The sequence below is a fragment of the Halogeometricum sp. S3BR5-2 genome (genome assembly GCF_031624635.1).
GTDB lineage: Archaea > Halobacteriota > Halobacteria > Halobacteriales > Haloferacaceae > Halogeometricum > Halogeometricum luteum.
In genome coordinates this window covers 345034-402704 of record NZ_JAMQOQ010000003.1, presented here as the reverse complement: position 1 = coordinate 402704, position 57671 = coordinate 345034, and the positions used below count along the sequence as shown (strand labels likewise).

Annotated in this window: 49 protein-coding genes (1 of these 49 running past the window's edge); 27 read left to right on the top strand and 22 right to left on the bottom strand. The window is 66.6% G+C overall.

The genetic code is table 11. The features are described 5' to 3' along the window. Window positions 1-592: 592 nt before the first annotated feature. A complete protein-coding gene (locus NDI79_RS13730; RefSeq protein WP_310929090.1) occupies window positions 593-1219 on the bottom strand; it encodes a helix-turn-helix domain-containing protein in 627 nt (208 codons plus the stop codon). Between the two features lie 1653 nt (window positions 1220-2872). On the opposite strand from NDI79_RS13730, the gene NDI79_RS13725 reads away from it, so the two are divergent. After that, window positions 2873-5404 (top strand): BGTF surface domain-containing protein, encoded by a 2532-nt coding sequence (locus tag NDI79_RS13725; RefSeq protein ID WP_310929089.1) that lies wholly within the window; start codon window positions 2873-2875, stop codon window positions 5402-5404. A gap of 256 nt (window positions 5405-5660) precedes the next feature. On the opposite strand, the gene NDI79_RS13720 is transcribed toward NDI79_RS13725, so the two are convergent. The 4 genes from NDI79_RS13720 to NDI79_RS13705 form a co-directional block, all read right to left on the bottom strand. Further along, window positions 5661-6176: a gamma carbonic anhydrase family protein gene (locus tag NDI79_RS13720; protein ID WP_310929088.1), complete on the bottom strand. Its 516-nt coding sequence runs from the start codon at window positions 6174-6176 to the stop codon at window positions 5661-5663. Window positions 6177-6206: 30 nt separating this feature from the next. Beyond that, on the bottom strand, window positions 6207-7544 hold the full coding sequence (locus NDI79_RS13715; protein ID WP_310929087.1) for a CoA-binding protein: 1338 nt from the start codon (window positions 7542-7544) through the stop codon (window positions 6207-6209). A 74-nt stretch (window positions 7545-7618) separates the two neighbouring features. Next, on the bottom strand, window positions 7619-8161 hold the full coding sequence (locus tag NDI79_RS13710) for a helix-turn-helix domain-containing protein (RefSeq protein ID WP_310929086.1): 543 nt from the start codon (window positions 8159-8161) through the stop codon (window positions 7619-7621). A 68-nt stretch (window positions 8162-8229) separates the two neighbouring features. Continuing rightward, window positions 8230-11382 carry an FAD-binding and (Fe-S)-binding domain-containing protein gene (locus tag NDI79_RS13705; RefSeq protein WP_310929085.1) on the bottom strand — a complete coding sequence of 1051 codons (3153 nt, stop codon included), beginning with the start codon at window positions 11380-11382 and terminating at the stop codon, window positions 8230-8232. Between the two features lie 215 nt (window positions 11383-11597). Here NDI79_RS13705 and NDI79_RS13700 point away from each other — a divergent pair, with 215 nt between their 5' ends. Then, window positions 11598-11996, top strand: coding sequence for a universal stress protein (locus tag NDI79_RS13700; RefSeq protein WP_310929084.1), 399 nt, complete (start codon window positions 11598-11600; stop codon window positions 11994-11996). Between the two features lie 33 nt (window positions 11997-12029). Here NDI79_RS13700 and NDI79_RS13695 read toward each other — a convergent pair whose 3' ends face one another. Beyond that, complete coding sequence (locus NDI79_RS13695) at window positions 12030-13490, bottom strand: YjiH family protein (protein WP_310929083.1); 1461 nt, start codon at window positions 13488-13490, stop codon at window positions 12030-12032. 312 nt (window positions 13491-13802) lie between these two features. On the opposite strand from NDI79_RS13695, the gene NDI79_RS13690 reads away from it, so the two are divergent. Beyond that, on the top strand, window positions 13803-15032 hold the full coding sequence (locus tag NDI79_RS13690) for an FAD-dependent monooxygenase (protein ID WP_310929081.1): 1230 nt from the start codon (window positions 13803-13805) through the stop codon (window positions 15030-15032). 72 nt (window positions 15033-15104) lie between these two features. On the opposite strand, the gene NDI79_RS13685 is transcribed toward NDI79_RS13690, so the two are convergent. Together NDI79_RS13685 and NDI79_RS13680 are read right to left on the bottom strand one after the other, a co-directional pair. Continuing rightward, entirely contained in the window at window positions 15105-15425 is a 321-nt protein-coding gene (locus NDI79_RS13685) for a hypothetical protein (protein WP_310929080.1), read from the bottom strand. Window positions 15426-15491: 66 nt separating this feature from the next. Continuing rightward, entirely contained in the window at window positions 15492-16733 is a 1242-nt protein-coding gene (locus tag NDI79_RS13680) for an RNA-guided endonuclease InsQ/TnpB family protein (protein WP_310929079.1), read from the bottom strand. Between the two features lie 218 nt (window positions 16734-16951). Between NDI79_RS13680 and NDI79_RS13675 the strand changes: the two genes are divergently transcribed. After that, on the top strand, window positions 16952-17830 hold the full coding sequence (locus tag NDI79_RS13675) for a fumarylacetoacetate hydrolase family protein (protein ID WP_310929078.1): 879 nt from the start codon (window positions 16952-16954) through the stop codon (window positions 17828-17830). 23 nt (window positions 17831-17853) lie between these two features. Here NDI79_RS13675 and NDI79_RS13670 read toward each other — a convergent pair whose 3' ends face one another. Next, window positions 17854-18288 (bottom strand): acyl-CoA thioesterase, encoded by a 435-nt coding sequence (locus tag NDI79_RS13670; protein WP_310929077.1) that lies wholly within the window; start codon window positions 18286-18288, stop codon window positions 17854-17856. A 748-nt stretch (window positions 18289-19036) separates the two neighbouring features. Between NDI79_RS13670 and NDI79_RS13665 the strand changes: the two genes are divergently transcribed. Beyond that, window positions 19037-19600 (top strand): hypothetical protein, encoded by a 564-nt coding sequence (locus tag NDI79_RS13665; protein ID WP_310929076.1) that lies wholly within the window; start codon window positions 19037-19039, stop codon window positions 19598-19600. An 83-nt stretch (window positions 19601-19683) separates the two neighbouring features. Further along, window positions 19684-20898, top strand: a complete 1215-nt coding sequence (locus NDI79_RS13660; RefSeq protein WP_310929075.1) for an MFS transporter — start codon at window positions 19684-19686, stop codon at window positions 20896-20898. A 390-nt stretch (window positions 20899-21288) separates the two neighbouring features. Here the strand turns inward: NDI79_RS13660 and NDI79_RS13655 are convergent, their stop codons facing one another. Beyond that, window positions 21289-22656: an FAD-dependent oxidoreductase gene (locus tag NDI79_RS13655; RefSeq protein ID WP_310929073.1), complete on the bottom strand. Its 1368-nt coding sequence runs from the start codon at window positions 22654-22656 to the stop codon at window positions 21289-21291. 299 nt (window positions 22657-22955) lie between these two features. On the opposite strand from NDI79_RS13655, the gene NDI79_RS13650 reads away from it, so the two are divergent. The 4 genes from NDI79_RS13650 to NDI79_RS13635 all read left to right on the top strand — a co-directional run bounded on the left by NDI79_RS13650 (window position 22956) and on the right by NDI79_RS13635 (window position 26189). Further along, window positions 22956-23891 carry a VOC family protein gene (locus NDI79_RS13650; RefSeq protein WP_310929072.1) on the top strand — a complete coding sequence of 312 codons (936 nt, stop codon included), beginning with the start codon at window positions 22956-22958 and terminating at the stop codon, window positions 23889-23891. Next, a complete protein-coding gene (locus NDI79_RS13645) occupies window positions 23888-24580 on the top strand; it encodes an alpha/beta hydrolase (protein ID WP_310929071.1) in 693 nt (230 codons plus the stop codon). Before NDI79_RS13650 ends, NDI79_RS13645 begins: the two co-directional genes overlap by 4 nt. 265 nt (window positions 24581-24845) lie before the next feature. Next, on the top strand, window positions 24846-25859 hold the full coding sequence (locus tag NDI79_RS13640; protein WP_310929070.1) for an NADP-dependent oxidoreductase: 1014 nt from the start codon (window positions 24846-24848) through the stop codon (window positions 25857-25859). Window positions 25860-25922: 63 nt separating this feature from the next. After that, on the top strand, window positions 25923-26189 hold the full coding sequence (locus NDI79_RS13635; protein ID WP_310929069.1) for a hypothetical protein: 267 nt from the start codon (window positions 25923-25925) through the stop codon (window positions 26187-26189). Between the two features lie 6 nt (window positions 26190-26195). Here NDI79_RS13635 and NDI79_RS13630 read toward each other — a convergent pair whose 3' ends face one another. After that, window positions 26196-26519 carry an ASCH domain-containing protein gene (locus tag NDI79_RS13630; RefSeq protein WP_310929068.1) on the bottom strand — a complete coding sequence of 108 codons (324 nt, stop codon included), beginning with the start codon at window positions 26517-26519 and terminating at the stop codon, window positions 26196-26198. A gap of 304 nt (window positions 26520-26823) precedes the next feature. On the opposite strand from NDI79_RS13630, the gene NDI79_RS13625 reads away from it, so the two are divergent. Together NDI79_RS13625 and NDI79_RS13620 are read left to right on the top strand one after the other, a co-directional pair. Next, window positions 26824-28257: a sugar porter family MFS transporter gene (locus tag NDI79_RS13625; RefSeq protein WP_310929066.1), complete on the top strand. Its 1434-nt coding sequence runs from the start codon at window positions 26824-26826 to the stop codon at window positions 28255-28257. 92 nt (window positions 28258-28349) lie between these two features. Further along, window positions 28350-28922, top strand: coding sequence for a YdcF family protein (locus NDI79_RS13620; RefSeq protein WP_310929065.1), 573 nt, complete (start codon window positions 28350-28352; stop codon window positions 28920-28922). Window positions 28923-28948: 26 nt separating this feature from the next. On the opposite strand, the gene NDI79_RS13615 is transcribed toward NDI79_RS13620, so the two are convergent. Then, window positions 28949-29788 carry a hypothetical protein gene (locus NDI79_RS13615; protein ID WP_310929064.1) on the bottom strand — a complete coding sequence of 280 codons (840 nt, stop codon included), beginning with the start codon at window positions 29786-29788 and terminating at the stop codon, window positions 28949-28951. A 119-nt stretch (window positions 29789-29907) separates the two neighbouring features. Between NDI79_RS13615 and NDI79_RS13610 the strand changes: the two genes are divergently transcribed. Together NDI79_RS13610 and NDI79_RS13605 are read left to right on the top strand one after the other, a co-directional pair. Then, on the top strand, window positions 29908-30096 hold the full coding sequence (locus NDI79_RS13610; protein WP_310929063.1) for a hypothetical protein: 189 nt from the start codon (window positions 29908-29910) through the stop codon (window positions 30094-30096). 225 nt (window positions 30097-30321) lie between these two features. Then, on the top strand, window positions 30322-31089 hold the full coding sequence (locus tag NDI79_RS13605) for a DUF4396 domain-containing protein (RefSeq protein ID WP_310929061.1): 768 nt from the start codon (window positions 30322-30324) through the stop codon (window positions 31087-31089). 34 nt (window positions 31090-31123) lie between these two features. On the opposite strand, the gene NDI79_RS13600 is transcribed toward NDI79_RS13605, so the two are convergent. From NDI79_RS13600 to NDI79_RS13585, 4 genes are all read right to left on the bottom strand, one after another. Next, window positions 31124-32011, bottom strand: coding sequence for an ABC transporter permease (locus tag NDI79_RS13600; RefSeq protein WP_310929060.1), 888 nt, complete (start codon window positions 32009-32011; stop codon window positions 31124-31126). Continuing rightward, window positions 32008-33051 (bottom strand): ATP-binding cassette domain-containing protein, encoded by a 1044-nt coding sequence (locus NDI79_RS13595; RefSeq protein WP_310929059.1) that lies wholly within the window; start codon window positions 33049-33051, stop codon window positions 32008-32010. The genes NDI79_RS13600 and NDI79_RS13595 overlap by 4 nt, the downstream gene beginning before the upstream one ends. A 131-nt stretch (window positions 33052-33182) precedes the next feature. Next, the gene (locus tag NDI79_RS13590) at window positions 33183-35162 is read right to left on the bottom strand and encodes a PAS domain S-box protein (RefSeq protein ID WP_310929058.1); all 1980 of its coding nucleotides are present in this window, start codon (window positions 35160-35162) and stop codon (window positions 33183-33185) included. Window positions 35163-35283: 121 nt separating this feature from the next. Further along, on the bottom strand, window positions 35284-36696 hold the full coding sequence (locus NDI79_RS13585; RefSeq protein WP_310929057.1) for a response regulator: 1413 nt from the start codon (window positions 36694-36696) through the stop codon (window positions 35284-35286). Between the two features lie 334 nt (window positions 36697-37030). On the opposite strand from NDI79_RS13585, the gene NDI79_RS13580 reads away from it, so the two are divergent. After that, window positions 37031-38767 (top strand): hypothetical protein, encoded by a 1737-nt coding sequence (locus NDI79_RS13580; RefSeq protein ID WP_310929056.1) that lies wholly within the window; start codon window positions 37031-37033, stop codon window positions 38765-38767. Window positions 38768-38852: 85 nt separating this feature from the next. Further along, window positions 38853-40109, top strand: a complete 1257-nt coding sequence (locus NDI79_RS13575) for a sulfite oxidase (RefSeq protein ID WP_310929055.1) — start codon at window positions 38853-38855, stop codon at window positions 40107-40109. A gap of 4 nt (window positions 40110-40113) precedes the next feature. Here the strand turns inward: NDI79_RS13575 and NDI79_RS13570 are convergent, their stop codons facing one another. After that, window positions 40114-40332, bottom strand: coding sequence for a hypothetical protein (locus NDI79_RS13570; RefSeq protein WP_310929054.1), 219 nt, complete (start codon window positions 40330-40332; stop codon window positions 40114-40116). Then, window positions 40329-40853, bottom strand: a complete 525-nt coding sequence (locus tag NDI79_RS13565) for a DUF2243 domain-containing protein (protein ID WP_310929053.1) — start codon at window positions 40851-40853, stop codon at window positions 40329-40331. The genes NDI79_RS13570 and NDI79_RS13565 overlap by 4 nt, the downstream gene beginning before the upstream one ends. Window positions 40854-41000: 147 nt before the next feature. Between NDI79_RS13565 and NDI79_RS13560 the strand changes: the two genes are divergently transcribed. After that, complete coding sequence (locus NDI79_RS13560; RefSeq protein WP_310929052.1) at window positions 41001-42440, top strand: dihydrolipoyl dehydrogenase family protein; 1440 nt, start codon at window positions 41001-41003, stop codon at window positions 42438-42440. Window positions 42441-42602: 162 nt separating this feature from the next. Next, window positions 42603-44168: a Na+/H+ antiporter NhaC family protein gene (locus tag NDI79_RS13555; protein WP_310929051.1), complete on the top strand. Its 1566-nt coding sequence runs from the start codon at window positions 42603-42605 to the stop codon at window positions 44166-44168. Window positions 44169-44562: 394 nt separating this feature from the next. On the opposite strand, the gene NDI79_RS13550 is transcribed toward NDI79_RS13555, so the two are convergent. Continuing rightward, window positions 44563-45315, bottom strand: a complete 753-nt coding sequence (locus NDI79_RS13550; RefSeq protein ID WP_310929049.1) for an IclR family transcriptional regulator — start codon at window positions 45313-45315, stop codon at window positions 44563-44565. A gap of 251 nt (window positions 45316-45566) precedes the next feature. Then, on the bottom strand, window positions 45567-46598 hold the full coding sequence (locus tag NDI79_RS13545) for a zinc-dependent alcohol dehydrogenase family protein (protein ID WP_425499614.1): 1032 nt from the start codon (window positions 46596-46598) through the stop codon (window positions 45567-45569). A gap of 306 nt (window positions 46599-46904) precedes the next feature. Between NDI79_RS13545 and NDI79_RS13540 the strand changes: the two genes are divergently transcribed. From NDI79_RS13540 to NDI79_RS13515, 6 genes are all read left to right on the top strand, one after another. Then, entirely contained in the window at window positions 46905-48332 is a 1428-nt protein-coding gene (locus NDI79_RS13540; RefSeq protein ID WP_310929046.1) for an ABC transporter substrate-binding protein, read from the top strand. Beyond that, complete coding sequence (locus NDI79_RS13535) at window positions 48329-49264, top strand: carbohydrate ABC transporter permease (protein WP_310929045.1); 936 nt, start codon at window positions 48329-48331, stop codon at window positions 49262-49264. The genes NDI79_RS13540 and NDI79_RS13535 overlap by 4 nt, the downstream gene beginning before the upstream one ends. Window positions 49265-49290: 26 nt before the next feature. Then, on the top strand, window positions 49291-50190 hold the full coding sequence (locus NDI79_RS13530) for a carbohydrate ABC transporter permease (RefSeq protein ID WP_425499613.1): 900 nt from the start codon (window positions 49291-49293) through the stop codon (window positions 50188-50190). Window positions 50191-50278: 88 nt separating this feature from the next. Next, a complete protein-coding gene (locus tag NDI79_RS13525; RefSeq protein ID WP_310929043.1) occupies window positions 50279-51448 on the top strand; it encodes an ABC transporter ATP-binding protein in 1170 nt (389 codons plus the stop codon). 136 nt (window positions 51449-51584) lie between these two features. After that, entirely contained in the window at window positions 51585-52238 is a 654-nt protein-coding gene (locus NDI79_RS13520) for a class II aldolase/adducin family protein (RefSeq protein ID WP_310929042.1), read from the top strand. 11 nt (window positions 52239-52249) lie between these two features. Next, window positions 52250-53713 carry a rhamnulokinase gene (locus NDI79_RS13515; RefSeq protein WP_310929041.1) on the top strand — a complete coding sequence of 488 codons (1464 nt, stop codon included), beginning with the start codon at window positions 52250-52252 and terminating at the stop codon, window positions 53711-53713. 16 nt (window positions 53714-53729) lie between these two features. Here NDI79_RS13515 and NDI79_RS13510 read toward each other — a convergent pair whose 3' ends face one another. Then, entirely contained in the window at window positions 53730-54503 is a 774-nt protein-coding gene (locus tag NDI79_RS13510; RefSeq protein WP_310929040.1) for an SDR family NAD(P)-dependent oxidoreductase, read from the bottom strand. A gap of 147 nt (window positions 54504-54650) precedes the next feature. Between NDI79_RS13510 and dgoD the strand changes: the two genes are divergently transcribed. Both dgoD and NDI79_RS13500 read left to right on the top strand, forming a co-directional pair. Continuing rightward, window positions 54651-55802 carry a galactonate dehydratase gene (dgoD, locus tag NDI79_RS13505; RefSeq protein WP_310929039.1) on the top strand — a complete coding sequence of 384 codons (1152 nt, stop codon included), beginning with the start codon at window positions 54651-54653 and terminating at the stop codon, window positions 55800-55802. A 208-nt stretch (window positions 55803-56010) separates the two neighbouring features. Beyond that, window positions 56011-56265: a hypothetical protein gene (locus NDI79_RS13500; RefSeq protein ID WP_310929037.1), complete on the top strand. Its 255-nt coding sequence runs from the start codon at window positions 56011-56013 to the stop codon at window positions 56263-56265. A 35-nt stretch (window positions 56266-56300) separates the two neighbouring features. Here the strand turns inward: NDI79_RS13500 and NDI79_RS13495 are convergent, their stop codons facing one another. Further along, window positions 56301-56513 carry a DUF7511 domain-containing protein gene (locus NDI79_RS13495; RefSeq protein ID WP_310929036.1) on the bottom strand — a complete coding sequence of 71 codons (213 nt, stop codon included), beginning with the start codon at window positions 56511-56513 and terminating at the stop codon, window positions 56301-56303. A 198-nt stretch (window positions 56514-56711) separates the two neighbouring features. Between NDI79_RS13495 and NDI79_RS13490 the strand changes: the two genes are divergently transcribed. After that, window positions 56712-57671: the beginning of a cation-translocating P-type ATPase gene (locus tag NDI79_RS13490; RefSeq protein ID WP_310929035.1), read on the top strand. It continues 1845 nt past the right edge of the window; only the first 960 of its 2805 coding nucleotides appear in the window; it begins with the start codon at window positions 56712-56714; its stop codon lies off the right edge, out of view.

Here is a 57671-nt window from a genome sequence, read left to right as displayed (position 1 = left end):
TGTGTCGTTATATTTCACTTTGGTCGTGATGGGTCACCGCTTTGTCCGCTCTACGCGAGAACACAGTCATGGGACGTGAGATATCCGACGAGGAACTGCGGCGAATCAGAACGTGGCTCGACACGCCGCCGTGGAAACGCTGCCCGGAGGACCTCATCCCCGACGACGTCGAACCGTAAGCGTCCGATAACGAGAGACTGTGACTGATTAGCAATCGCTTTCCGTCAGTTTCACGAGACGCATCGAATTTCGACGGGGAGCCCCTCCGGTCGAGTGAGTCACCGAACGGTCCACAGAACGAGAGCGCGAGCGCGAATCGGGGGGACCGCTCGCAGCGCTCTCGCCGCATGGTGAGGTCCGCAGGGCCTCGACGCCGTGCGACGGGCCGGTAGTCAGTGTGGGGCGACGACCCGACGGAGTAGCGAACCTACGGGACCGCTCGTACCCGCGGACCTCGTATCAGGAATGTGGCGGCAGGCAGTTAGGGGTTGTAGCTACCTGTCGATGCAGATTATATCCCCGCGAGAAATCACACCCCGCGCGGAACGTTGCGGTGGACGAACACAGTCGGTGACCGGCCGGGGACCGTACGCTACGCGCCGAGTTGATTTTGGAGGAGTCGCCGCATGCCGCGACGGATGCGCTGAGAGGTGGCCGTATCGGAGATACCGAGCGAGTGTGCGAGCTCTTCTAGCGTCGTTTCCCGGGGAATGGCGAAGTAGCCGGAGGAGAGCGCCGCCTGGAGCGCCTCCTGCTGGTTTCTCGTCAACTGCAACTGCTGTTCGGCCAGCGTCGCCTTCGTCACGTTCGTGATGGTGCAGTCCAACCCGTGATCCAGACAGTGCTGGTGAAACTTCGACGCCTCGTCCTGCGACGAACAGCGAATCGTGCACCGCCACTCGCCGCCGTCGCTCTCCAGTTTGAGGACCGTCGCGCCGACACCTCGGAGTCCTTTGACGAGCGGGTCACGCAGGTGATTCCACTCCAGATGGAGGAGCACGGGGGAGTCCGGGCCGTTCAACTGCTCGACGCTCTTCACGCTCTCGTGGGACTGGAGTTCGTCGACTCTCCCCGCTACGTCGTCCGCTTCGAGCCAGACGTTCCGCAACGGATGTCTCGAAACGGGAACGGACGTCTCACACTCTACGCTTACCGGGTCAGCGGGGGAAATCACCTCCCCGAGCACGAACGAGCGATAAGGGAGACGGAAAGATATCACTACACTGGTCGTCCACGCCGACGTGTCTGATGTCACACTAACTACCTCTCGGTGATACTTCTCCCATCGGGGACAAAGTTATTTCGGGTGGAAAAGCTCACTATCGTGATGTTCTACCTTTGTTTGGCGTGTAATCAACCGGCGTTTACATATATAACGTTTATTCGGAATATCCAATCGGAGAGCCGAAACGGACTCGGGACGAACCCCCGGAGATCGAGGACGACGGCGAATCCCGTTCGAGAGCCCTCACGGGCGAAGCCACTTGACCGACCGCGGTCACGCGAGCGACCGCCCCTGCCGTAGCGGAACTCTCGGAGTGCGGTTTACGGAGAGCGGAAAGAAAAATCCCGGAGCGAGTCCCTCCGATGCTCATGAAGAGGGATTCCACCTTCGGGCCTGTGCGACTGTCCACCGTGAACTGTCTCTGCCTCGGCGCGGCCTCCGGGGCCGACCTCGGCAGACGCATTAACGAACTCGACGTCACCGCATAGGGTCGTTGCATGATCCTCGAAGGTGGTTAACCGTGGGCGTCCGCACGCGTATCTGTCGTCCGCCGCATTCGAATCGAACGATGCGAGGGTCCTTTCGGGACGGATGGGCAACTTTCCGTCCGTCCGTCCGAGCATCCCACGCCGAAGAGAGCAGTTTGTCCCCCGATACCGCTCGACGGAGAGAAATCGGACGAATAGTTCCCCGTCAGGGCTCACCTGACCGGCACTACTACCCATCCGACGACGCTCGAGACGCGTATGAATTCCAAGTAGAGCTCTCAGAATCTACTTCTGCGTAATATGCACAGAAATTGAGTGCTTCGGTACTATATATTCCTCACGGGGGAGCATCAGAGGACGTTTGGACATTTTAGAGGGCTTTGCGTGACTATACCCTCCCGAAGCAGTGTTGTATTTCGGTGTAGGTGTCTCGTCCGCGCATCTCTTACCGTTCGGGTTCCAGAACGCCTCTCGAGGCGCCCGTCGCCCCCCTCTGCGCCGCCGGCCGAAGAACGGAACGCCGATCCGGCGACCGCGTTGCTCACGGGCCATTGGAAACTTGGTCGTTGCTGCAAACTTCCTCCGCCGCGCAGTGACCCGTCGTACCCTCACCGATAGTAGCGAGTCTGAAGTGAGTAAGGGGGTTTCGAGATAGGTAGGAGCAAAATGGTCGTCGATATCTACTGTATCGACTGGCGATTTCGGCACACCTTCGTTTGACTACTCGCACTTATCATTACAAGACTATACTCGTAATTGTGTTTTCGTATACATTTTGAAGTAGCACAACATTTCGCCTGGGAAAGGGCGTCCTACTCTCGGCGGGCTATCGTCCCCGCGAGAAGAGTATTCGTCGCGTGAGCGGTTTTCGTCTCAGTCGTGGAAGCCTCGACGAACGCGATCCTAAGCGACGAAGGGGGAGCAAATAAGAGTTCGATATCTTTTCATATATTCCAAGTATATTCTCTATTTTCGCACAATAATGCGGTCTCTCTCGCGTTAAACGGTGAGATTCCAATAAGACCGCCTCCGCTTCAGAAAGTATTTATGTGCAGGTCGGCTACCGGAGATTACCCCTACCCAGGACGATACTGGTGAGTAGCTTTCGGGCGCTCTGAGCGTCTCAGAGCCAAAGCCGTGTTGTCGAATCCAAAACACTATGAGCGAAACAAACAATCTCCGTGCCCTGCTGATGGCGGCACTGGTGGTCGTGTCGGTCTTCGCGGGCGTTGGAACGGTCAGCGCCTTCGATACCGGCTCCGCCAGCGCCGATCCGGTCGCCGTCGGTCAGGACGCGGCTACCCAAGACGTAACGTTCAGCACCACGCTGGATGCTGACGAGACAGAAACGATTACGATCAGCGACATTCCGGACGACGTTGACGTCCTCGGTGTCGGTGGTTCCTTCGAGAACGAGAACGGCAGTTTCGCCGTCACGGACACCAACGTCGACGGTGGCGAAGTCACGGTCGACATCACCAACGAGGGTAACGCGACCGAGACGGGCAACGTCACGCTGACGCTCGTCCACGACACGTCCGACCTCGGTCTCGAACTCATCGGCCAGAGCGTCAACTTCACGCTCTCTTCAGACAGCACGAACGAGACCGCGGTTCCGGTTGACCTCGAAGCCAACGCTGCTGGCGACAACGACGTCACGTTCCAAGGCGAGACCGTCCACGTCAACGTCTCCGGTCAGAACGGCAGCCTCACGCTCCGCGAAGTCGACGAACGTGACGGCGGCGAAATCAGCGAGAGCAGCTTCATCGAGCAGCTCACCCCGACGGGCGACTACGTCGAAATCGACACCGACGACCTCGAAGGTGACTACGTCATCTCCGGCGAGGGCGGTATCAACGCTCCGAACGCGATCGAATTCGAGGTCGCGGTGCAGAGCCTCACGGCCAACTGGAGCGAGGACTCCGTCACCCAGGGTAACAGCGAGGACCTCGAACTCGAATCGGGCCGCGACGACTACATCGCGGAAGTCAGCGCCGACGGTCTCGACGCTGACGACCTCGAAACGCTCTTCGGCGACGCTGACGCCTTCGTCGGCACGAACGACGAGGACGACAGCGTCTACCTCGACGCGGGCGTGCAGGACGAGATTCCCGCCGACTTTACCGACGACATCGACGCGGGTGACTACCAGTTCGACGTCGAAGTGACCGACACGACGGCCTCCGACTCGGCGTCCATCACGGTCGAAGAGTCGGACGCTGACGTCAACTTCGCCGACTCGGTCTACACCCAACAGGTCGGTGACATCGTCGATATGTCCGTCAACATGGAAGAGCGCGAGGAAGCGTACGTCTACGTCGGCGGTGACGACGTGAACTACCTCGAAGTCGTCCAGCTTACGGACGACGACGACGACGGTGTGGTGAACTTCACGTTCAACACCTACACCGCGAACGAGAGCGGCACGAACCCGTTCGAGCTCGAGGACGGCTCTGACGACGAACTCGAACTCGTCACGGGCGACGTCGAGACGGAGGAGAACGGTCTCCCGCCAGCGGTCGACGGCACCCTCAGTAGCCGTCTCGAGACGGGCGACTACGACCTCCGCACGAGCACGTCGCTGCAGTACGACGTCGGCGACGACGAAGTCGTGGACGAACAGGACGTCGCGACGCTCGACCTCGGCGCACGCAGCACGAACGGCATCGTCACGTGGACCGCGCCGAGCGGTAACGCCGGCGAGTACGACGACGTCGAGGAACTCCTCGGAGAGGTCAACCAGAGCAACACGCTCGCCATCGACGACCGTCTGGTCGTCCAGATCAACGCGAGCGGCATCTCCGGCATCGTCGACGAGGACGACATCACCACGATCAACGGTCAGGCCGACAACGGCCTCAACCTCGACATCGAAGAGGAGGGCTCCGGCGCGAACGCCGACGACAACGGCGGCCTGACGCTGGACGGCAGCAACGCCGAGATCTACCAAGACCAGTCGGTCGCGGAGGATCAGATCTTCGTGGTCGTCGACACGCGTAACGTCGACGGCTTCGAGGACGAAGAGCAGTACGAAGCGACCTTCACCGTCGGCGACGAGGACGCGGACGTGAGTCCGATCGACTACATCGACGACGAGGAAGAGGAGAGCGTCTCCACGACGTTCACGGCCGAAGATGCGGACGCGGACCTCGACCTGAACGACGACGACCAGTTCGAGGTCCCGCAGTCGCAGAACGCACAGGTCCAGTTCGACACGAACCTCGCGGGCGGCTCCGAAGTCGTCGTCCGCCTCCGCAGTTCGGCCTCGGACTCCGCGTTCCTGCTCTCGAACACGGTCGACACTGACGCGAACGGCACCGTCATGACGACGTTCGATACTTCCGACATCGAAGTCGGAACGGAATTCGACATGGTCGTCCGCAGTGACGGCGACGAGATCGCCAGCGAGGACGGCATTATCGTCGAAGGCACGAACATGACGGGCACGGGCGCGGGCACGGGCACGATGGACGGCACGGCGTCGGAAGCGCCCGGGACGGACGACGGGATGACCGACACCGAAACCGAGACGCCCACCGACGAAGAGACGCCCACTGAGGGCGGCGAAACGCCCACTGAGGGCGGCGAAACCACGACGGGTTCCACTGACGGTGGCACGCCCGGCTTCGGTGTGGTCGTCGCCGTGACGGCGCTGCTGGCCGCGGCTCTGCTGGCAGTCCGCCGCGACTAACGACCTACGCTAACTACCGGCTCACGCCGGCTCTCGATCTTCTTTCACTTTTTCGCGAGCTTCGACCCGCGAGCGACAGCGACTCTCATCGAGAGCCAGTCGTCGCCGATTCAGTGGTTTCTGTCGAGTGTATAGACACATACTGCAAAAATAGATATTCTAAATCCCCTCTGAGACGTGTAAGTACGCCTGTTGTTTTTATATTTGTCAAATTGGACATCTAATTCGGATATTTGAATACGTATATCGCCTAAACCTATCTCGGTGTAGCTGATTCGTCCTCACTACACTCCCGAAACCGTTGGCCGAGTTCGACGTAGTGGCGGTGCGTCTCGCCGATCTGGTCGATCTGTTCGTCGGTCAGCGGGCGCGTCTCGGCGGGGACGCCGTAGGCCATGTGCCCCTCCGGAATCCGCTGGCCCTGTCGGACGACGGCGTTGGCGGCGACGATGCTGTTCGACTCCACGACGGCGCCGCCCATCACCGAACTCCCCATCCCGACGAGCGAGTGGTCCGCCACCTCCGCGAAGTCGACGACGGCGCCGTGGCCGACGGTCACCTCGTCGCCGAGCGTCGCGCCGTGGAGCATCGTGAACTCCTGGACGTTCGTCTCCCGGCCGACGTCGACGGGGCCCTCGTCGCCCCGCATGCAGACGAACGGCCAGACGCTCGCCTCCGTTTCGATAGCCACGTCGCCGACGAGGTACGCCATCTCCGAGACGAACGCGCCGTCTTCGATTGCGGGCGCGGCGCCCGCGAACTCGTGTCGCATGGTGACGCCTCTCCCGCCGGCGACTAAAGCCTACCTCTCGTCCGGAATCGATTCGATGAGCGCGGCGACGGCCTGCGCGCCGCGTTCCGGCGTGTCGAACGTCGGGATGCCCGCCGCCTCCATCTGCCGCCGTTCGTCCGCGAAGGCGTGGGCGGGGCCGGCGACGGTGAACAGAACCGGCTTGTCCACCTCCGCCGCGAGCGTCTCCAGTTCCTCGACGGGGTACCCCAGCGAGTCCTCGTATATCTCGTAGACGGAGACGATGTCGACGTTGTCGTCGCGCGCGACGATGTCGACCACCTCGCCGAACTCGGGCATCGGGCGGCCGGTGTCCACCGGGTTCTCCTCGTAGGTGATGCCGAGGAGCACGTCGTCCAGTTTCTCGCGCGTCTCCGGCGTCAACTCGGGGAAGTTCGCGCCGACGCCGTCGAGGTGGTCGGCGACGATGATGCCCGGCCCCGCCTGCGCCGTCACGAGTCCGACGTTGGGGCCGTCCGGCGTCGGCGAGTCCGCGAGTACCCGCCCGGCGTCGACGAGTTCCGTCGTCGAGTCGACGGACACCACGCCGGCGCGGTCGAACGCCTCCTCGTAGGCGTCGTTGTCCTGTGCGGGCGCCGCCGTGTGCGCGCGCACGAACTCCGACACCTCGTTCTCGCCGACTTTGAGCGCGGCGATGGGGGTGTCGGCCTCCCGGCAGGCCTCGAACAGCGCCTCCGACTCCTCGGTACCCTCGACGTGCAGGAGTATCGAGTCGGTCTTCGGGTCGGCGTCGAGTTCCGGGATGAGGTCGGAGAACTCGGTGTTCACCCGGTTGCCGAGACCGAACATCGCCGAGATGCCGTACTCCTCGCGGGTGAGGTGAAACGACATCGTGATGGCGACGCCGGCGCTCTGCGCGGCGATGGCGACGTTTCCGGCGCCCACGTCGCGGATGCGCGGGACGAACGACCCGTACAGGTTCTGGTGGGGGAGCGCGTATCCCGCCGTGTTCGGCCCGAGCACCGTGATGTCGTGGTCGGCGGCGACGTCGGCGACGGCGTCCTGCAGTTCCGCCCCCTCCCCGCCCATCTCGGCGAACCCGCCGGCGAAGATGACGGCGGCGCCGATACCGGCCTCGCCGCACTCTTCGAGCACGTCCGGTTGGAGATGTCGCGGGACGCAGAGGAGGGCCACGTCGGCGTCCGCCTCGGCGACGGAGTCGACGAACTCGTAGCCGTAGACGGTGCCGGACCCCGACGGGTTCACCGGGTAGACGTCGGTGTCGGCCGCCTCGACGTTCGACATCGCGTCGTTCCCGAGTTTGCCGGGCGTCGCCGACGCGCCGACGACGGCGATACCCTCCGGTTCGAAGAAGTCGGACAGACTCATGCGGTGACGTTCCCGGTCGTTCGCAATAAACGCTCTTGTCTCCCGACGCGCCCGTCGTTCTTCGACCGCTCCCGCTACTCCCCGTGTTCGAGGTACCGCCGCCCCTCCTCGGTCTCGGCGAGGATGTCGTCGAAGATGGCCGCCTCGGTCCGGAACTTGTGGACGCTGTGGAGCATCGTGTTGTGGAACTCGCCGATCAGGTCGCCGTGAGCCTTGAAGAACTCGTGGACCCACCGCTCCATCCGGTCGTCGCTCCGGAACTGGATGACGACGTGCCAGTGGTAGGTGCTGTCGGCGGTGAAGAACATGAGGACGTGCGGGTCCGCGACCAACGCCTCGTAGCAGTCGCGCCAGTGCTCCTCGAAGTTGGGGAAGTTGAACGCGATGCGGAACAGGTAGTGGCGGAACAGTTCGCGGTTCGGGAGGACGATCTCGCGGAACACCTCCTCGTCGGCCATCGCGCGGAGAATCTCGTTGACGCGGTTGTGAGACAGCGAGATGCCGTACTCGAGTTCGAGTATCCGGCTGAGTTCGCGCGTCGACGCCGTCGGGTAGTCCACCCGCGCCTTCAGAATCGCGATGTCGCGCGGGGAGACGTCGAAGGAGTCGTCGGTCATGCTCCCCCCTTCATCGAGTCGTCACAAAAAGCCTCGGCAGCGGGGTAGCAGCGACGACGGCGGCGCCGTCAGTCGAACCGCTCCGGAAGCGCCTGCGCCAGCAGTTCGGCCGGCGTCGGCGGTCCCTCGCGGTCCACGGCGGTGCCGGCGAGCGAACTGTCGGCGGGGACGGGGTCGATTCTGCTGTCGCCCAACTGCGTCCGGCAGGAGGTCCCCGGCGCGGTGACGACGCGGGCGTCGCTCTCCGCTATCTGTTCGACGAGGATGTCCGCGATGGAGCGACTCAGCGAGTAGTGTTCGGCCTCGTAGCCGAACGTGCCGGCCATCCCGCAGCACCCCGAGTCGAGGGGGTCCACTTCGTACCCCGCGCGTCGGAGAGCGCCGACGGCGTGGTGGTCCTTCTTCTCGGCCTTCTGGTGGCAGTGGCCGTGGTAGGCGACGGACTCCTCGGGCGCCGCCCACTCGACGTCGTCGACGAGGCGGAACGCGTCGAGGTACTCACAGAGGCCGTAAGCGTTCGCCGCCACCGTCTCGACCGCGTCCGCCGAGGAGAGGTCCAAGGCGTCCGACTGGAACATCACCGCGTCGGAGGGTTCGGCGAGCACCACGTCCCAGCCCTCGCGGACGTACGGTGCCAGCGCCGCCGCGTTCGCCTCGACCCGGTCGCGGGCGCGGTCGACGAACCCCTTCGACAGCGCCGGCCGGCCGCTGTCCGTCCGATCGGCGATGTCGACGGCGACGCCCGCGGCTTCGAGGACGCGAACCGCCGCCTTCCCCACCTCGGGGTGCGCGTAGTTCGTGTACGTATCCGCGAAGAGGACGGCCTTCCGCTCGTCGCCCGAACCGACGCCGCCCGCGCCGCGCGCCGTCCGCGCGTCGGCCGCGCGCTCCCGGGAGTCGAACGCCCCGCCGCGCGCCTCGAACCAGTCGGCGAGCGTCTCCCGACGGAACGCGGGCAGGTCTCGCTCGCGGGCGATGCCGACCAGTTCCTCCCCGAGGCGGTCCGCGCCGGGCAGCGACTGCGCGAGGTTCGAGACGGGCGCCAGCGCGCTTCCGACCGCCGCCAGCGTGTCGAACTCGGCGAACAGTCTGTCTCGGAGGCTCGCGCCGTGCTTCTGATGCCGTTCGTGCATCACCTCCGTCTTCAGTTTCGCCACGTCGACGCCGCTGGGGCAGTCGTTCTTGCAGCCCTTACAGCCGATACAGAGGTCGAGCACCTCTTCTGCGAACTCGTCGTCGGTCGGGTCGTCCGGAAGGTCGCCGCTGACGGCCTGCCGCAGCAGGTTCGCCCGGCCGCGCGTCGACGTTATCTCCTCGTCGGCGGCGCGGTAGGTGGGGCACATCACGCCGCCCGTCGTCTCCTGGGAGCCGCGGCAGCCGCCGCAGCCGTGACAGAGTTCGACCATCCCCTGCATGCCGTTCTCGTTGTCCCAGTTCAGGGAGGGCTCGAACCCGAGGTCGTAGTCGTACTCGTCGTCGTAGCGGAGGTGCTCCAGCATCTCGTGGTCGCCGCAGACGTTGCCCGGATTGAGGAGCCAGTCGGGGTCGAACGCGGTCTTGAGGTCTCGGAAGGTGTTCCAGAGGTCCTCGCCGTACAGCTTCCGGTTCCACTGCGTGCGCGCGCGACCGTCGCCGTGTTCGCCCGACACCGACCCGCCGAACTCGACGACCATGTCGGTCACCGCGTCGGCGATGGCCTCCATGTCCTCGCGGTCCTTCGCACCTTTCGTGTTCACGAGGGGGCGGACGTGGAGGACGCCCGGCCCGGCGTGCGCGTAGAACGCGGCGTCGACGTCCCGACCCAGTTCGGAGAGCAGCGACTGAAAGCGCTCGACGAATTCGGGGAGGTGTTCGGGCGGGATGGCGCAGTCCTCGATGAAGCTGATGTGCTTTTCGTCGGAGGTGCGCGAGAGCAGAATCGGGAGCCCGGCCTTCCGCAGCGTCCAGAACATCTTCCGCTTGCCCTCGTCGTGAGCCTCCAGACCGGCGAACGCGAGCGTCTCGTCGGTGTCCGATCGCTCGGCCGCCGCGGGCGCCGGAGCCTCCGTCTCGGCGCCCGGCGCTCGGTCCGCGAGGAGGCCGGCGGTCAGCTCTCTTCCCTCCTCGGTGTCGTCGGCGTAGAACTCCACGAGCAGACCGGCCTCCGCGCCGTCGGGGACGAGCGACGCCGCCTCCGCGAACTCCGCCCGGTCGCGGGCGAGTCCGAGGAGCACGTCGTCGACGAGTTCGACCGCCGCGGGGTCGTGCTCTAAGACGTGCTGGACGTCGGTGACGGCGTCGAGCACGCTGTCGTAGAACAGCAGTGAGACGGCCTTCGTCTCCGGGACGGGTTCGAGCGACACTTCGGCCTCGGTGACCGTCGCCAGCGTCCCCTCGCTGCCGGCGAGCAGGCGGGCGAGGTTGACGCTCCCGCTCTCGGCCTCCTCGACCAGCACGTCGAGGTTGTAGCCCGAGACGTTCCGCTTCAGGTCGGGGAACTTCGCCGACACCTCCTCGGCCTCCTCGTCCAGAATCCGGACGACCTCGTGATAGATGCGTTCGAGGAGCGACCCCTCGGGGTCGGCCGACGCGCGGAGTTCTTCGACCGACACCTCGCCGAACGTCTCGACGGAGCCGTCGGCCAACACGACGTCGCACTCTTCGACGTACGCGTCGGTCTTGCCGTACTTCAGCGAGTGCGCGCCGGTGGAGTTGTTGCCGATGGCGCCGCCGACGGCGCTCCGGTCGCCCGCGGCCGGGTCGGGCGCGAACTTCAGCCCGTGCGGTGCCAGTTCGGCGTTCAGGTCGCCGAGCACCGCCCCGGCCTCGACGCGGGCGCGGCGTTCGTCGGCGTCTATCGACACGACGCCGTCCATGTAGCGCGTGAAGTCGAGGACGACGGCCTCGTTGACCGCCTGTCCGGCGAGGCTCGTCCCGCCGCCGCGCGGCAGGAGCGGAATCTCCCGCTCGGCGCAGTAGGCCGTCACGGCGGCCACGTCGTCGGTCGAAGCGGGGAAGACGACGCCGACGGGGGTCACCTCGTAGGCGCTGGCGTCCGTCGCGTACATCTGCCGGGTGTACGTATCGAAGCGCACGTCGCCGTCGACGCGTTCCTCGATGTCGTCGACGAGGTCCGGTCGGACCACCTCCTCGGAGGTGAACTCGTACGTCGCCCGCGGGTCCTCCCGGCCGTCGACGGTGTCGGCTCCCGCGTCGGGCGCCGCGTTCGGATTCGTCGTCATCGGCGGCGGTACACCTCCCGGCCGGCACCGCCGTTTCGGGCTCGACCGCCGACCGCCGCCGTTCCGGGCTCGACTCCACCGCCGCGCGTGCGAACCACGACCATATCGTGTCCCGGTTCCGGTGCGCCGGGGATAAGTATTGCCTCACGCGGTGCCGGCGGGCGGGAGTCGGGGCGAACGACTATGCCGGTCGAAGCCGTCGCCGACGACGGACGATGAAGACGATACTGCTCTGCGCCGACACCGACGTCGAACGAGTCACGGATCAGGTGGAATCGCTGACGACGCTGCCGCTCGACCCCGACCGGGTCCGCGTCGTCCTCTATCACGTCTTCCGCGCGGACGGGACCGAAGCCGACGCGAGGAAGCTCAAATCGGTCGGCCGGGCGACCGAGGCGCTGGAGGCGGCGGGGTTCGAGGTGGCGGTCGAACAGTCGAGCGGCGACGCCGCCCGGGAGATTCTCGACGCCGCCGAATCGTTCGACGCGGACCTGCTCAGCGTCGCCGGGCGGCGGACGTCCCCGACGGGAAAGGCGCTGTTCGGGAGCGTCGCACAGCGGGTGGCGCTCCGGTCGGACTGCCCGGTGCTGTTCTGTTCGGCCGCGTCCGACTGAGGGGGGTTGGAACGGAGAAACGAAGAAACGGACCTACAGCAGGCCGAGGAACACCGCGCCGTGGATGAGTGCCGCCGTGATGGGGATGAGAAGCAGCGTCCGCATCACGAACAGCGCGAACAGGTCGCGGAATCGGATAGGAATGTCGTCGAACATGTCGACCATCATCGGCGCCGAGGCGGCGAAGAAGATGGCCTGCGAACTCACCACGATGACGACGAACACGCGCGTGATGAAGTCGGCGCCGACGGCGAACGTCGCGCCGATGAACATCTCCGCGCCGCCGAGGATGACCGAGGTGGCCGCCATCTGCGCGTCGGGGATGCCGAGCGCCGAGAGGACGGGCACGAGGGGCGTCCCCAGAATCTCGAACACCGGCGTGTAGATGTTGAGCACCATCGCCACCATCGCGATAGCGAGGACCGTTCCGAGAATCATCCCGTTCAGTTTCAGCCCGTCGACCAGCCCCTCCCAGGAAGCGCGCGGAATCGAGGCGCCCTCTTCGGCGGTTCTCACCGCTTCGTTGAACGCGAAGCGGACGTAGTCGGTGACCGTCCCGCTGAACTCCGGTTCCGGGTCGGGTTCGGCGACGTACTCGGCCGGCACCGACGACAGCGGCGGCACCCGGACGAGGACGACGGCGACGGCGACGACGGCGACGAGATAGAGGAAGACGACGACGGGGAAGACGTGGAGGATTTCGAGGACGGCGGCGATGGCGCCGACGGTGCCGAGGTTGCCCGTCGCGAAGCAGGTGCAGATGACGAACACCTCGCGCTTGTCGTAGCCGCCGCGGTCGAACACGTTCCGCGTGAGGTAGTAGCCGATGCTGAACGACCCGAGCCACGAGGCGGCGCCGTCGAGGGCCGACCGGCCCGGGAGGTCGAACGCCGGCTTCATCACCGGTTGCGCCAGCGTCCCGACGAACTGGAGGCCGCCGAGTTCGGCGAGGAGGTTGACGAAGACGGCGCCGATGGGGATGACGAGCGCGACGGTCAGGAGGAGGCCGCCCCAGACGATACCGGAGGTGTCCGCGTTGAACAGCCACTCCGGCCCGACGCCGAGGAGGATGGGAACCGCGAAGCAGACGCCCGCGACGCGGAAGAACCAAAACAGGTTCGAGGTGCGCCAGTAGTCGAGGTCGGTGCGGGCGACGAGTCCGCCGTCTCGGTCCAGATAGCCGTGGTGAGTCGCCATCGACACCGTCGTCAACAGCGCGCCCGCGGCGATGAGCGCGAAGGTGAAGTACTCCAGGAGCGTCGGGAACGCCCCCTGTATGAGTCCGACGAGAACGTCGAGGGGAATCGTCGTCTGCCCGTTCCACTGGACCGGAAACAGGAAGAAGAACGAACCGGTGACGAACGCGAGGAGGAACTTCAACAGCGGTCCCCGCTTCTCCGTTATCAGTCCCACGTCGTCGATGGACTTCTGGGCGGGTTCCGCGTCCTCGCCCGGCGTGTGCTCGTCATTCTCCCACGCAGTGCTGCCGAACATGTTCCACCCGTAACGACCGTTAACAATAAATCCGTCGCCTCGGAGCAGCCGCTCGGGTAGATTACAACTATCGAGAGTAATCTCCGGAAACGGAACAGCGGTCCACATATATAGCAATCTGAAGTTTTTGTAATATTCCTCACTATTCCCCCGAGACTGGCAGCCGAATCCGGCGAGCGGGCGGATTTCTAAACATCACAGCCATACGGCTGTAACATCGGGATGTCTCCAAGCGGGATTTCGAGCGACGGGTCGGAGCGGAACGGTATCGTGACCACAACGATTATGTTAGTTTGTCTCCCAGTTTCAGTCATGAGCGGCGAAACGACGGACGATTCCGTACTGATAGCCGGTGCCGGGCCGGTCGGGATGACGACGGCGCTGGCGCTGCACGCGCGGGGAGTCGACGCCACCATCCTCGAGGCCGAGTCGGAGGACCGCGACCGCTCGGGGAGTCGCGCCATCTACGTGCACGGGTCGACGCTCCGGACCCTCGAACGGGTGAGTCCCGGACTCGGGACCGATCTCGTCGAGGAGGGACTGGTGTGGCCGACGCGGCGAACCTGCTGGCGGGGTAAAGAAGTGTTCTCGCGGACGTACGACACGCCCGGCGGTCACGGGGAGTTGCCGCACTTCACCAGCGTTCCGCAGGTGCGCACGGAGGAGTACATGCACGAGGCCCTCGACGAGGCCGGCGTCGACATCCACTGGGACGCCGGCGTCGAGACGGTGGAGTCGTCCCCCGACGGCGTCCGCGTCGAGACGGCCGACGGCCGCGAGTGGGAGACCCCGTACCTCGTCGGCGCCGACGGCGGCGGGTCGACCGTCCGCAAGGAGATCGGCGCGAACTTCGAGGGCGACCAGTCGGAGAACTCTTTCATCGTCGCCGACGTCGACGAGATAGAGGAGGACCCCCGCCCCTTAGAGCGACTGTTCCACTACGACGACCCCGCGGTCGGCGGGCGGAACGTCCTCCTCGTCCCCTTCACGGGCGGGTGGCGCCTCGACATCCAGTGTCTCGGCGACGACGACGCCGAGGAACTGAGCGGCGACGGACAGATGCGCGAGTTCGTCCGCACGGTGATGGGCGACCGCTACGTCGACAACATCACGTGGGTCTCCACCTACAAGTTCCTGCAGGTGATGGCCGACACGTTCGTCGACGACCACCGCCGCGTTCTCTTGGCCGGCGAGGCCGCGCACCTCCTCGCGCCGTTCGGCGCGCGCGGGATGAACTCGGGCATCGCGGACGCCGACGAGGCCGCCTCGGCCGTCGCCGTCGCCCTGCGCTCGCGGACCGACGGCGTCGCGCGCGACGAGGTCGAACTGTACGCCGCCCGCCGCGAGAAGGCGGCGGAGTACAACATGGAAGCGGCGGGGCAGGCGCTCGAATACCTGCAGGGCGACAACCCCGAGACGGTCCTCCGCAAGGAGGCCGCCGCGGCGATAGCCGACTACTTCGAACCCGCCGGCGAGTACCTCGACGACGCGCCGTACGGCCCGCACGGCGCGCCGCCCATCGTCTCGACCGGCAACTACTGAGAGAAGGCGAGCGGTCTCGCGTCGCTGTTCTTCCGACTATCGAACGGACGAAAAGAGCGCTACGTCTGTGAGTTACAGGTCGAGTTTCTTCGCCACCCAGTGGTCGCGGGCGGCGAGCACCATCTCCTCGTCGTCCGCGAACGCCGTCGTCTCGGCGATGAACTCGTCCCACTCGCCGGTCGGCACCTGTTCGAGTTCCGCGGCCGAGGAGGCGTCCGACGGACTGGCCGCGACCATCTCCTCGAAACTGTCGAACTCGGTGTACTCGGCCATGAACGCCTCGTCGAACACCTCGTCGATGGGGACGTCCGAACCGATATCGTGCACGTCCGACGCCTCGGGAACGTCGTCGGCCGACGCCACGGTCGACTCCAAGTCGGTATCGAGTACCATACCCGATGGAGTGGGTCGACCGTATTGAATGTTACCTCGCGCACGGTGGCGCGGGGAATCCTGTTCTCACGAGGGCAGTCTTCCTGTTTCGAGGACGTGACTTGCAGACACACGCTGAAAATCAGCGGCGTCCGTAGCGGTCACAGTCTCCACAGGCGTTGATTCGGGCCATCCCAGCCCTAATTCAGAAAAGCCACGTTGTAGGACGTTCATCGCTGCGTTCGCGTCTCTATCTGTCTCGAATCCACAACTCGGGCAGGAGTGTTCCCGCACCCAGATGGGTTTCGCGGTCTCCACGCCACACGACGCGCACTCTTTGGTTGTGCCTCGCGCTTCGACCTGAACGACGTGCGTTCCGTGCAGGTCGGCCTTGTATTCAAGGAGTGTGATGAACTGTCGCCATGCCGCATCCTGCTTGTTGCGGGCGTTGTGCGACTGTTCGAGCATCCCCTTCACGTTCAGGTCTTCCACGAACACGGCGTCGTACTCGCGGACGAGCCACGTCGTCAATTTGTGCTGATAGTCGAGGACTTTCCGCTTGATGTGGCGCTTGACCGTGGCGACCTTCAGGCGTTGTTTCTCGTAGTTGTTCGACCCCTTCTCTTTCCGTGAGAGTTTGCGTTGCTCGCGGCGAAGACGCTCGTAGTCGTCTTCGAGGCCGAGCCAATCCACTGTCTTTCCGTCGCTGGTGTGGATGTAGTTGAGGATGCCGAGGTCGATGCCGACGCTATTGCTCGCATCGAGCGAATCCACGTCAGGTTTCTCGGGCAAGTCAGCGTTTTCGGTTTCGAGGCCGAACGAGACGAACCATTCGCCGGTCGTCTCCTTCTTGAACGTGACTTCTTTGATGGTGGCGTGGTCTGGAATCGGGCGCGAGTACCTGATTTTGACCCAGCCGATTTTGCTGAAGCGGACGTAGGCGTACTTGTCGTGGCCCCTCTTTTCATCGAGGTCGAAACCAGACTGGTTGTACGTCACGCTCCGATATTCCGTGGGTGCTTGCCGTTTGAGCCGCCCAACGTTGTACCCCTTCTCTTTCTTCTTGCGAAGGCTGGAGAGATTACGGTGGAAGCGAGCGACAGTGGCTTGTGCGGCTTTCGAGTGTGACTCGCTGAACACAGGCCACTTTCGCTTCCACTCGGAAAGTTTGTTGTTCTGGTCGTACTCACTTGGCTTGTCGTCCTTGGGACTGTTCGTGTAGTCCCATCGGACGTGGTTGTAGAGTTGGCGATGAACGTTCAGATGGTGTTCCAGTCCTTCCGCTACCGTTTGTGTCGGGTAGGCGTGGTAGCGGTGACTGTGTTCCATCGCTGTCTCTTGATTAGAGATGTTTCGACTTAATGGTTTGTATCCCCCCGTGTCGGCTTCATCCCCGACCACGGTGGGTCGGGGTATTCGCCTCGCTGACCAGTATAAAATCTCCTTCGACGCCGCGCCCGACTCGTGTCGGCCCCTCGAAACCTCGCGGACCGCCTCGTCCGCGGAGACCACCATCTTTTATTAGCGTCTCGACCGCACGTTCGGCCATGCGCTTCGTTAGATACGACGACGGACAGTTGGGTCTGCTCACCGACGACGGCACAGGCGTCATCGACCTCGGCGACCGACTCGACCTCGACGGCCGCGAACCGCTCCTCGACTACGTGGAGGGCGACTACGACGCCGAACAGTACGCCGACGAGGACCCCGACCACGACGTCGAGGACGTGGACCTGCTGTCGCCCGTCGACCGACCGGGAAAGGTCATCGCCGCGCCGCTGAACTACGAGAATCACATCGAGGAGGCCCTGTCGGACCGCGACATCACCACCGACGAGTGGTTCTCCATCAAGGACAAGGGGTACTTCCTGAAGGCCCCCTCCAGCGTCGTCGGCCCGGACCACGGTATCGAACTCCCGTTCTCGGACCGGCGGACCGACCACGAGATAGAACTCGCGTTCGTCATGGGCGAGGAGGCGAAGGACGTCGACGCCGAGGACGCGTGGGACCACATCTTCGGCTACACCATCCTGCTCGACATCTCGCTGCGCGGCGACCAGGACCGCTCGAACCGCAAGTCCTACGACACGTTCACGGTCGTCGGGCCGTGCGTCGTCACCGCCGACGAGATAGATGACCCGCAGGACCTCCAGATGGAACTCCAACTCAACGGCGAGCGACGCCAGTACGAGAACACCGGCGACATGGTGTACACCTGCGCGGACGTCGTCCAGTACGCCTCGCTCGGCGCGACGCTCGAAGCGGGCGACATCATCACGACGGGGACGCCCGAGGGGGTCAGCGAACTCTCCGACGGCGACACCATCGAGGCCGAGATAGCGGACGTCGGCGGCATGACCGTCGACGTGACGGAACGGGACGTCAGCTACGAGGACGCGAACGTGCAGAAGGGCGGCCAGGAGTAAGTTCGGTTCGGACCCGAGGGCGGTCAGTCGTCCTCGGACCCGTCCCCGTCTCCGTCCGCGTCGGCGTACTCAGACAGCGCCGCGCGGAGGTCGTCGGGGAGTTCCATCGACCCCTCCCCGTCGGCGGGGGCGCAGACGCGCTGTTCGTAGCCGGTGAACGCCACTTCGCCGTCCGACCGGGCGACGTACTCGAACCGGACGCTCCGGGTTCCGAGGTCCGGGGTCAGTTCGACCGTCACCTCGTCGCCGGCTTCCACGGGGCGTTCGAACTCGAAGTTCATCTCCACGAGCGGCAGTCCGTAGCCGTGTTCCTCGACTATCTCCCAGTACGGGAAGCCGATGGACTGCATGAACATGTCGGACGTCTCGTGGACCGCGTCGACGATGCGCGGGTAGTGAGCGATGCCGAAGGAGTCGGCGTCGGAGAACCGCACGGTCCAGACGCGTTCGTACGTCACGCTCGGACCTCCGGTCGCGTCGCGCGGGTCGCTCTCGCCGGCGGCCCGGCGGTTGTCGTTCGAATCACGGGCGGTGGGTTTCCTCGGAACGCAGAAGAGTGTTTCTCTCGATGCATCCCGCCGGACCGACCTCGCTGTTCGCCGATGTCGAACGGACGTCTCGTCGAAGGCGAATCGGAGGCGCGCGTTCGCTCCGAGAGCGGAAACGAAGCGCCGGATACGGCGCGAAACCCCGCTTCGGTCGGGAGATTATCTCTCGAAGCCCCTCATTCGACTGTATCGAACAGTTCGAGGGCATCGACGGTGAATCGGAAACGGGGAGAGTCGCGCGTCTCGCACTGAACCGCGGAGGGCGTCGAGGCGATATCGGGTCGTTCGGTGGACGAGCGGCGGGAGTCGAATCGGTTGTCCGGAGTTACCATTACATATCTAATGCTGTAACTCTACCGAGAAGAGTAGGGCAGCGAACACGCATATTCGCTGAGAACGAACGCGAAAAGAGGGTGAATAGGGTTCCCGCTCGACACCGACGAGCCTTCGCGGCGGACGTGTTGTCCCCGCGACGGCCGATACTCGTCCACTTCGAATTCTCTCTGCGCCGGTGGTGGAAACGTATGTTCGACATACGGAACTCTATGCCCAATTACGGATCTACGTGTTCGTGTTTTGTGCTCGTATCCGCCGGTCGCTGCGACCGCCGCGGGCGCGTTTCGACGCCGTTTTCCGGCGCTGTCCGAAGGTGTACCCGATGGACTTCGAGACAGACCGCCGCCGGTTCCTGGAACTCGCCGGGACCGGTACCGCCCTCTCGCTCGCCGGTTGTAGCGCGCTCCAAGACGACGCCGCCCAGCAGACGACGACCACCGGAACGGACGGGAGCGGCGAGGGCTCCCGACGAGTAGCCGTCACCGTACAACCCGACCAACAGCGGTTGCAGGAGCGACGACAGGAGATCCAATCGGAGCTCTCCTCCGGGAACGTCTCCCGGTCGGAGGCCCAACAGCAGTACCAGACGGCACAGCAGGAACTGCTCACCCGGGCCGTCGACTCCTTCCGCCAGCGCGCCGACTCGACCGAGAACCTCCGAGTCGTCGGCGCGGTCGAGCAGTTCGGTATCGTTCTCGTCGCCGGCGGACCGGCGACCCTCATCGACTCGCTGTCGTTCGAGATGGTGAACGCCCTGCTCCCGCAGGAGACGTTCCAGCGGGCGAAATCACAGGCTCAGGGCGGTGCCGGGACCGGAACCGCGGGCTCGGAGGCAGGCGCGGGCGCGACCCCGGTCGAGAGTTCGACCGAAACGCCCTCTAACTGAACGGTCTCGAACCGGGAGCGCCGACCGCTCCCGCCTCACCGCCTTCGATTACTTTTACTGAACCCCGCTCGGACCGGAGGACGATGAGACGCCGCCTCGGCGCGTTCGACACGCTGCTTTTGACCGCGGCGATCTGGTTTCTGGCGAAATTCGTCCGCTACGCGTTCCCGCCGCTGTTCCCGGAGTTCCAGGCGACCTACGGCGTCTCCAACGGCACCATCGGTCTCGCGTACACGGCGATGATGCTGGTCTACGCCGTCATGCAGTTCCCGTCGGGCGTCCTCGCGGACAGGGTCGGGTCGCCGCGCGTCATCGCCGGCGGCGTCGCCACCACCGTCCTCGGCGTCTTCGCGCTCTCGCGCCCCGTCTCGTTCCCGCTCCTCGTCGGGGGGATGGTGCTCGTCGGACTCGGCACCGGCGTCCACAAGACCGTCGCCGTCCGCTTTCTCTCCTCGGTCTACCCCGAGCGGAAGGGTCGCGCGCTGGGCGTCCTCGACACGTTCGGCGCCCTCGGGGGCGTCGTCGCGCCCGCGGCCGTCGTCGCCGTCGCCGGCAGGTACGGCTGGGGGACGCTGTTCTTCGGCAGCGGCGTCGCCGGACTCCTCTTGGGCGGCGCGTTCCTCGCGCGGACGTCGAGCGCGGAAGCTGCCGGCGGGAGGGGAAGCGGAACCGAGTCGACCGGGGGGAGAGACGAAGACGAGGCAGAGGCCGACGACGACGGCGCATCCCTCGACGACTACCTCGCGCTCTGCACCGACGGGCGGTTCGCGGCGTTCGTGCTCGTCACCGTCGCGTTCTCCTTCACCTACAACGGCGTCGTCGCCTTCCTCCCCCTCTATCTGACCGCCGCGGCGGGGGCGAGTTCGACGCTGGCGAACGGGCTCTACAGCGTTCTGTTCGCCGTGAGCTTCGTTCAACTGCTCACCGGCGACCTGAGCGACCGCGTCGGGTCGCTGCGCGTCGTCGTCGGAACGTTGGTGCTGGCGCTCGCCGGCCTCGTCGGCCTCCTCGTCGGGTCGACCACGCTCGCCCTCGGCGCGTCGGTGGTCGCCTTCGGGCTCGGGTCGCACGGTTTCCGGCCGGTCAGGGGCTCGTTTCTCGTCGAGTTGGTCCCCGACTCGCTCGCCGGCGGCGGCCTCGGAGCGGTGCGGACGGTGCTGATGGGGGCCGGCGCCGTCGCCCCCGCCGTCGTCGGCGTCGTCTCCGAACGGGCCTCCTTCGAGGCGGCGTTCGCGCTCCTCGCCGCCTCCTTGGTCGTCGCCGTCGTCGCCGCGACGGGACTGCTGGTCACCGAGTGAGCGGGCGGTCGGCGCCCGACCGCCCGTGGTCGAGGCGTCGTACGTAGCCTCGTAACCGTTCAGCTGTGAGCGCGAGTCGAATAGAACAGTTTGGACATCAAGCAGTTTAGAATTCGTACAATTTCTAGAATTGTCAAACTTCGCTAACTGGTCACAGAGTCCGCCTGGCAAACAGAGAGATTCGCGGAACCCGGTCTAGTGTGGAAAGAAGGGTGCTGAGAGGCTCAATCGGGGAGCGAAGGAATACGGAGTCGGAACGTTTCAGGCCCGAAACGGCTCGCCAGCGGGGAACCGTCGAAGAAACGCAAGACCGGTCGAAAGGAAAGGAGAACAAGTAGATATGTTCCGGTGGCGTGAGCGGTCCCGACGAACGGGAGAGAAGGTCGCGCCTCAGTCGTCCGCCGCCGGCATCTCGGTCTCCTCGGGGCGGGGGAAGTTGTCGATGGTGTCGGCGCGGAACGCCTCCTCGTCGAACTCGTACTCCCCGTCGAAGAAGTCCATCAGCGTCCGGGTGTCGCGCATCGCGTTCTTCAGACTGGTCGAGGCGCCCGGCGACGGCGTGATGTTGAAGATTATCTCGTCGCCGACGATCTTCGCCTCGCCCATGTCGAGTGCTTTCTCTTCGAGGTTGACTATCTGCGGGCGGACGCCGCCGTAGCCCTTCGCGCGTTCGATGTCGTCGATGGTGGCGCTGGGGACGACCTTCTGGACGTGCGGGAGGAACTTCTCGGGACCGACCTTCGGGAGGTCGTAGACGAGGTTCCGCAGGACGTAGGGGAGGAGGATGCGGTCCGCGAGGATGTTGGCGTAACTGAGGAACGCCGCGGCGTTCAGACCGAACACGTCGAGGAAGTCCTTGACCGTCGAGACGCGGCCGCGTTCGAGCGTCGGGACGAGTTTGGCCGTCGGCCCGAACCGGGTGATGGATGGGTCGTGGACGTCGGCGTCGCCGTGGATGGCGGCGAACGGGAGTTTCTTCATCTGCAGGGTGTACACCTTCCCGTTCAGGAAGTCCTCCGAGAGGAAGAAACTGCCCGCGATGGGGAGCAACACGGCGTCCTGCCCGTAGCCGAGCGACTTCGCCATCTGGAGGCTGTGCGACCCCGCGGCGACGACGGTCACGTCGGCGTCGAACTTCCCGGCGGTCGTATCGAGCGTGAATCCTTCGTACCCCTCGGTTATCTCCTCGACTTCGGTGGAGGTGTAGACGTCGACGTTCGCCTCTTCGCGAGCCTCCTCGACGAACGACTGCGAGGTGGCGCCGTAGTCGACGACGTAGCCGTCGGGCGTCTGGAGGGCAAGCAGTTCCTCGGATGGGTCGCGCCCCTCGACGACCTTCGGCTCTATCTCGGCTATCTCCTCGCGGTCGATGGGTCGGAGCTTCGGGTACAGGTCGCCGAATCCCTCCTCGTAGTAGCGCTCTTCGAGGCTCTCGACCTCCTCGTCGCCCACGGCGAGGACCATCTTGCTCCGCTTGGCGTGCATCTCGCGGTCGGGGTCGTGGTTCTCAAGGTAGCCCGCGAGCGTCTCCGCACCCCGTTTGACGGACTCGGCTTTCTCCAGCTTGTAGTTCGTCTCGATATCGCCGAAATGCAGCGTCTGGGAGTTGTTCGTGTGCTTCGAGTTGATGGCGGCAATCTCTTCTTCTTTCTCGACGAGCGCTATCGATTCGATGTCGGTGAACTTCGCCGTCGTGTAGAGCAGCGAGGCGCCGCTGATGCCGCCGCCGACGATGACGAGGTCGTACGTTCCAGCCATAATGGGTCCTATCTCGTCAGTCGGGCTTCGGACCTTTAACTCGTGTTCTATCGCCTCGAAAGATATCGACGCCCGTTACACGACGTATCGACGATAGTCGTCATGCGACGGTTCGGAGCGGACCGCTTCGCCCGACGAGTCGGCGGAGCCGAAATCCCGACGGTTTCGGGACTTTTACAATTTTTACAATTTCTGAGGCGTTCGGAGTGTGTCGTCGCCGTCCGGCGGGTACGGATACCGACGCTCGACGCCCCGCACCGCCGGATTGACCTGCCGGCGCCGCGAATTTCGACTACGCGATGCTCACCGACACGCCGGGAATCCACCACGTCACGTCGATGGTCGGCGACCCGCAGGAGAACCTCGACTTCTACGTCGACACGCTGGGTCTGCGCCTCGTGAAGCGGACGGTCAACCACGAGGACGTGCTCCGATACCACTTCTACTACGGCAACGGTTCCGGCGACGTCGGCACCGTCTACACCTGCTTTCCGTACCCGAACGAACCGCCGGGGAGACGGGGGCGGCCGGGGATACCCGCCGCCGCCTTCGCCGTCCCACCGGGGTCGCTCGACTACTGGGAGGGTCGACTGGATGACCGGGGCGTCGACACCGAGCGACGCGAGCGGTTCGGGGAGACGGCGCTCCGGTTCGAGGACCCCTCGAACACCCGCCTCGAACTCGTCGCCGCCGACTCGCCCGTGGACCCGTGGACGGGCGGGTCCGTCCCGGCCGACGCCGCGATTCGAGGGATTCACGGCGTCACGACGCTCCCGGTGAACCCCTATCAGACCGCCGGCGTCCTGGAGACCCTCGGGTTCGAGTACGTCGCCGAGGAGGGCGACCGGGTCCGCTACGAGGCTCCCGGCGACCGTGGCACCGTCGTGGACCTGTTGGACCGCGAGGCCCCGTTCGCCCGCGAGGGCGTCGGCAGCATCCACCACGTCGCCCTCCGCGTCCCCGACGAGGAGGAGTTGCGCGAGTGGCACGACCTGTTCCGGGAGCGGGATATCGAGGTGTCGCGCATCCGCGACCGACACTACTACCGAGCGATATACGTGCGCGAACCGGGCGGCGTCCTCTTCGAACTCTCGACCGAGAAACCCGGCTTCGACGTCGACGAGGGGGAGGAGTCGTTCGGGTCGTCGCTCGTCCTGCCGCCGTGGGCCGAGGAGGACCGCGAGATGATAGAGGGGCAACTGCCGCCGGTGGACGTGCCGGGTGCGGACGAGTGACGCCGCCCGGCGGGCGGGACGACGGTTCCGTCCCGGGACCGCACGACCCCGACTCGTTCGTCGCCGCGGGCGCGCCGCGGGGGGCGGCGCGGGCCGCGGTGGTCGCCCTCCACGGCCGGGGAGCGACGGCGCAGGGCATCGTGAACCTCCTCGACCCGGTGTACCGCCACGGCGTCGCGTTCGTCGCGCCGCGGGCCGACCGGAGCCGGTGGTATCCGGGCGCGGCCGACGACCCCCTCGAACGGAACGAACCCCACCTCTCCTCGGCGCTCGGCGTCGTGGAGACGGTTCTCGACCGGGTCGCCTCCGACTTCGGCGTCCCGCGGGAGCGGACCGTGCTCCTCGGGTTCTCGCAGGGCGCCTGCGTCGCCGCGGAGTACGTCGCGCGGAATCCCGGTCCGTCGCCCGTCGTCCTCCTCAGCGGGACGCTCCTCGGACCGAGCGTCGACGCCGGCGCCGACCGGTACGTCGGAGAGAAGAGCTTCGACGGCACCCCCGTCTTCGTCGGCTACGGCGCCGAGGACGCGCGGGTCGACGCCGGGCGCGTCCGGGATACCGCCAACGCGTTTCGGTCGCTGGGCGCCGACGTGACCGAACGCCGCTACGAGGGAGTCGGCCACGAGGTGACCGACGACGAGTTCGACTACGTGGACGCGTTGCTCGCGGAACTCGTCGACGGGAAAAGATAACCGAGCGCGGCGACCGCTACGCGGGTTGGCCGGGACCGGACGGGTCGCGTTCCCCGTCGCCGTCCCCGCGGTTGAGAATCGCGTCTCGGATGCGGTCGAACACCGATTCGTCCGCACGGACGGATGGTACGTCCATAGTTCCCAATGGTCGTTCGCGACACTTCAGCCTGGCGGACGAGCCGGGTGGGGGACGTCGACCGCGGCGGTCCCGGACGATGGTGCCGAGGGCGGAAGCCACCTCCGCGGCGGGACCGAATCGGGAGGCATGCGAGAGACCAACCGCGAGTGGTACTTCGCCGAACGGCCCGACGGCGAACCGACGCTGGACAGCTTCGAGTTCCGCGAGGGCGACGTTCCCGACCCGAGACACGGCGAACTGCTCGTCCGCGTCCGATACCTCTCCGTCGACCCGTACATGCGCGGCCGGATGCGCGACGCCGAGTCGTACGCCGAACCGTGGGACGTGGGCGACACGCTGAAGGGCGGCGTCGTCGGCGAAGTCGTCGAAAGCGAGAGCGACCGGTACGAGGCGGGCGACCACGTCACCGGCAACGGCGCGTGGGCCGACTACGCCGTTCTCGACGCCGACGAGGCCGCGCCCGTCGACACCTCGGTCGCGGGGCTACCGGCGCACCTCGGCGTCCTCGGGATGCCGGGACGGACGGCGTACTTCGGACTGCTCGACGCCGGCGACCCGAAGCCCGACGACACGGTGGTCGTCTCCGGCGCGGCGGGCGCCGTCGGCTCCGTCGTCGGCCAGATAGCGCGGCTCAACGGCTGTCGCGTCGTCGGCTTCGCCGGGTCCGACGAGAAGACCGAGTGGCTCACCGACGAGTTGGGGTTCGACGCCGCGATAAACTACAAGTCGACCGACGACTACGCGGCCGCCCTCGACGACGCCGCGCCCGGCGGCGTCGACGTCTACTTCGACAACGTCGGCGGGCCCATCACGGACGCGGTGTTCAGAAAACTGAACCTCGACGCCCGCGTCGCCGTCTGCGGGCAGATAGCCCACTACAACGACGAGGGCGTGCCGACCGGGCCGCGGAAACTCCCGATGCTCATCGCGCCGCGCGCGACGGTTCGAGGGTTGCTCGTCGGCGACTACGTGACCCGCTTCGAGGAGGCGAACGAGCGACTCCGCGGCTGGATCGACGCCGGGGAACTCGAACACCGCGAGACGGTCGTCGAGGGGTTGGAGAACGCTCCGGACGCCTTCCTCGGACTGTTCTCGGGTGACAACATCGGGAAACAGGTCGTCCGCGTCTCCGAGGAGTGAGCGCGGCGGAAGCGACGACCGGGAACCGACAGAGGGTTCGTCTCCTCTCCCGAAGCCGGTGACGTGACCGACATTCGTTCCGCGTTCTCCACGACAGATCCGACGCCCGACGCCGAGTCGCTGCGACTCGGGGCCGTACTGGGCGCCGTCGCCGCACTGTTCGAACGCTTCCTGTTCGCGTTCGACGCCGTCACCGTCGCCGTTCTGCTCGCGTTGGTCGGCGTCGTCCTCGCCCTCCGGGGAGAGCGGTGGTGGCGGGACGCGGGGTGGGCGTTCCTCGCGGCGGGTCTGGCGATACTGGTCGTGCTGCCGGTGCTCCTCCTGTTCTGAGCGGCGTCAGTCCGCCCGCTCGAACCGGTAGGTCACGACTTCGTCCCCGTCGTCCCACTCGAAGTTGCCGCCGTGAACCCGGTTCATCCGCTCTTTGTACGCGTCGAGCGACTCCGAACCCTCGCGGCGAGCGTCCTCGTCGGTGAACTCGCCGAGCGTTCGCTCCTCGACGGACGCGACGCGGAACGTCTCGCCGTCGACGGCGAAGGTATCTCCCGCCTCCGCGTAGCGGTTGCTCGCGCCGCGGGTGAGTTGGGTGACGTCGCCCTCCAGCACGGACTGTTTCACGCGGTCGTTGGGGAGCAGGCCGTCGACGTCGATTTCGGACATGGAACCACGTTCGGCCGCATCGGGGAAAAGTCTCACCGCGACGGCCGACACTGTCGGGACGGTATTCGCACAATTTATATTATATTTAATATGTTTTAAAATAAATTATTACTGCCAAATTTGTTATCAAAGTCGTCCGTGAGACTTTACGGGAGATGGTTCGAGGAAACTCGGCTTCCCCGAAGGACGCACTCGAACAGACTGCCCTCCGACTCGGAGGTGGTGGCACCGACGCGGTCCGGTCCGTCGACCGCGCAGTCCCGCAGGCGACCAGCGGTGCGACCGCGGGGGCCGAGAGACGCCCATGAGTCTGAGCCGCATCGACCGACTGGCGAACGCCGAGCGGAGCCACGACACCTTCGTCTACGTCGCCGCCGTCATCGCGGCGTTCAACGGCCTGCTGTTCGGGTTCGACACCGGCGTCGTCTCCGGCGCCCTCATCTACATCGAACAGTCGTTCGGCCTCTCGACGTTCATGGAACAGGTCGTCGCGAGCAGCGTGCTCGTCGGCGCGATGGTGGGCGCGATGACCGGCGGGCGACTGGCCGACCGGTTCGGCCGCCGGCGCCTGACGCTCGCGTCGTCGGTGCTGTTCTTCGTCGGGTCGCTCGGGATGGGACTCGCACCGAGTCTCTGGTCGCTCATCGCCCTGCGGGGCATCACGGGCCTCGGCGTCGGCGTCGCCTCCATCATCGGACCGCTGTACATCTCCGAGATGGCCCCGCCGGACGTCCGCGGGTCGCTCGGCTTCCTCCAGCAGTTGATGGTCACGCTGGGCATCCTCCTGGCGTACGGAATCAACTACGTCTTCGCCCCGAACTTCCTCGGCATCATCGGGTGGCGCTGGATGCTCGGGTTCGGCGCCCTCCCGGCCGTCGCGCTCGGCGTCGGGATGTACTTCCTCCCCGAGAGCCCCCGTTGGTTGGTCGAGAACGGCCGCATCGACGAGGCCCGCGACGTGCTCTCGCGGATGCGGGCGCGCGACGACGTCGACGAGGAGATAGAGCAGATAGAGCAGGTCAGCGAGAAGGAGTCCGAAGGCAGCGCCGCGGACCTGCTTCAGCCGTGGATTCGCCCGGCGCTGACGGTCGGTATCGGCCTCGCCATCCTCCAGCAGGTCAGCGGTATCAACACCATCCTCTACTACGCGCCGACCATCCTCACCAACATCGGCCTCGGAAACATCGCCTCGCTGTTCGGCACGGTGGGTATCGGCGTCGTCAACGTGGTGATGACCTGCGTCGCAATCTACCTCGTCGACCGGGTCGGCCGGCGGCCCCTGCTGCTCGTCGGCACCGGCGGGATGACCCTCATGCTGGGCGTCCTCGGCCTCGGCTTCTACCTGCCGGGGCTCTCCGGAATCATCGGCTACGTGACGCTGGCGAGCATGATACTGTACGTCGCCTTCTTCGCCATCGGTCTCGGCCCGGTGTTCTGGCTGCTCATCTCGGAGATATTCCCGCTCCGACTGCGCGGGTCCGGGGAGGGCGTCTCCAGTTTCTTCAACTGGACGGCGAACCTGCTCGTCTCCCTGACGTTCCTCTCGCTCATCCAGCGGTTCGGCGAGGCCGTCGGCTTCTGGACGCTCGGCGTCTTCTCGCTCGCCGCGGTGGCGTTCATCTACTTCCGCGTGCCCGAGACGATGGGTCGCTCGCTCGAGGAAATCGAATCGGACCTCCAAGAGAACACCGTCGTCGGCGCGGACGAGAGGGGCGCGCAGGCGGACAACCCGGACTGAGACGAGAGGCGCATCCATCATCACTCTGAAAGAAAGTCAATAGGAACAGATTATACAGAAATATTATATTTCTGCGGTCGGTAGAGCCGGACATGATAGTCGTCGTCCCCGGCCACCGCCTCGAATCGGCGCGGATACACGACCAACTGCGGGCGCGGGTCGACGCGGGAATACGGGCGTTCGAGGACCTCGACGCCTCCCAACTCGTCTTCTCGGGCGGACGGGCGAACCCGAGCGTCGACCGGACGGAGTGCGGCGTGATGGGCGACTACGCGGTCCGCGAGGGGGTCGACCCCGACCGAATCGTGCTTGACCCCTTCGCCTACGACACGATCGGGAACGCCTACTTCACCCGCGTCCTCGCGGACGACGTGGGACTCGACGCGGGGTCGATACGGATAACGACCGACGACTTCCACGCCGACAGAACGGTGTACGCCTTCGAGCACTGCTTCGGGCCGGGCGTCCCCGTCGAAGCGACGCACACCGTGGCGACGGACGTCGACGTCGACGCGCCGGTGTGCCGGCGGAAACTGGCGCAGACGCGGCGGTTCTTCGACGGCATCGCCCCCGGCGACGCGGCGGCGATTCGGCGCCGCCTGCACGAGGAACACGACTGCTACGAGTTCCCCGAACTGGAGACGGCCCGGACGGCCGCGCGCTGAGTCCTCTCGGAGCGGCTATCCGTCCGTCACCGGTCGACCGGGTCGGGGAAGAGGGCGATGGAGGGGGGACCCGCGTCCGCGTTCGCGTTCGGACAGGAGTCGACGCGTTCGACGGGAATCGTCTCGCCGGTGAGGTTCGCCGCGTTCGTGTGCAACGCGACTCGGTACGTTCGCTCGCTCCCGCCGAGGACGTACTCGTCGTAACCGTCGTCGACGTGCGCGTCGAGGTACACCTCCCGGTCGGGACGCCCCGGTTCGCCCGGCGGTCGGTACGCCGTCCAGTTCCCCACCGCGCAGACGCCGTAGTCCGGGGCGTCGACGCGTTCGGGGAACGGCGTCGGGTTCGAGACGACGACGGAGGCGACGCTGACCGAGTCGCTCCGGTCGTACTCGTCGACGAACTCGACCCGGCTCTCGGGCCGGAGTTCGTAGGCGAGGCCGCCGGTGGCGACGTCGGCGACGAGGACGGCGGCGGCGAGGACGGCGACGCCCGCGAACAGCGTCCGGGCGCGCGACGGGGCGAGGAGGCGGTCCGCGGCGTCGAACCGCGGGACCGCGTACAGCAGCGCCGCCAGCAGAAGCAGGCCCGCGATGACGAGGGGCGTGCCCGCGTCGAACGTCTCGGCGACGTCGAAGAAGACGGCGACGAGGACGACGAGGACGACGCCGTACCCGAGGAGTCTCACCTGCGGGTCCGGCGTCCACTGACAGAGGGCGACGACGCCCACGAGGAAGGCGACGGCGAGGGCGTACTTCGACACCGGCGAGTAGGGGTACTGAAAGCCGAGGACGAACAGCAGTAGGGCGGCCGTCCCGACGACGGCCGCGGCGGCGTCGAACAGCGTGTCGGAGGTTATCGAGACCATCGGAGGACGTCCGCCGGCGGCGCCGGCGAGTCTATCTGGACGTTTCAGTCGTGATACAAGTAGGTTTCGGAGGGGGTCGAAGAGGAAAACCGAAGTGCGCTTCGGTCGCTCGGTTCGACATGGCACTGAAATCGGTCGACGCGGCGCGGTGTCCCGAGTGCGGGGAGCGCATCACCGGCGACGACGACGTCGGGTTCCTGCAGACGAGCGAGAGTTCGAACGGGTCGTCCGGACTGGTCGTCTGCCCGCACTGCGACCGAGTTCTCGGCGCCGCGGCGTCCGCCTCGTACGACAGCATCCTCTTCTGACGCCGCGGGCGAACGGTCGCGAGTCCATCGTCGGAGCGCCGTCGTCCAGGAGCCGGCGCGCTTCGTATTCGAAGTCGTGAGCGGGGCGAATCTCTAGTTCGTTAGCCGAAATCACTGAAAAGCTCCGACGCGTATCCCTACCGGAGTCGTCGGTGAACGGCGGCCGCGCGCTCGCCTCGTTTCGAGGAAGCGTGGCCCGTCGGCTCCGACACGTTCGATCAAACGATGCTTCGAGAACAACTCGCGACGCCGCTACAGGGGTCGTTGATTCCGCAGTGGCTCGCACAGTTCGGAAAACAGCTCGAACACGCGTTCGCGCCGATACGGCGGGTGCTGGAGCCCGTGCTCTCCAGCCCCGTCGTCGCCGGCATCTGGGTGTTGTTGGTCGTCTCGGCGGTGGCCGTCCTCTGGTGGGACATCCGGAAGCGAAACGAGGCGCTCCCGTCGATGATGAAGTTCGTCTGGACGCTGACCGTCGTCTACTCGGGCCCCATCGGTCTCGCCGTCTACTGGTGGTCCGGGCGGACGCAGATAGCCCGCGACTCGCTCTGGCGGCGCGGCGCGCGCTCGACGAGCCACTGCTACTCGGGGTGCGGACTGGGCGAAATCGTCGGCATCACGCTCGCGCAGGGCATCCTGGGACTCCACACCCTCTGGGTCGTGGTCGTCACGTTCGGGTTCGCGTACCTGTTCGGCTACGGGCTCAACATCGGCCCGCTGATGCAGGAGGGGTCGAGTTTCCGCGAGGCGACGCGGGACGCACTCCTCAGCGAGACGCCGAGCATCACCGTCATGGAGATAGCGGCCATCGGCACGGACCTGCTGTTGGCCGGCACCGCCGGCATCGGGAGCGTCCTGTTCTGGATGGCGATGGCGTTCTCGCTGTCGGTCGGGTTCATCGCCGCCTACCCCGTCAACGCCGGTCTCATCACCTTCGGCGTGAAGGAGGGAATGATGAATCCGAAGGAGATGGGTCAGGGTTCGGGCGCTTAGTCGTACAGCGCGGTGTCCGAGGGAAGCGCCGCCGTCAGCGCGCCTCCGCGCTGGTCGCTCGGGCCATGAAGTAGACGGCGACGGATCCCAGCGCGAGGTCCAGAGCCCCGAGCACGAGAAGCGCCGGCACCAGCGTGTTCCAGACGCCGCCGAACGCCGACACGTCGACGACGGTCATCACGTCGCGGCCGAACATCAGCGCGCGCGCAGCGTCGACGCCGTAGGTGATCGGGTTCACCGCAGCGACGGCCCGAACCCACCCCGGAAGGCTGTCGAGGGGGAGGAAGGCGCTGGAGAGAAAGAGGAGCGGGAACTGCAGGATGTTCACGGATATCATCGTCGACTCGTCGTCGCGGGTGACGAGCGCCATGATGTTCGAGAACGCCGTGAACCAGACGGAGAAGAAGATGCCGACGACGACGATTCCGACCGCGCCGAGGAGGCCGGTAGCGACGTAGTCGCCGGGGTCCCCGCCCGTCTCGAACCACAGTAGGACGTAGCCGAACGTGAGGATGATGCATATCTGGACGACGATGCGGAGCACCTCCGAGAGCGACTTCCCGAGGAAGACGGCGCCGCGGTGCATCGGCGAGACGAGCGCCTTCTCGAACATCCCGTTCTCGATGTCCTCGACGAGGCCGATACCGGAGGTGGTCGCCGCGATGAGCGACACCTGTATCGCGATGGCGGGGACGAGGTAGGTGACGTAACTCACGTCGGCGCCGATGCTGCCGGCGATAGCCCCGCCCGTTATCCCTCCGAACACCTCGGTGAACAGCACGAGGAACATCACCGGATTCAGAAGCGAGAACGTCATCACGAACGGGTTCCGCAGCGTCTTCAGCGCCCACCGTTTGAGGTTTATCCAGGTGTCGGTCAGGAAGCCGTTGCCGTCGGCCTTCCGCCCGGTTTCGGCGCTCACTCCGACGCCTCCCGGACGGTCGTCTCGGCGTCTTCCGCGCCCCCATCCCCGCCGTCGGTCCCTCCGCCGCCGGTACCGGCGGCGTCCGCGTCGTACTCCTCGCCGGTCACCGCGAGGAACACGTCGTCGAGGGTCGGACTCCGGACGTTGAACCCGACCACCGAGAGGCCGGCGTCGCGGAGCGAGACGAGGAGGTCGGTGCCGTACCGACGCGCCTCGCCGGACCGGACGCGCAGTCCGTCCGCCGTCGTCTCCACGTCCTCGGCGGCGGCGACGAGACGGGAGTCGAGCGCCACCTCGCGGGCGCGTTCGAGGTCCGTCTCGGCGGGGTCGTCGAGTTCGAGTTCGAGCACGTCGCCGCCGACCCGCGATTTCAGCTCCGCGGGCGACCCGCTGACGGCGATGGTTCCGTCCTTGATGACCCCGATTCGCTCGCAGAGTTGGTCGGCCTCCTCCAGGTACTGCGTCGTCAGGAAGATGGTCGTCCCGCGGTCGTTGATGCGCTCGAAGTAGTCCCACAGGCGGTTGCGCGCCTTCGGGTCCAGTCCCGTCGTCGGTTCGTCGAGGAAGACGATTGGCGGTTCGTGAGCGAGAGCGGTGGCCACGTCGAGGCGCTTTTTCATCCCGCCCGAGAACCCTTTGGCCTGCTTGTCCGCCACGTCGACGAGGTCGACGAGGTCCAGCAGTTCGTCGATGCGCTCGCTCCGCCGTCCGCGGGGGACGCCGTACGCCTCGCAGGCGTAGCGGACGTTCTCGCGCGCGGTGAGTTCCGGGTCGATGCTCGTCTCCTGCGCCATGTAGCCGATGGACTCGCGGACGCGCCGGGGGCTGTTCTCGATGTCGTAGCCGTTGACGGCGACGCTCCCCGACGTCGGCCGCAACAGCGTCACGAGCATCTTGATGGTCGTCGTCTTACCCGCGCCGTTCGCCCCGAGGAAGCCGAAGAACTCGCCTTCCGGGATGTCGAGCGAGACGTCCTCGACGGCCTCCGTTCCGTCGGCGTACGTCAACGCGAGTTGTCGGGCTTCGATTGCGCTCACGGTCCGAGAGCCGGAGCGGACGGTGAAAGTTTTTGTGAACGAACATTTAGCCGTGTTCACCGCATTGCGCGCCGTCGGCGCCGGAGACGCCCAGAACCGGAGCGCGGGGCTCCGGACGGCGAAGAGCGGGGTTACTGAAACAGCGGCGTCGGCGGCGCCGCGACCTCGTCGACCGACTCGTCGGCGTCGAGGGCGGGGAGGCGGAGCGTCGCCACGGTTCCCGTCCCCGTCGGTCCCGGTCCGATCTGGAACGACCCGCCGTACCAGGTCACGACCCAGTTCACGAACCAGAGGCCGAGTCCGCTCCCGTGGTCGAGCGCCGTCTCCCGGCCCGACTCGATGAACGCGACTTCGCCGGGCAGGATACCCGCGCCGTCGTCTTCGAGTCGTACCTCGACTCGGTCGCCCGCGTCGTCGACGGAGACGGTGACCGCGACCGGCGGGTCGTTGTGCTCGGCCGCGTTCGACACCAACTCCAGGAGCGCTTGCCCCAGTTCGTCGCCGGCGCAGACCGAGCGGTCGGTGGCGACGGTCGTGTGCAGCGTCACCTCCGGGAACCGCTGTTCGCACGTCTCCCGGACGGTCGAGAGCAGGGACCGGGGGTCGATTCGAACCGGGTCGCGGTCCCTGTCGGCGTAGCGCTCCAACTCGCGCAGCCGTCGGCTGAAGTCGAGAAGCGACTCCGCGGTCCGATGTATCACGTCCGCCGACCGCCGTACCTCCTCGATGCGGTCCGTCGCGTCGAGCGAGGACAGCAGGTCCGCGTGGCCCAACACGAGGTTCATCTCGTTTCTGAAGTTGTGGCGGAACACCCGGTTGAACAGGCCGACGAGGCGGCGGGTCCGCTCCCGTTCGGTCACGTCCCGGTGGAACGCAACCACGTGCGTGACCGCGCCCCCGTCGCCGTGAACGGGGCTGAGAGAGACGGAGTCCCAGTAGGGGCTGCCGTCTTTGCGGTAGCTCACCAGCTCCGCCGACGCGGACTCGCGGTTCGCGAGCGCCCGTTCGAACTCGGCGGTCACCGCCGCCGAGGTGCGCTTCCCCGCGAGGAGTTCGCGGGGGCTGCGGTCTACCTCCTCGCGCGCGTAGCCCGTCAGCGTCTCGAACGCTCGGTTGGTGAAGACCGCCCGCTCGCCGTCGTCGGCCAGTTCGGTGATGACGATACCGAGCTGAGAGTCCTCGATGGCCCGGTTGCGTGTCCGGAGCATCTCCTCCTGTCGGACCCGCTCCGTGACGTCGCGGGCGACGCCCTGCATCTCGACCACCTCGTCGCCCTCGAACACCGGGCGCACGTTGATTTCGAGGACGACGACGCTCCCGTCCTTGGCGTCGAACCCTATCTGAACGTTCTGCACCGACTCGCCGGCGTACACGCGCTGAAACGCGTCCATCACGGTGGGCAGCGACGCGTCGGCGATGTAGTCGGCGAACGAGGCGCCCGTGAGCTCTCCTGAATCGTAGCCGACGACGCGTTCGGCGGCCGAGGAGACGTAGGTGAAGTTCGTCTGCATATCGATGCGGTAGATCACGTCGAACGTCGTCTGGGTGATGTTCTCCAACCGCTCGGCCTCCGCCGCCAGTCGCTCGGCGCGCCGCTCCAACCGCCGCTCGTACCGCTGTCGCTCCAGCGCCCGGGAGACGAGGTGTCCGAGGAGTTCGACGAACAGTTCCTCGGACTCGGAGAACGGCTCCTCGCGGGGGTCCGCGTCGGCGAAGCAGACCGTCCCGTACAGTTCGCCGTCGACGGCGACGGCCGTCCCGACGTAGCTCCCCAACTCGAATCGCTCGTAGGCGCTCGGGTCGACCGCGTCGGACGAACCGGCGTTCTGGACGCTCATCGGTCCCGACAGTCGGACCGTGCGCGAGCAGTAGGCCTCCTCGAGGGGGCAGGCGGCGCCCAGACGGACGGTTGGATGTGGTCCCGACACCAGTTCGATGGACTGGGTGCCGTCCTCGATTCGCGTGAGAAACCCCACCTCGACGCCCAAGTGTTCGGCTCCGATTTCGAGGGCGCGCCGCGTCGCCTCCGACGGACGTTGCGACCGGTCCGCAAACACCTCGTATATCGCCTCTCTTCCCCCCGACGCGTCGGAAACTTCTCCCTGTCTCATATGCGCATCACGAACATTCAGGTATATTTACTAATTAGTTCGCGGACACGAGTTGGTATCGTTTCGACAAAAGCGTATGGGTCCGCTCGGACGCTCCGCTCCCGGCGTCCGTCGCGCGGAGTCAGTCGGCGAGCGTCACGTCCGAGAACTCGAAGCGCGCGCCGCCGTCGGGGCTGTCGGCGACGGCTATCGTCCATCCGTGCGCGAACGCGATCTGTTGGATGCTGACGAGGCCGAACCCCGTCCCGCCCGCCTTCGTCGAGTAGCCGGGGTCGAACACCCGGTCGCGGTCGGCCGCCGGGATGCCGTCGCCGTCGTCCTCGACGTAGAAGCCGTCGTCGAGGCGGCCGAGTCTGACGGCCACCGTGTCCGTCCCGTGTTCGAGCGCGTTCCGGATGAGGTTCTCGAACATCCGCAGCAGGGCGTTCTCGTCGGCGCGGACCGCGAGCGGTTCCGTCTCGAACGTCGCTCGCTTCGTCTCTTGGGTCTCCCAGGCCGCCTCGAACACCGCCCGGGCGTCCACGTCGCCTATCTCGTCGACGAAGCTCCCCGACCGCATCACCGTCGTGAGGTCTTCGAGCAGTCCGACGGACCGTTCCAGCGCGCGTTCGACCTGTTCGAGGTGGCTCGCGTCGCCGGTTCGCTCGGCCAGTTCGAGCCGCCCCTGCGCGATGGCGAGGACGTTGCCGAGGTCGTGCGAGAGCACGCTGGCGAAGCCGTCGAACTGCTTGAGCGTGTCCGCGAGCGCTCGCTCGCGCCGGTGTTGGTCCGTCACGTCGGCCATCACCGCGATGACGTTCTCGATGGCGTCCGCGTCGTCCCAGAGAGGGGCGGCGCTGACCGACAGCCACGCGAGGCGCCCGTCGGGTTGGCGTACCCCGCGGACGACGTCGGAGACGGTCTCACCCGTCTCCAACACCCGAGTGCAGAAGAACGGGTCCGCCGACACCGGCGCGCGTTTCTCGTCGACGACCTCCCACCCCGGTTCGGAGCCGGACCGCCCGACCAGTTCCGACGCCTCGACGCCGAGGAGTCCCTCGGCCCGTTCGTTGGCCTGCACGACCGTTCCCTCGCGGTCGAAGACGAGGATGGCCGCGGGGCTCAGTTTCAGCACTCGTTCGATGAATCGTCGGCTCAGCATGAGTTCGTGTTCCCCTTGGTACCGCGAGACAGCGTTGCGGACGCTGTTGCGCAGCACGTCGAACTTGTCGACGCCGCCGCCCTTCTGCAGGTAGTCCGTCACGCCGTTGTTGATGGCGTCGCTGGCTATCTCCTCGGAACCCTTGCCGGTGAAGAGGATGAAAGGGACCTCCGGGCACACCGTCCGAACCTCCGCCAGCAGTTCCAGCCCGTTCGTCCCGGGCATGTCGTAGTCGCTCACGACGCAGTCGACGTCGGTTCGGCGGAGGCGGTCCATCGCCGCGGACGCTCCGGCCGTGCTCTCGACGGTGATATCGTCCTCGCAGTCGAGGTAGGACGCCACGAGGTCCCCGAACATGGGGTCGTCGTCGACGTGAAGGACGGTGATTGACATACTTTGGTTCTCCCGCGCAGCGGCGCCCACGACCGCCGGTTCCGACGCTTCGACGTCCCTACGTCCGGTCGTGACCCCCCTACGTACGACCGGTAAGAATGTCGTATTTCGTGATAAGCGTTTGCATGAACCACAGTATTAGTTAACAATCCACATATTTGATGGAAGAAGGACTTTCGACTAGTGCGGCGGCGCCGACGTCGCGGCCGGGTCGGGGAGATACCGGGTTTTAATATCGGACGCTGACACGTCTCGGTATGACCCTCCCGAACGCGTCTCGGACGACGAGTACCCGCCTCGACCGACGTCCGCCGCTCCGCGAGGCCGGTTCCTGATGTCCTCGCCCTCCTCCGAGGAGTCCGACGGCCCACCGGCCGGCGAGGAGACGGGCGAGTGGCCCCCCGGCGGCGACGGCGGCGGTCCCCCGTGGGCGGCGCTGCTCGGGGTCGCACTCCTCCTCGTCGCCGCCGCGTGGTTCTTCCGACCGACGCTGCACGCGGCGGTGTACGCGCTGTACACGACGCCGCTGCTCGTCGTTCCGCTGGTCGCCGCCGTCGTCGCCGGATGGCTCTTTTCCAAGTACGCGCGGGACGAGACGCCCTCGGAGTACGGAATCGGCGACGACGGTCCGCAGGTGAGTCCGCTCCGGGCGGCGGGCGTCGTGTTCGTCGTCGGTATCTTCGTGCTCTCGCCCGTCGTCAACGTCGTCGCCGGCGCCACGCTGAGCGACCAGACGATGGGTGCGTCGACGACGGTGGAGCGACTCGACGACGTCGACGCCGACAACCCGCGCATCGTCACCCGCGCGGTGGCCGAGCAGTACGCCTCGAACACGCTCAACCGGCCGCAGTACCGGGTGGGCGAGACGGCCATCACCGTCGCGAACGGGACGCCGTACTGGGCGGCGCCGCTGTCGCCGGACGGCCTGTTCAACGTGCTGACGAAGCAGCAGGCGGGGACGGTGCTCGTCGACACGACGACCCAACGGGCGAACGTCCGGGTCGTCGACGGGGCGATGGAGAAGGGCATCGGAACCGTGTTCTTCGAGAGCTACCGCTGGCACCTGCTGAAGAACGGCGAGTACCTCGTCGACTACGGCGACCCGAAGATGGTCGTCGAGAACGGCACCCAGCACATCGTCGTCCCGTACTCGAAGCCGACGTTCCACCTGACGCCGATTCCGCACACGACGCCGTCGTGGGGCGGCGTCGCCGTCGTCGACCCCGACGGCACCGTCCGGACGCTCTCGCCGGAAGAAGCGGCCGAGAGCCCGGTGCTTTCGGGCCAGCAGTTGTACCCCGAGGACCTCGCGCGGCGACGGGTCGCGGCGACGAAGTACCGCAACGGCATCGTGAACACGTTCACCAGCCACGAGGACGAGATAGAGGTCGCTCCACTCCCCGGAGACGACAACGACCAGCCGTTCTTCGTGCTCACCGAGGAGGGGCCGCAGTACGTCGTCGCCGTCGAACCGTACGGGCAGGCGCAGGGTCTCCGCGAGGTGTGGACGATAGACGGCCAGACGGGCGCCTTCGAGGTGTACCGGCCGAACCGGTCGCTGTTCGGCCCGCAGAAGGCCGCGGACCTGGTCAGGCAGGCCGCCCGGCAGACCGACTGGAACCGCTTCTCGCCGGCCGAGCCGATACTGACGGTGATAGACGACCGCGAGTACTGGCAGGTGCGCGTCGTCCCCGAGGACAACAGCGGCATCGCCTACGTCGCGTTCGTCGACGCCCAGAGCGGCGAGGTGCGGGAGTTCGAGCGGACGGACGCGATTCGGCGGTTCCTCGCCGGCGAGACGCCGACGAACGCGACGACCGGGCCCGGCGACGCGGGCGGGGCGGGCGGCGGGCCCTCGGAGGCGGGTGACGGCGCGCCGACGGTCATCGTTCAGCGCGTCGCGGAGAACGGTACGGTGATAGAGACGATGGAGGTGTACGGCGACGAGACGGTTCGCATCCGACAGCCCGCGAACGGGACCGAGAGCGCAAACGCCTCGGCGGCGTCCGCGGCGTCGGACGGGGAATCGGGCGCGAACGCGACGGCGGGTCGGGTTCGAGCGGGCGCGTAGTCGAGGGACGACGCGGCGACGGTCGTGCCTTTCACGCGCAGGCAGCACAGCCGAGTGCGTCCTCCCTGAACCGACGACTCCCCGAATGTCCCCGAGAGATGCAGACGAGAGCGAGCAGCGCGCCGAAGACGAACCGGTCGCCCAGACGTACCCCGGACTGGAGGCGCTCTCGACCGACCCCGACAACGCCCAGACCGACGCGCGGGAGAACCTGGAGAGCTACCTCACGCCGCGGGAGGAACACTACGTCCGAAACCACCACCGGACGCCGGAGATAGACGCCGAGGAGTGGACCGTCTCGCTGACGGGGCTGGTCGACTCGGAGGCGGACCTGTCGATGGCGGCGATACGGAACGACTACCCCACCGAGTCGGTCGTCCACATGATGGAGTGCTCGGGCAACGGCCGGGCGTACTTCTCGCCGGACGCCGAGGGCGACCAGTGGACGTTCGGCGCCGTCGGCAACGCCGTCTGGACGGGGACGCCCCTGCGTGCGGTGCTGGAGGACCACGGCGCCGACACGGGGGACGAACAGTGGCTGACGGCGATGGGCGGCGAGGCGAAGGCCGACGAGGACGTGTTCTGCCGGTCGGTTCCGATGGCGAAGGCGCTCGAAGACTGCATCCTCGCCTACGAGATGAACGGCGACCCGATGACCGCCGAGCACGGCTACCCCGTCAGACTCCTCGTACCGGGGTGGTTCGGCAACAACAGCGTGAAGTGGGTCGAGGAGGTGCGCGTGATGGACTCCATGGTCGCCGGCGAGGAGTGGGAGTCGCGGGACGGCCGCGACTACACCGAGTACCAGCAGTCCTCCTACCGCATCGTCCCGGCGCAGGACGACGAGGCCGAGCGACACGCCTCGGTGGAGACGGTGGACACGCGCGACCAGATGCGGGAGACCGAGGAGGTGCGGAACGCCTACCTGTTCGACCAACTCGTCAAGTCGCTCGTCACGTCGCCGGCGGACGGCGCCGACCGCTCGCCGGGCGCCGACGGACGAATCGAGGTGGCGGGCGTGGCGTGGTCCGGCGACGACGCGGTCGAAGCCGTCGAGGTGTCGACGGACGGCGGCGAGACGTGGGCGGACGCCGAGTTCGTCGGCCCGGACCTCGGCCGCTACGCCGTCCGGAAGTTCCGGTACGTCTGGGACGCCGACCCCGGCGAGCACACCGTCGTCTCGCGCGCGACGGACGACCGCGGACGGACGCAACCCGCGACGGTCTCGGACCCGGAAGAGGGGTTACGCGGCATCGAAGGCGACCGCTACCCGTGGAATCAGAAGGGGTACGGAAACAACGCCTACGAACCGCTCGGCGTCTCCGTCACCGTCGAGCGGTAGCCACCTACGCCGCCGCCCCGGCCCGCGCGAGCAGTCTGTCGCAGACCAGCACGCCGGCCGCGATGACGACCCAGAGGCCGAGGACGGCGACGAGGAGCACCGACCAGTGCGGAATCGGCGTCGACGCCGGAGCGGCCGCCCCACCGTGAAGCGGCGCGGGGACGACGAGCGCCGAGAGGGTGACGGACGCCGGGAGTACGGCGGGCGCGAGGGCCGCAGTCACGCCGTCTCCGTCGCGGCTTCGGTCTGCCGTTTCACGCCCGTCCGATAGATGTAGTAGCCGGCTCCGAGGATGAGGAGGCTCACGGCGGCCCAGTGAGGGTTGTACTGTCCGCCCTGCGAGAGCGGTTGGTGGAGGCCGAGGAGGACGTGGTCGACCACCACGTCGTACAGGTCGAAGGCGCCGAGGCCGATAATCGCCGCGCCGGCCACCGGTCGGAGGGCGAGGGGGACGTCGGTCCGGCGTTCGGACTGCCAGAGGAGGCCGGCGCCGACGCACGCGACGACGAGCATCGCGACGGAGAACAGACCGTCGGCGAGGATGTTCGTCCGGAGGCCGGCCATCGTCGTCTGCGGGTAGATACCCGAGAGGAGGTGGTGCCACTGGAGGACGAGGTGGAGCACGAGCACGTCGATGAGGCCGCTGAAGCCGAAGCCGAACACGCCCGCCGAGAGGAGCGACCGACGGGTCACGCCGTCGGCCGTCTCCAGCGACCGGTTCGAGGAGGGAGTCTGACCGCTCATTGTCAGCACTCGGGGGCACGCGGCCGAAGGCGACAGGGCTGTATATCCAAGTGGTTCAAGCGTCGGGAGTCCGGCGCGCGACCGCGGACCCCCCTTGTCGGGAGGCCGGCAAGACCCCTTTTCACGCTCGTGTCCGTACCGCCGACGATGCGCGAGTACGACCTCATCGTCCTCGGCGGCGGAACCGGAAACATCGTGGCGGCGGCGGCCGCAGACGGCGGACTGGACGTCGCGCTCGTCGAACGCGACAGACTCGGCGGCACCTGCCTCAACCGCGGTTGCAACCCCTCGAAGAAGCTCATCCACCGGGCCGACGCGGCCGAGACGATTACGAACGCCGACTCGCTCGGTCTCGACGCGTCGCTGGACGGCGTCGCCTTCGGCGACATCGTCGACGAGGTCATCGGAGAGGTGACCGCGGAAGCCGAGGAGAAGGCCGAACGCGCCCGCGAGCACGAGCGTATCGATTTCTACCAGACCGAAGGGCGGTTCGTCGGCGAGCGGACGGTCGAGGTCGATGCCGAGGGTGAAAGCGGGGAGGGGGACAGTACGGCGGAACTGACCGCCGAGCGAATCGTCCTCGCGGGCGGGTCGCGACCGGTCGTTCCCGACTCCATCGACGGCACCGACGAGGCGGACTTCCTCACCAGCGACGAGGCGCTTCGGTTGAGGGAGTTGCCGGACCGCCTCGTCGTCGCCGGCGGCGGCTACATCGCCGTCGAGATGGCGCACCTGTTCGGCGCCCTCGGAACCGACGTGGCCGTCGTCGGCCGCGGGAACGTCCTCCTCGGGCGAGAGGACCGCGAGGTGGCCGAACGGCTGACCGAGGCGTACGAGGAGAAGCACGAACTCCACCTCGGTCGCGAGGTGACGGAACTCCGCGAGGACGGCGAGGAGACCGTCGTCGTCGCGGAGTCCGAGGAGGGCGAGAACGGCGACGGCGACGGAAACGGCGAGAACGGCGACGGCCGCATCGAACTCGCGGGCGACGAGGTGCTGTTGGCGACGGGTCGGCGGCCCAACACCGACCGCTGGAACGTCTCCGCGGCCGGACTCGACACCGACGAGGACGGGTTCGTCGAGACGGACGAGTACCTCGAAACCTCGGTCGACGGCGTCTACGCCATCGGCGACATCGCGGGCAACTACATGTTCAAACACTCCGGCGACAAGGAGGCCGAACACGTCGTCGAGAGCCTCCTCGGCGAGTCGCGGTCGGCGGTGTCGTATCCGGGGATGGCTCACGCCGTCTTCGGGTCGCCGCAGGTCGGGAGCCTCGGAAAGACGGAAGAGGAGATAGACGGCGGCTACGAGGCGGGCAGGTACGATTACGACGATACCGCGCTCGGGTCCGTGCTCCCCGGGGACGGGTTCGCGAAGGCGCTCGTCGCGGACGACGGCGAAGTGCTCGGGTTCCACGTCGTCGGCCCGCACGCGTCGATGCTCGTCCACGAGGTGAGCACCGCCGTCGCCGCGGGCGCGGACGCGAAGACGGTAGCTGAGACGATACACGTCCACCCGGCGCTGTCCGAAGTCGTGCAGGGGGCGTTCCGCGAGGTTCGAGACGTGGCGCCCTCTGGGATTTAGGTACCGCGGCGCGTCGCCTCCCCGGACGGGGCGAGTCGCCGAGCGGGTCGTGATGTCTCGCGTTCGGACATATTTTTCTGTCCGAAGATACGAACCTAATTTTACAATTTCGCGGGTCTCGGCGATAAAACTTAACAGACCGGAGACGAGAGTCGGGCTGTCATGCCCGCAGAGACGTACGGAGCCATCAGTCTGCTCCCGGCGTTGTTCGCCATCGTGCTGACGCTGGTGAGCCGGCAGGTGCTCCTCTCGTTGTTCACCGGAATCTGGATCGGCGCGACCATACTGGTCGGGTGGAACCCCATCGGGGGAATGGCCCACTCGCTCCAGTTGGTCATCAACAGCCTCATCACGCCGTTCAACAGCAAACTCCTGCTGTTCACGTTCCTCTCGGGTGCGATGCTCGGGATGATATTCCTCTCGGGCGGGATGAAAGCGCTCGCGGAGCGCATCATCGACCGCATCAAGACCAGGAGGCAGGCCGAGGTGGGGACGGGCCTCCTCGGGATGCTCATCTTCGTCGACTCCTACGCGAGCACGATGATAACGGGGTCGGTGATGCGGCCCATCACCGACCAGTTCGACATCAGCCGCGAGAAACTCGCGTACCTGCTCGACTCGACCACCTCGCCGGTCGTGAGCATCGCCGTCGTCTCGACGTGGGTCGGGTTCGAGGTGGGGCTCATCCGCGACCAGTTCTCCTCGCTCGGCATCGACCAGAGCGCGTTCGTGGTGTTCCTCCAGAGCATCCCGTACCGCTTCTACAGCCTCCTCGCAATCGCGCTGGTGTTCATCCTCGTCGGCATGGGGTGGAACTTCGGGCCGATGAAGCGCGCCGAGAAGCGCGCGAAGGAGGAGGGGAAGGTGCTCGCGGACGACGCCGACCCCCTCATCGAGACGCGCGAGGAGGACATCGTCACGCCCGACCACGTCGACTCGCGCTGGTGGTACTTCGCCGCACCCATCGTCGCCCTGGTCGCCGTCACCGGGTTCGGGCTGCTGTACTCGGGCGGATGGCCGGGTGCGGCGCCCAACCAGGCGCTGCGAGACGCGGCCACCGCCGACGCCATCCTGTGGGGCGTCTTCTCGGCCTGCGCGCTGCTGCTCGCCATCCTCGTCGGACACGCCCGCGTGGAACTCGAAGCGGTGAGCGACTCCATGTTCGAGGGGTTCAAGATGGTGATGTTTCCGGTGGCCGTCCTCACGCTGGCGTGGACCATCGGCGGCGTCAGCGAGACGCTCGGCGTCGGACCGTTCGTCGTCAGCATCGCGGAGGGCGTCATCACCGCGCCGCTGCTGCCGGCCATCGTGTTCGTCGCCGCGGCCATCGTCTCCTTCTCCATCGGCACCTCGTGGGGGACGATGGGCATCATGTTCCCCGTGGCGGTGCCGCTGGCGTTCCAACTCGGCGCGCCGCTTCCGGGCGCCATCGGCGCCATCCTCACGGGGTCGCTGTTCGGCGACCACTGCTCGCCCATCAGCGACACGACGGTGCTGTCGTCGATGTTCGCCGGCGCCGACCACGTCGACCACGTGAACACGCAGATTCCCTACGCCGTGCTCTGCGGGGCGGTGGCGACGCTGCTGTTCCTCGCCACCGGGTACGGATTCAGCGGGCCCATCCTGCTCCTGCCCGTGGGCGTCCTGGCGCTGTTCGTCACCGCGTACTACCTCTCGGAACGCCGCGACGCGGACGTTCCGAACGTCTTCGGATCCTCGTCGGACTGACGAATCCCGACGCCGCGGCGATTTTTCGTACCGCTCCGAATCGAGAGCCGCAGCGCGGTCGGGCCTCGCCCGAGAGCGGAGATAGCGGTACTCGGGTTCGAATACGGCCCGAATATATTCGGAGTTCGGCTGATTGTATCTATTTTGTAGCTCTTGATTATACTACTCGATATCTGTCTCTATAAAATTGGATAGAGACCTATTATATCCATTTCAGTTCTGCAAAATCCCGAACTGTGAGCGGGACCTCAACGTTGAACCATGTCCACCGGACGGCGTACGCGGACGGAAGGTCGTTCAATCCCCGTTCGACCCTTACAGCGGTACAACTGTGACGATGCTTCGAGCGGCGGAGCCGGTACATTACAAGTCTATGTTCGTAATGCGAGAGCATTCATTCACTCGCGAGCTCTACTTGTATCGATTTGGCGGTGCTGAGCACCTGTCCCGTAACGTCCTCTTCGAGGTGCCGCCCCCGCAGACGGTCCGAAGGTCCGTAGACGCTCAGCGCGGCGGGGGTGCGGTCCGCCCCAGACTCGATGGGTGCCGCGACGCCGACGACGCCCTCGAACTGTTCTTCTCTGCAGAACGCCACTCCGTCGTCCCGGATGCGGCGGATCTCCCGCCGCAGTTCGTCCACGTCGGTGTCGGCGGGGAGTTCCGTCGCGTCGAGGACCTCCGCGACGCGGTCCTCCGAGAGCGAGGCGAGTATCGACTTGCCGGGCGCCGTCGCCGACAGAGGGAAACGGTCCCCCTCCTCGAAGGCGGGCCGCCGACCGCTCGGCCGCTCGGCGACGTAGGCGGGGACGCCCCACCTCTCCTCGGCGACGAAGAGGACCGCCGTCTCGCCCGTGGCGGCCGCGAGGTTGTCCAGACTCGGCGCGGCGACCCGGTAGACGGCCGACCGCTCCCGCGTTCGCACCCCCAGGTTGAGCGTTCGGAGCGACGGCCGGTACGCGTCGCCCTCCTTCGTCACGTACCCGCACGTCCGGAGCGTCGAGAGGTGATTGTGGACGACGCTCTTCGACGAACCCACTCGCTCGGCGAGGGGCGTGACGCCCATCGGAGCGTCGGCGTCGACGAGCGCTTCTAAGAGGGTCAGCGACGTCTTCGTCGCCTCGACGGTGTACTCCGATTCGTGGGACATCTCGACGTCTCCTACGCCCTCCTCCGTGAAATAGCTGTTCACGAGAGCAGAACGACAGTTCGGCTCGCGTACCAATTTCGCGCCACGAAGTGCATTAACGACCATGAAGTATCAGTTATTTCCTCTCTGTATACATTGAAAGTAATTCGTTCAGCTCTGAAGAACGAGAGGCGCTCTGCCGGGACGATCTCGTCAGTCGAGAGCGGTCGAAGAAAGTCGACAATCGCGTCGAAAGCCGTCGAGAAGGGGTCTCAGTCGTCCCCGGGGACGACGACGTTCTTCAGTCCCTCGGCGTTCTCCATGCGGTCGAACGCCGCGGGGAGGTCTCCGAGACCGATCGTGGAGGTCACGAGCGTCTCGGCGTCGACGCGGTCGTACCGGAGCATCGTTACGGCGCGCTCGAAGTCGGCCGCGGTGAGCGAGTAGGAGCCCCGATAGCCGACTTCGTCGAAGAACACGTCGAACGGGCTGACCTCCAGGGTCGCCTCCTGGTCCGGAACGCCGAAGATGAGCGTCGACCCGCCCTTCGCGGTCACCTCGTTGGCCTGTTCGATGGTCGGGACGAGGCCGATGGCCTCGACGCCCACGTCGACGGGACCGTCGGCGGCCGCCGGAACGACCGTCGTCGGGTCGTCCTCGTCGGGGTCGACCACCGCGTCGGCGCCCAGTTCGGCCGCGAGTTCGCGGCGTTCGTCGTCGGGTTCGGAGACGACGATCGGCGCGGCGCCGGCGTTGCGGAACGCCTGGAGGAGGAGGAGGCCGATGGGACCGGCGCCGATGATGGCGACGCTGTCGCCGGGTTCGAGGTCCGTCTGGTCCACGCCGTGCATGCAGCAAGCCAGCGGTTCGGCGAGGGCGGCCCGCTCGAACGACATCTCGCCGATGGGTTCGACGCTTATCGCGGGGACCGCCACGTACTCGGCGAACGCGCCGTCGAGGATGGTGTCGCCGGCGCCGCCGACGCTGGTGTTGTTCTCGCAGAGGTGCGTCTCGCCGCGCTTGCAGTACGAGCAGGTCGTACAGGGGATGGTCGGGTTGATGGCGACCCGGTCGCCCGTCTCCACGCCGGTCACGCCGTCGCCGGCGTCGACGACTTCGCCGGCGCTCTCGTGTCCCAACACGAGGGGCGTCTCGACGGCGAAGGAGCCGTGGTACATGTGGTAGTCGGTCATGCAGACGCCGCAGGCGCCGACGCGGACGAGCACCTCGTCCGCCGCCGGTTCGGGTCGTTCCCGCTCTCGGACCGCGATTTCGCCGACGTCCGTCAGCGTCGCCGTCCGCATCATCGGTCGGTCCCTCGTCGAGAGTCGGTGCGCGATGCGGGTCGTGGGGAGTGACAGTCGTTCATGGTGGGTTCGGTCGGCCGCGAGTTCGAGTCTCCTCGGACGGGACTCTCTCTCCCGGTCCGGCCCGTATGTACCGGAAGACCGTATTAAAATCTTGCCACGGGGATGCACCGAACCCGCGGAATCGGGTCGGACAGTCGCTCTCACGTCCGCGGTCGAACCCGCGTCCGGCCGCGAGAGTCAGCCGCTGAGGAGTAATTTTATTAATCATGGATGATTTGGGGGAGGACGAGGCCGACAAGCATGCCAAGCGAACACACGAGGCGAAACCTCCTCAGAGCGGTAGGTATCGGCGCGCTCGGCGGACTCGCGGGCTGCACGCGGGGCAGCATGCAGTCCGGCGGGAGCAGCGAAACGTCCGGGAGCACTGGAACGGGCGAGTCCGGCGGCGGGTCGGACGAACTCGCCGTTCCGCTCGACGAGTACACGGGCGCGGACATCGACTGGAAGCAGTTCGAGGGCACCACCATCAACATCGGCGCGGTCAACCACCCGTGGGTGTCCTCGATCAAACCCGCGATACCGGTCTTCGAGGAACTGACGGGTATCGACGTGGTGTGGAACATCCTGCCCGAACAGCAGTTCCGGACCAAGCGGCTGACCGACGTGAGCACCGGCGCGGGGAAGTTCGACGTGTTCTTCCTCGACCAGGTCGTCAACCAGTTCGCCGAATCGGGCTGGCTCCAACCGCTCGACCCGTACTTCGACGACGGGAGCCTGTACGACGAGCAGTGGTACAAGCCGGACGACCTGTTCGAGGCGACGACGTGGCAGGCCCACGGCGGGGGCTACAGCGACACGTGGACGGGGATGCCCATCACCGTCGAGGTGCAGACGCAGTTCTACCGGACGGACCTCTACGAAAAGCACGGACTGGAGGTGGCGACGACCCTCGAGGGGTTCCGGGAGAACGCGAAGACCATCCACGAGGAGGAGTCCGACGTCGTCGGCACCGTCGGGCGAGGGCAGAAGGGCTACGGGATGAACATCTACGTCCTGAACACGTTCCTCCGCGAACACGGCGCCGAACTCTGGGAGAACTACCCGAAGGACTCCGGACTCGACACCGACGGGGCGATCGCGGCGGCGCAGTGGTACGTGAACCTTCTGCGCGAGTACGGTCCCGACGGAGCGTCGAGTCAGACGTGGTCGGACGTGCTCTCGACGATGCAGTCGGGGCGGGCCGGCCACATCGTCTCGGACGCCAACCTGTTCTGGCCGAACCTGATCGATTCGAGTTCCTCGGACGTGGCGGATAACGTCGAGATAGCGCGGGTGCCCGCGCCGGAGAGCGGCCAGTTCGGCCCGAACGCCTACTCCTGGCAGATCGCCTCCTCGAAGAACGCCAAGAACTCGAAGCAGGCGTTCCTGTTCATGCTGTGGGCGACGTCCGAACCGACGAACACGTGGATGCACCTGGAGAGCGACGCGGCGTTCTCCGTGCGTCGCTCCGTCTGGGAGAACGACGAGTTCCGCTCGCGTGTCGGCGAGAAGTTCGCGCAGGTGTCGCTCGAGTCGCTGGAGGTGGCCAAGCCGGACCCGTTCGACCGTAAGTACCCCGAGTGGGGTCAGAAGTACTCCGAGGAACTCCAGAAGGCCATCGCGGGGACGAAGTCGCCCGAAGCCGCGATGAAACGCGCCGCCGAGAAAGCCCAGCAGACGTTCCAATGAGCACGCTCACCGAGACGAAGACGGCGACCACCTCGAACCTCGCGCGGGCCAAGGAGTTGTGGAACGAGTACCTCCCGTACTGGTTCATGACGCCGATGGTGCTGGTGATGCTCCTCATCACCGTCTTCCCCGGCGTCTACGACCTCTATCTCAGCCTCGTCCACTACGAACTCACGAACCCCGCGACGATGGGGACGTTCGCCGGGCTGAGCAACTTCCGAGCGGCGTTCACGAGCGCCGGCGCCCTGCACTCGTTCGGCGTCACCCTCGCGTTCGTCGGCGGGTCGCTCGCCTTGGAGACGGCGTTCGGGTTCGTCCTCGCCGCCCTGGTGACGGGCGTGAAGTCCGACCGGATGCAGGCGTTCTACCGCGTCGCGTTCATCCTGCCGATGGCCGTCGCGCCGGTGTCGCTGGCGACCATCTTCCGCATCATGCTGAACTCCGAAGTCGGCGTCGTCCCCTACCTCATCGCGACGTACACGCCGTTCGTCGCGCCGAACTTCCTGAGCGACCTGCCGCTTTTGACCATCATCCTCGTCGACACGTGGAACTGGACGCCGTTCATGTTCATCATCTTCTACGCCGGCCTCTCGTCGGTGCCGGACACGCTGGTGGAGGCGGCGAAGGTGGACGGCGCGCCCCTGTGGCGTCGCTACGTTCACGTCGTCGTCCCCTACATGAAGCCCGTGCTGTTCGTCGCCATCCTCATCCGCCTCATCGACCTGTTCCGGACGTTCGGGCTGGTGTTCAGCCTCACGCGCGGGGGGCCGGGGACGGCGACGCAGTTGGTGAGCATCAACATCTTCGAGCAGGGGTTCAAGTTCGTGGACCTCGGCGTCGCCAGCGCCATCGCCATCGTCTACCTCGTCGGCATCGTCGCGTTGTGTAACGTCCTCATCGCCAAGGTCGGCTTCGACGGGGTGTGGGACTGATGGCGACCTCGGATGCGGGTTCGGAGATGAAGACCGACGTGGACGCGAACCCGGGCGCGAGCGGCGAACCCACGCGCCCCTCGCGGCGGTTCTCGAAGGACACGCGGAACCGACTCGCCGCCGTCGGCCGCCACGCCGCGCTCCTCCTGTGGACCGTCGTCGTGCTGTTTCCGCTGTACTGGATCGTCTCCATGTCGCTGAAGCCGCCGCGGGAGGCCATCTCGCTGCCGCCGGACTGGGTGTTCCTTCCGACGGTGTTCAACTACCTGCGACTCGTCCAGGAGTCGAGTTTCATCGCGGCGTTCGCCAACAGCCTGTTCATGGTCACGGCGTCGGTGATTCTCGTGTTGCTCATCGGCGTCCCGGCGGCGTACGTCCTCTCGCGGTACGACATCCCGAAACAGCGGGACGTGCTCGTGTGGATACTCTCCTCGCGGATGCTCCCGCCCATCGCCGTCGTCATCCCGTTCTTCGTCATCTTCCGGTCGCTGAACCTCTACGACACCCGAATCGGGATGATATTCATGTACGTCACCATCAACATCTCGCTGGTCGTGTGGGTGATGAAGGCGTTCTTCGACGGCATCCCGGAGGCGCTGGAGGAGGCCGCGCGCGTCGACGGCGCGACGCGGTTCCAAGGCTTCCGCAAGGTGGTCCTCCCGGCGGCCAAACCCGGCATCTTCTCCGTCGCCATCATCAGCTTCATCTTCGCGTGGATAGAGCTCCTGTTCGGCCTCGTGCTGACGAACAACCGCGCGGTGACGGTGTCGATGCAGGTGTACCAGTTCATCGGCGTCCGCCAGATAGAGTGGGGTCTGCTCGCGGCGGCCTCCACGGCGGTCATCCTGCCGGTGTTGGTGTTCGTCGTCGCGGTCAACAAGTACCTCGCCGCGGGACTCAGCTTCGGCGTGGTGATCAAAGAATGAACGGAGGAACGTCGACCGGCCGAGCCGAACCGCGCGCGAACCGAGCCCGCACGGCGGGGGCGAACCGCCGCACCCTGGAGAGACGATAATGGCAGGAATCACCATCGACAACGTCACGAAACGCTTCGGAGCGGAAGATAACGCCGTCGTCGCCGTCGACGACGTGTCACTGGATATCGACGACGGCGAGTTCGTCGTCTTCGTCGGCCCCTCGGGAAGCGGGAAGTCGACGCTCCTGCGGATGGTGGCCGGACTCGAACAGCAGAGCGAGGGCGACGTCGTCATCGGCGACACCGTCGTCAACGAACTCGGGCCGCGCGCCCGCGACATCGCGATGGTGTTCCAGAACTACGCGCTGTACCCGAACATGACCGTCGAGGAGAACATGTCGTTCGGGCTGAAGATGTCGACCGACATGGACGACGACGAGATAGCGCGGACGGTCACCGACACCGCCGAGATGATGGGTATCGGAAATCTGCTGGACGATACGCCCGGCGAACTCTCCGGCGGCCAGCAGCAGCGAGTCGCCCTCGGCCGCTCCATCGTCCGCGACCCGAACGTGTTCCTGATGGACGAACCGCTCTCGAACTTGGACGCGAAGCTCCGGACGGAGATGCGCACCGAGATAAACCGCCTCCAGCAGGACCTCGGCGTGACGACGCTGTACGTCACGCACGACCAGACGGAGGCGATGACGATGGGCGACCGACTGGTCGTGCTCAACTACGGCGAACTCCAGCAGGTGGGCACACCGCTGGAGTGTTTCTACCGCCCGGCGAACCGCTTCGTCGCCGGCTTCCTCGGGTCGCCGTCGATGAACTTCTTCGAGGGACGCGTCGACGGCGGGACGCTCCGCGCCGACGGGTTCGATTACGACCTGACCGAGCGGATGCAGCCGTCGGTGGGCGACCGGAACGCCGTCGTCCTCGGCGCCCGCCCCGAGGACGTGACGCTCCGCGACGACGCCGGCGCCGACTGCGAGTTCGAGGCCGCCGTGGACGTCGTCGAACCGATGGGCAGCATCTCGTACGTCTACCTCCGCCCGACGCGCGGGGACCGCGAGGAGACGTTCGTCGTGGAGGCGGACGGCCAGCGCCCGATACGGGAGGGAGAGACCGTCGGCGTGAAGATTCCCGACGAGGACGTCCACCTGTTCGACGCCGAGACGGGCGAGACCATCCACCAGCGCCGACTCGACGACGAGGCGCGCGTCGCGCTGGACGAGCGGATGCAGACGGCGCAGGGGTCGACGTAACTCGGTCGCGAGGGAGTGCGGCCGCGGTCGCAGTTCCGCGACGCCGGCCACGTCGGCCTTCGAGCGCCGCGTACATCGTCCGAGAGACACTCTCCCGACCGAAGAGCCTTTATTCCGCGCTATCGAGTATCGCACCGTGTCCGAATCAGAGACGAGCGACCGCGACGTCAGACGCACCATCTGCGAGTACGGTCGGCAACTGCTGGCGGACGACCTGACCACCGGCACCGGCGGAAACCTGAGCGCCCGCGTCGGCGAGGACCGCATCGCCATCAGCCCCTCGGGGGTCCCCTACGAGGACATCGAACCGACGGACGTGCCCGTCGTCCGAACCGACGGCACCGTCCTGGAGGGCGATATCGAACCGTCGTCGGAACTGCCGATGCACCTGGCCGTCTACGAGGCGCGGCCGGACGTGGGCGGCGTCGTCCACACGCACTCCCCGTACGCGACGACGTTCGCCTCGCTGGGCGAGCCGATTCCGGCGTCGCACTACCTGCTGGCGTTCGCCGGGTCGGAGGTGCCGGTGACGCGCTACGAGACGCACGCGACGCCGGAGATAGGCGAGGCGGCCGTCGACGCCCTCGGCGAGGAGGTCAGCGCGACGCTGCTCCGGAACCACGGCGTCCTGACGGCCGACGCGTCACTGGAGGACGCCTACACCGTCGCGCAGATGGTGGAGTTCTGCGCGCGCATCCACCACCAGGCCCGCGCCGTCGGCGACCCGGAGGTGCTTCCGGACGAGGAGATGGACCGACTGGCCGAGAAACTGGACGCCTACGGGCAGTGAGGGGGTAGGAGATGAGACACGTCGCGATAGACATCGGCGCCAGCGGCGGAACCGTCCACCTCGGGACCGTGACCGAGTCGGCGTTCGACGTGCGCGAGGTGCACCGCTTCGAGAACCGGCCCGTCGAGCGCGACGGGCGGTACGTCTGGGATCTCGACGCCCTGCGCGAGCGGATGGTGCGGGGAATCGAGGCCGCCGACGAGGCGGCGGCGGGCCCCCTCGACACCGTCGGTATCGACACGTGGGGGCTCGACTTCGGCCTCCTCGCGGACGGCGAGGTGCTGCGGAACCCCGTCTCCTACCGCGACCCCGAGTCGGCGGCGCGGCGCGAGGAACTGTTCGAGGCGGTCGGGAAACGCCGCCTGTTCGAGGCGTCTGGCGTCACCAACTGGAACACGCCGAATACGCTCTGGCAGTTGTACACGCTCGCCCGCGAGGAGCCGGAACTGCTCGAACGGGCCGACCGACTGCTGATGACGCCGCAACTGCTCTCGACGCTGCTCGGCGGCCGCGCGGCGGGGGAGGTGACCGTCGCCTCCTCCTCGCAGATGGTCGACCCCGGGCGGCGCGCGTGGGCGACGGACCTCCTCGAAGACCTCTCCCTCCCGGTCGACCTCCTCCCGACGCTGGAGGAACCGGGGGCGCGACTCGGTACCCTCGACGACGACGCGGCCGCCGGACTGGCCGGAACGCCCGAACTCCTGACGCCGGCGAGCCACGACACCGCCTCGGCCGTCGCCGGGTTGCCCCTGACCGACGACGCCGCCTTCCTCAGCACGGGGTCGTGGTTCATCCTCGGCTGCGAGCGCGACGACCCGGTGCGCACGGACGCCGCCTACGAGAACGGGCTCTCGAACGAGTTGGGCGCCGACGGCACCGTTCGCCTCCTGAAGAACGTGGACGGCTTCTTCCTGCTCGAGGAGTGCCGGCAGGCGTGGCGGGAGGCGGGCGAGGACGCCGACTACGAGAGCTTACTCGCGGCGGCGGCGGAGGCGGACCCTCGGGCGGCGCTGGTCGTCCCCGACGCCGGCGACTTCCGCATCGACGAACCGATGCCCGCCCAGGTGCGCGCGTTCTGTCGCGAGACGGATCAGCCCGTTCCCGAGGGGAGGGGCGAAGTCGTCCGGTGTCTCCTCGACGGACTGGTGACGAAGACGGCGCTCGTCCTCGACGAGTTGGACGCCGTCACGGCGGAACCGCTCCGGCGGATTCACCTCGGGGGCGGCGGCGTCCGGAACGAGCTATTCTGTCGGCTGCTAGCCGACGCGACGGGGCGGCCCGTGACCGCCGGTCCGGTGGAGGCGACGGCCGTCGGCAACGTCCTGACGCAGGCGGTGGCGTCGGGGACGCTTCCGAGCGTCGACGCCGGGCGTCGACTCGTCGAGGCCGAGTTCGAGACGCGGACGTACGAACCGGCGAACCCCGAGGAGTGGGAGCGAGAGAAGGAGCGGTTGGCCGAACTCGAAGCCGCGTGAGTTCGGGCGGAAAGCGTTACCGGGCCGTGTAGCCGCCGTCCATCGAGACGGTCGACCCCGTCATGTACGAGGAGGCGTCGGAAGCGAGGTAGACGACGAGTTCGCGGAGTTCCTCCGGGCGGCCGAGCCGTTCCATCGGCGTGTTCTCGACCCACTCCGCCTCCATCTCCGGGTTCGCCGCGAGCACCTCGTCGACGAGTTCCGTCCGCATGTACCCCGGCGCGATGGCGTTGACGCGCACCCCGCGGTCGCCCCACTCGACGGCGAGCGACTTCGTTAGCATCGAAACGCCCGCCTTCGTCGTGTTGTAGCTGGCCTGCTTCTGCGGGACGTTCACGTCGAACCCGGACATCGACGCGATGTTGACGATGCGACCCTCGCCGCGTTCGAGCATCCGCCGGCCGACGTGCTTCGCACAGAGGAAGACGCCGTCGAGGTTGACCGCGACGACGCGCCGCCACGACTCGATGCTCGTCTCCTCGGCGGGGGAGTTCTCGACGATGCCGGCGTTGTTCACCAGCACGTCTATCGGGCCGAGGCGGTCCTCCACCTCCTCGACCATCGCTTCGACGGACGCCTCGTCGGTGACGTCGACGGGGACGGCGACCACCGTCGTCTCGCCGTCGAGTTCGGCGGCCGTCTCCTCCGCCTTCTCGACGTTGAGGTCCGCGATGGCGACGTCCGCGCCCATCTGCGTGAGGCCGGTGGCCATCTGTTTGCCGAGTCCCTGCGCCGCGCCGGTGACGATAGCCGTCTCTCCTTCGAGGGAGAGGCGTTCGAGTACGCTCATGCGTCAGTCTGCCATCACTCCCCACGGTGTTAAACCTCACCCTCGGTCGCGCCGCGCGCACGGCCGAACGCCGTCCGACGGCGTCGGCGTGTCGCCGCGCCGACAGTCTCCCCGTCACTTCAAGTGGTCGCGGGGGGATGTGGATTCATGAAAATTACCGGGTACGAGCTGTTCGCCGTTCCGCCGCGGTGGCTGCTGCTCAAACTGGAGACGGACGAGGGGACGGTCGGGTGGGGGGAGCCGATAGTTCAGGGACGCCTCGAAACCGTCCGAACGGCGGTGTCGGAACTGGTAGAGGGCTACCTCGTGGGGGCCGACCCGCTGCGCATCGACTACCACTGGCGGAAGCTCTACCAGAGCGGCTACTTCCGCGGCGGGCCCATCCTGATGAGCGCGCTCGCCGGCGTCGACCAGGCGCTCTGGGACATCAAGGGCCGCCACCACGGCGTGCCGGTGCACGACCTGTTGGGCGGGCACGTCCGCGACCGACTCATGGTCCACCAGTGGGTCGGCGGCGACAGCGTCGACGACGTCGTCGAGATGGCTGCACAGAGCCGCGAACGGGGCTATCGGGCGTTCAAGCTCAACTACCCGCGGGAGTTCCGCCCGCTGGAGACGCCCGCCGTCGTCGACGGCGTCGTCGACCGAGTGGCGGCCATCCGCGACGCCGTCGGCGACGAGGCGCTGGTCGGGCTCGACTTCCACGGTCGGGTGTCGAAACCGATGGCCGCGAAACTGCTCGACCGGCTCGAACCGCACGACCTGATGTTCGTCGACCAACCGCTGCTCCCCGAGCAGTTGGACGGGTTCGACCGCATCAACAGTCGGACGAGCATTCCCATCGCCACGGGCGAGCGGTTGTACTCCCGCTGGGAGTTCAAACCGCTGTTCGTCGAGGACGCCGTCTCGGTCATCCAGCCCGACGTGACGCACGTCGGGGGAATCAGCGAGATGCGGAAACTCGCGTCGATGGCCGAGGCGTTCGACGTGGCCGTCGTCCCGCACTGCCCGCTCGGCCCCGTCGCCTTCGCCGCCAGCCTGCAGGTGGCGTTCTGCTCGCAGAACCTCGTCCTGCAGGAGCAGGACCTCGAACTGCACGACCCGGGGTCGAGCCAACGGCTCGCTCTGCTCGAAGACCCCGAGGCGTTCGGGTTCGAGGACGGCTACGTCGAGCGTCCGACCGGACCCGGACTCGGCATCGAACCCGACGAGGAGTACATCCGCGAGAAGGCGCAGACCGACGTGAACTGGTACAACCCCGTTTGGCACCACGAGGACGGAAGTATCGCCGAATGGTGAGTAAATAGTCCTACAAAGACGAGTAGAATCACAAACAGAGAGAATTTAGATTCTACCTTCCCGTTTATAGACAGAATATCTTTTGGATGGAATTTAAACCCCCACATATGATTCTATTATATCCTATATGTGTTTATATACAGAACAAAGCCACTTCGGTCCAAGAAAAGGCAGATATTTGTCACTGGTATGACTACATACGGACAGGATGGAACGGATGTACGTTTACTACGGGTTCCTCGCGCTCTGGGGCGGGACGGCGGGGACGGACGCGGTCCGAATGGGAACGGAACAGGGATGGGGCGTTCCGATCGCGGTGCAGGGCGCCGCCGGTGCGCTACTGGTCGCGGTGTCGGGATGGAAACTAGCGACGGAGTCGCCGTCCGACTTCGAGGTCGGTCCCGCCGGGTTCTGGGCCGTCGTCATCGGCGTCTCCGTCATAGTCATAGTACATCTGCTCTGAGTTCGGCCGGTCGGTACCCGAGAGACAGGCGTCGCTCACGCCATGTCGGTCAGGCTGACGAACGACCCCTCCTCGGCGGTTATCCACGTCGTCGTGCGCTCGAAGCCGACGAGGTCGGGCGGAAACAGCGTGCACTCGGCCGGTCCGTCCCGCGGGAGGACTATCTCGGCCGCCAGTCGCGGCGGCCGGTCGGGACCCGTTTCTCTCGGCGGGCGTTTCTCGGCGTCGTGCGCTGCGTTGTCGTCCATCGTCGTAGCCTCGGGAGCGAATCGCTCTCGACAACGACTACGGCCCCCGAGCGCATGACTGGCGGCCGTCGTTCCCGCCGAGCGAGAACGACGGACCGCCGCGTCTGCGACGACGTGCGCCACAGGTTCTTGGGGTAGGCCTCGTAGTACGACCATGCCTCGCCTCCGGGACGCTCCGCTCGAACCGCCGCGCCGACGATGACCGCGGACGCCGCCACCGAAGCGGTCGCCGACGACCCGCGGGGGAGCGAGTGGCACGGCGATTCAGCCGAACGCGTCTTCGAGCGGGTGGACTCCTCGACGGCGGGGCTGAGTGGCGAGGAGGCCGCCGCCCGCCTCGACGCGCACGGTCCGAACGAGATACGCCAGTCCGAGAGTATCTCCCTCGTGGAGATATTCCTCGCACAGTTCCGGGACGTCCTCGTCTACATCCTCGTGCTCGCGGCCCTGCTCTCGCTCGGCGTCGGCCTGCTCCCGGGCGCCGAGGCGAACTACACCGACGCGGCGCTCATCCTCCTCATCCTCCTCGCCAACGGCGTGTTCGGGTTCGTGCAGGACTACCGGGCCGAGAAGTCCATCGAGGCGCTCCGAGAGCTATCCTCGCCCGTGGCCACCGTCCTGCGCGACGGCGAGAAGGTGACCGTCGACTCGACGGCCGTCGTCCCCGGCGACGTGGTGTTCTTAGAGGGCGGGGACGCGGTGCCCGCCGACGCGCGGGTGGTCGAGGCGGCCGGCCTCAAGACGGACGAGTCGGCGCTCACCGGCGAGAGCGCCGCCGTCGAGAAGTCGGCCGAACCGCTCGACGCCGACGCGCCGCTGGCCGAGCGGTCGAACATGGTGTACATGAACACCTCGGCGGTCGAGGGGCAGGCGACGGCCGTCGTCGTCGCGACGGGGATGGACACGGAGGTGGGCGGCATCGCCACGCAGATGGAGGCGGCCGAGGAACAGGAGACGTCGTTTCAGGCGGAGGTCGACCACCTCGGCACGCGCATCGGGTACGGCGTCGTCGGCCTCATCGCCCTCGTCGCCGCCGTCCAACTGCTGTTGACCGCCGCCAGTCCGCTCTCCGTGCTCCTCGTCGGCGTCACCCTCGCCGTCGCGGCCGTCCCGGAGGGGTTGCCCGCCGTCGTCACGCTCACCCTGGCGCTCGGGTCG

Coding starts and splice junctions, on each gene's coding strand:
- NDI79_RS13705 (WP_310929085.1), bottom strand. CDS start 11,382: ATGACGACGAATCCGAACGCGGCGCCCGACGCGGGAGCCGACACCGTC.
- NDI79_RS13650 (WP_310929072.1), top strand. CDS start 22,956: ATGCTCACCGACACGCCGGGAATCCACCACGTCACGTCGATGGTCGGC.
- NDI79_RS13550 (WP_310929049.1), bottom strand. CDS start 45,315: ATGTCCCACGAATCGGAGTACACCGTCGAGGCGACGAAGACGTCGCTG.
- NDI79_RS13620 (WP_310929065.1), top strand. CDS start 28,350: ATGATAGTCGTCGTCCCCGGCCACCGCCTCGAATCGGCGCGGATACAC.
- NDI79_RS13565 (WP_310929053.1), bottom strand. CDS start 40,853: ATGAGCGGTCAGACTCCCTCCTCGAACCGGTCGCTGGAGACGGCCGAC.
- NDI79_RS13555 (WP_310929051.1), top strand. CDS start 42,603: ATGCCCGCAGAGACGTACGGAGCCATCAGTCTGCTCCCGGCGTTGTTC.
- NDI79_RS13500 (WP_310929037.1), top strand. CDS start 56,011: ATGGAACGGATGTACGTTTACTACGGGTTCCTCGCGCTCTGGGGCGGG.
- NDI79_RS13580 (WP_310929056.1), top strand. CDS start 37,031: ATGTCCTCGCCCTCCTCCGAGGAGTCCGACGGCCCACCGGCCGGCGAG.
- NDI79_RS13685 (WP_310929080.1), bottom strand. CDS start 15,425: ATGGTACTCGATACCGACTTGGAGTCGACCGTGGCGTCGGCCGACGAC.
- NDI79_RS13610 (WP_310929063.1), top strand. CDS start 29,908: ATGGCACTGAAATCGGTCGACGCGGCGCGGTGTCCCGAGTGCGGGGAG.
- NDI79_RS13560 (WP_310929052.1), top strand. CDS start 41,001: ATGCGCGAGTACGACCTCATCGTCCTCGGCGGCGGAACCGGAAACATC.
- NDI79_RS13605 (WP_310929061.1), top strand. CDS start 30,322: ATGCTTCGAGAACAACTCGCGACGCCGCTACAGGGGTCGTTGATTCCG.
- NDI79_RS13640 (WP_310929070.1), top strand. CDS start 24,846: ATGCGAGAGACCAACCGCGAGTGGTACTTCGCCGAACGGCCCGACGGC.
- NDI79_RS13585 (WP_310929057.1), bottom strand. CDS start 36,696: ATGTCAATCACCGTCCTTCACGTCGACGACGACCCCATGTTCGGGGAC.
- NDI79_RS13690 (WP_310929081.1), top strand. CDS start 13,803: ATGAGCGGCGAAACGACGGACGATTCCGTACTGATAGCCGGTGCCGGG.
- NDI79_RS13715 (WP_310929087.1), bottom strand. CDS start 7,544: ATGAGTCTGTCCGACTTCTTCGAACCGGAGGGTATCGCCGTCGTCGGC.
- NDI79_RS13530 (WP_425499613.1), top strand. CDS start 49,291: ATGAAGACCGACGTGGACGCGAACCCGGGCGCGAGCGGCGAACCCACG.
- NDI79_RS13540 (WP_310929046.1), top strand. CDS start 46,905: ATGCCAAGCGAACACACGAGGCGAAACCTCCTCAGAGCGGTAGGTATC.
- NDI79_RS13660 (WP_310929075.1), top strand. CDS start 19,684: ATGAGACGCCGCCTCGGCGCGTTCGACACGCTGCTTTTGACCGCGGCG.
- NDI79_RS13525 (WP_310929043.1), top strand. CDS start 50,279: ATGGCAGGAATCACCATCGACAACGTCACGAAACGCTTCGGAGCGGAA.
- NDI79_RS13535 (WP_310929045.1), top strand. CDS start 48,329: ATGAGCACGCTCACCGAGACGAAGACGGCGACCACCTCGAACCTCGCG.
- NDI79_RS13515 (WP_310929041.1), top strand. CDS start 52,250: ATGAGACACGTCGCGATAGACATCGGCGCCAGCGGCGGAACCGTCCAC.
- NDI79_RS13675 (WP_310929078.1), top strand. CDS start 16,952: ATGCGCTTCGTTAGATACGACGACGGACAGTTGGGTCTGCTCACCGAC.
- NDI79_RS13615 (WP_310929064.1), bottom strand. CDS start 29,788: ATGGTCTCGATAACCTCCGACACGCTGTTCGACGCCGCCGCGGCCGTC.
- NDI79_RS13495 (WP_310929036.1), bottom strand. CDS start 56,513: ATGGACGACAACGCAGCGCACGACGCCGAGAAACGCCCGCCGAGAGAA.
- NDI79_RS13545 (WP_425499614.1), bottom strand. CDS start 46,598: ATGCGGACGGCGACGCTGACGGACGTCGGCGAAATCGCGGTCCGAGAG.
- NDI79_RS13655 (WP_310929073.1), bottom strand. CDS start 22,656: ATGGCTGGAACGTACGACCTCGTCATCGTCGGCGGCGGCATCAGCGGC.
- NDI79_RS13630 (WP_310929068.1), bottom strand. CDS start 26,519: ATGTCCGAAATCGACGTCGACGGCCTGCTCCCCAACGACCGCGTGAAA.
- NDI79_RS13710 (WP_310929086.1), bottom strand. CDS start 8,161: ATGACCGACGACTCCTTCGACGTCTCCCCGCGCGACATCGCGATTCTG.
- NDI79_RS13695 (WP_310929083.1), bottom strand. CDS start 13,490: ATGTTCGGCAGCACTGCGTGGGAGAATGACGAGCACACGCCGGGCGAG.
- NDI79_RS13625 (WP_310929066.1), top strand. CDS start 26,824: ATGAGTCTGAGCCGCATCGACCGACTGGCGAACGCCGAGCGGAGCCAC.
- NDI79_RS13680 (WP_310929079.1), bottom strand. CDS start 16,733: ATGGAACACAGTCACCGCTACCACGCCTACCCGACACAAACGGTAGCG.
- NDI79_RS13510 (WP_310929040.1), bottom strand. CDS start 54,503: ATGAGCGTACTCGAACGCCTCTCCCTCGAAGGAGAGACGGCTATCGTC.
- NDI79_RS13590 (WP_310929058.1), bottom strand. CDS start 35,162: ATGAGACAGGGAGAAGTTTCCGACGCGTCGGGGGGAAGAGAGGCGATA.
- NDI79_RS13700 (WP_310929084.1), top strand. CDS start 11,598: ATGAAGACGATACTGCTCTGCGCCGACACCGACGTCGAACGAGTCACG.
- NDI79_RS13720 (WP_310929088.1), bottom strand. CDS start 6,176: ATGCGACACGAGTTCGCGGGCGCCGCGCCCGCAATCGAAGACGGCGCG.
- NDI79_RS13575 (WP_310929055.1), top strand. CDS start 38,853: ATGTCCCCGAGAGATGCAGACGAGAGCGAGCAGCGCGCCGAAGACGAA.
- NDI79_RS13725 (WP_310929089.1), top strand. CDS start 2,873: ATGAGCGAAACAAACAATCTCCGTGCCCTGCTGATGGCGGCACTGGTG.
- dgoD (WP_310929039.1), top strand. CDS start 54,651: ATGAAAATTACCGGGTACGAGCTGTTCGCCGTTCCGCCGCGGTGGCTG.
- NDI79_RS13665 (WP_310929076.1), top strand. CDS start 19,037: ATGGACTTCGAGACAGACCGCCGCCGGTTCCTGGAACTCGCCGGGACC.